Here is a 57,671-nt window from a genome sequence, read left to right on the forward strand (position 1 = left end):
CTCTTGCCGAAAATCTTCTGGCAGAAACCTCAATGTTCAGAAACACGCGAAATCAATGGGATGTAGGCGGCGCATACGGTACAGACGCCCGTTCTCATGCAGGTAGTTCACGAAAGTGTAGGCTGATCGCGGGTTTACCAGCGTGACCAAATCCTTGAAGTGGCTGACCTGGAGCTCCGAGAAATCGAATGCGCTGCCTGGGTGCCAGCGGAAGTCGACTTGCCGATCCAAGAACAGTGCCCCTTGCCCAATTTGCTCGTGCATCTGGCACGCAAGGCTCAAATTAGACGGCCCAGCCCCCACTCCAACGCAAGAGAGTTCCACTTGCCTTGCTCCTATAGGTGTTTCCCAATTAGGCGATGTTCACGGCGAATATCGGCCATGGCCATTGGGCTTACTGTCCATGCGGGCATTCTCGACCTCGGTGCTGCTGGATTTGCTAGAGTTTGATCGCGCTTTCGTATTGTCGGGTATGAAGCACCATGGATCCCGGCCAAGTGATGAGATCGACACTCATGTCCACGACTTGTGAGCGTGGACGGGATCGACGTATCTCCGCCCGCCTTGGATGATCGCGTCTCAGTCAGCGAGATGCTTTCCGACGTTATTCCGTGTTTTAATCGGGCGAAGTCGCCCGCCTCCACCATGATGCGCCGACCTTTGACCGACTTGGCTATCAGCGAGGGCGCGGTCTCGAATGCGGCGACAGCATTTTTCCCTGAGCCTGCTCATAGGAGGGCATCCGCTGATGTGTTCGGAAGATCCTCTGCATCAAACGTGCCAGAAGGAAACTTTCATGAAACAACGGTTAGCGGGTTTGTGATCCTGTCGGGTATCCGACAATGAGGGGGAAACCTTGCGCCGGTGGTCGATTTGCCGCGTCGCCGTCCTCTCGCCAGGAGCCGGTAGCTAATAGGGCAGCTCCGCATCGGAATTTTCTCTTAGGACGGCCAGCAACCCAGGTTCATGGACTGTGGCGCGGAAAAAGGCTCTTGCCACTCCTCGCGGCGGAAATCTGAAAAGACGCCTTCGGAAGCCGGGGGCCGCATGAGGTCTCTCCCGTCTTGCGGAAGATGGAGGCGAGATCCGGATTTTGAGACGCAGAATCCAGCTAAAGACGGTCACACAGCTATGTCGAGGCCGTGCCCCATCCTGCAGCACCACGAGCCTGACGGTGCTCGCGACCAGTGAGACGCATTCGGTCCGCAGCCTTGTCGAGGCTGCCTCCAGGCGGGTCGGGAAGGAGATATTCTGGGAAGGCGCGCAGGTGTTGACGAGTTGGGCCGCGAACGCCGGAATAACCAGGCGCTGATCCAAATAGACAAACGTTGTTTCGGGCCATTCGAGGTTGACCTGCTGATCGGTGATGCCTTCAAGGCGGCCATCAAGCTCGATTGGAAGCCGACGACTACTTTCGATGAGCTCGCCTCGTAAATGATCGAGGCCGACTCCCGCGCGTACGGGATCACGCTCGCGTGACTCGAAAAACGCAGTGATTTCGCCGGGCATTTGCAGTCCAAAGCAGCATTCGCCGGCCCGCCTCTCTCAGGCGGTCGGCCGGCACCCAGTCAGCACCCGGTCGTTTGGATCGGCAAATTCACACATCCTACAGAGCAGAAAACCATCCGCTCCGTTCATGCGATCGACGATTTCGCAAAAGACTGCGCTTTTAAAGAGATCGCCGTATTCGTCGCATAGAAGGTTGCCCAGTACGTGACGCCGCTCGAAATCCATGGAGCAGAGAGTAACCTCGCCGTTTGGAAGGAGAACATTCCGATACTGTCGTTCGTCCACGCATATCAGCCCTCCGACGACTGGCTGCCGTGGTTCTACAATCTTAGGATCTACGCTTCCACCCCTGCTGCTCACCGGTCGCGCGCGAACTAGGGCTTCGGCAGGGATAATGTCGGCGATATCGGGATGGGCCTCGCCCAAAACCACGAATCGAATTGATGGGATGTCGGCGTCGACGAGTTGCCCAACAAAATCGCGATACCTGTCTCCAACAAGGCGGCTATTCATGTGGGCGCCATCATCAAAAACATGAACCACGAATACCCCCAACCGCAGCGCCTGCAAGCGTTGTAGATCCCGCCCCTTCATTCCCACAAGTGTCGTGAAAATCCTGATGCCATGGCCTTTAGCGGAAGCGTGCTCGACCATTTCGGTGCAATCCGGATTGAGCCATGGCTCAGAATACCCGGCAAAACTAATGTCGACGGAGGTTGGTACGCGCGCCAGACAGCGCTTGAAATCTCCAAGACTAAGATACTTCGTATCAGATACTTTTCTTTGCCGGTCAGCGAACTTGTCCTGCGGACAATATGAACATCCCACGATGCATCCTGTGGTCGTCGTTATCTCCAAAACTCTGCCGGCTGGGATAGCAGAGCGCAGTTCCGGTAAAATCATTTGCTACTGACTCCCACTCGTCTGGTCATGCATAACGTCCAGCATGGTGTCTTTGGCTTCATGACACCGACGGTCAATACGTTCCGAATGAACCCAGCCATCTCCGACTGGGCAGCAGTCAACGGCCGGCTTCCTCAATCTGCCGAGCGAACTATCAACGAACTTTGGGCACATCGGCGCGGCAGCGCGGCGCAACCGCAATGTCGCGCGTCAGCCATTGCCAAAGGTGTAGCAGTGACCGTTGAGCGGGCGCGCCGCCGAGATGGCGTAGCAGACCATCATGTCCGAACCGGATAGATAGGTAACAGAATGGACTGATTGCATGGGTGACAGTTTTCTCCTTCGCCGGGAGGACCGGCGATGGTTTGGCGAGAGACTGGCATCATGGATGAGCGGCTTCGGTTTGTTGTGGAGTGCCTGGCGGGTGATGAGACGATGACGCAGCTTTGTGCTGACTTCGGCATATCGCGCAAGATCGGCTACAAATGGCTGGGACGGTACCGGGAGTTCGGCCCGGAAGGTCTGCACGACCGGCCGCGGGCGCCGCTCAATCATGGCCGGGCGACGGCGGTGGATCTGGTGGAGCGGATCGTTGCTTCGAAGGAGGCACATCCACTGTGGGGGCCGAAGAAGATCATGGCGCGGCTCAAGCGCACCGCTCCCGAGTTGGCCTGGCCGTCGGCCTCGACGGCTGGCGCGATCCTTGAGCGGCATGGGCTTGTCGGTCGGCGGCGCGCCCGCTGGAAGGCGGCGGGCAACGGACCATGGCCGCCAGCCGAGGAGCCGAACGCGGTGTGGACGGGCGACCACAAGGGCTGGTTCCGCACCCGTGACGGGTGGCGCTGCGAACCGTTGACGGTGATGGATGCGTCGTGCCGCTTCCTTTTGGCGCTCGAAGCGACGGGCTCGACGGCGGACGACGAGGCCTGGCCGGTGTTCGAGCGGCTGTTTGAGGAACATGGCTTGCCGGATCGGTTCAGAAGCGACAATGGCTCGCCTTTCGCGTCGGCCGGCGTCACCGGGCTGACGCCGCTGTCGGTGCGCTTTATCAAGCTCGGCATCACGCTGGAGCGGATCGCACCCGGCAAGCCGCAGCAGAACGGATGCCACGAGCGCTTCCACCTGACCATGCTGCCGCTGGCCAAGGCGCCGGAGGCCGACAGAACCGCCCAGGGCCAGGCTTTCGAAGCCTTCCGGCGCAGCTACAATGAGGAGCGTCCGCATGAGGCGCTGGCCATGGACACCCCGGCGCAGCATTACCGCTCCTCGTCGCGCGCCATGCCTGCGACACCGCCCGAGCCCGACTATCCGGCCGAGGCGGCGGTGCGCAGCGTGCGCCACAATGGCGAGATCAGGTGGAACGGTGGTTTCGTCTACGTTTCCAAGGCGCTGGCCGGCGAAGCGGTCGCCGCCATCGAAACCGAGGATGGTCAATGGGCGCTCAGCTTCCATGCCCACCCGCTCGGCATCCTCGACACCGGGCGCATGAAGCTTGTCCGCCGCAGCGCCGCGCCAATCAAACCGCATGGCGCTGCGGCGGACACGACAGGGGGAAAACTGTAACCCATGTATCCGGTTCAAAGTGTTACCCATCTATCAACTGGACAATCAATCGTCTCGCGCGTTCTCATGCGGTCAGCCCCCACTCAATGGTGCCGCATCTCCAGCAAAGGCCGTGCCAGCGCGGTTAGCCGCAGCAACTGCATGAGTAGGCTTCGAGAAACCTCTCGCCCAAGGCGGCCGGTTTTTTTGGACCAGACATGTTTTTTTGTCGCTGTCAGCTTTTGGACATGCCCTGCCGTTGGTTCCAGGATGCGCGCCTCAAACTTTCCACGACTGACCTCTCCGACCGCTGAAGATTGCGCGCTGATAGCGCACACCTGGCGCGTCGGCGCCTTGGTCGCACTGACCTATCGCGCGGCGGTGGACGACCGGATGCGCTTTGGAAAATCCAATACGGTCGGAGCCTACTTCGGGCTTACGCCCAAAATATCAATCCGGTGAAACCGATCGAGACGGTGGTGTAGCAAGGTCGGCGATACCATGGTGCGAACCGGGCGCTTTGAAGCGGCGCACATCATGCTCAAAGCGGGCAACCCGCTTCTCGAGCCTGAAAGACTGGGCGCTCTCCGTGGCGAAACGTCGGGCGCATGGAGCGCGCCAAGGTGGCCCTTGCCCGCTAGTTGGGCATCGTGCTCCATCGCATGTCGGTGGAAGCTACCGAATTCCGTTCAGCAAGGCTGCCAGTGATGGCATAGGAGATGAGGATTTGTGCGAGCCGAACGGCTCTCCTGAGGGTCCGCGTCGCCGGGACGAGAGCCTGGCAAAGTCGCGTGTAGTGCTGTGAATGCTTCGGCAAACCACGTGCTGTATTGCCCAGATAGATTGTGCTGCCGACCCAACGCGTCGATATTCTCGCGGCGAGCCTATCCTCGCTACGCAGCGCAAGTGTTAGACGCACACGCTCGTCGAGCGGGGACGATCTGCTCGCGCGTCCCCCTGATTACAGCCATCAAGGCGAGCGAACAATTGCAAGAGGCACAAGCTACCGGCGCCATCGATCGTAACGATTTGTCTTATTCGAGCTCGACTGGTGTGGCGTTCCAGTCGGGTGGGGTCTGCCTGAGAATGTTGCGAACGAAGAAGTCCAGGAGTTTGCGCTTAGTATAGATGCCTGGCGCGCCGTGATCGGCACCAGGCACATAGACCATGTCGAAATCTTTGCCCGCCTTGATGAGCCGGTCGGCAAGCTGGAACGTGGAGGACGGGTCGACATTGTGGTCCATTTCGCCGACGACGAGCATCAGCCTACCCTGCAGCCTGTAAGCATTGTCGATGGCGGAGGATTGGGAATATTCAATGCCGACTGGCCACCCCATCCACTGTTCGTTCCACCATATCTTGTCTATCCGGTTGTCGTAGCAGCCGCTGTTGGCGACCGCGACCTTATAGAATTCGGGATGGAAGAGCAGCGCGCCCACCGCGTTCTGGCCGCCTGCGGACCCGCCGAAAATGCCGACATTGGAGATATCGTACCACGGATACCTCGCGGCGGCCGCCTTGTGCCATAGAATGCGATCGGGAAAGCCTGCGTCCTTCAGATTTTTCCACGCGACGTCATGAAAGGCGCGCGAGCGGTTGTTGGTACCCATGCCATCGATCTGCACAACGACGAAGCCCAGCTGCGTGAGCGGCTCTGTCCGCCTTGAGAAGGATTTCGGGACGAAGGAGCCCTGGGGCCCGGCATAGATATTCTCCACCACCGGGTACTTCTTCTTCGGATCGAAATTGGCGGGCAGGTGAATCACGCCCCAGATGTCAGCCTTGCCGTCGCGCCCCTTGGCGTGGAAGCTGAGTGGAGGCTGCCAGCCGGCGGCGACGAGCTCGGACATGTCGGCGGTCTCCACCTGCATGAGCTTGGCATTATCGATGGCGCGGTAGAGCGTCATGCGGGGCGGTAGATCGATGCGTGACCAGAGATCGACGTAATAGCGGCCGTCAGGAGAGAACTCGATATGGTGATTGGCCGGCTCGGGCGTGAGCTCAGTCAGCCCCTTCCCGTCGAAGCCGATGCGGTAGCCATGGACGAAGTAGGGATCCTCCCCCGGGTGCATCCCGCTCGCCTCGAACCAGATCTGGCGCTTGACCGGATCGACATGGTTGACCGCCCGGACCACCCACTCACCGCAGGTGATCTGGTTCTTCAGCGCGCCCGTCCGGCCGTCGAACAGATACAGGTGCTCATGCCCGTCGCGCTCGGATGCCCAGATGATCTCCTTCCCGTCGTCGACATCGTAACGAAAGATTTTCCCGGCATCCTCCTGATCCATCACCAGAGGCTGGTAATCAACAAATGTCTTGCTGGTCTCGTCGATGATCGAGCGCGCACGGGCCGTGGCGGCGTCTACCTCGACCAGCCGATAGAGCTGATGCCCGCGCTGGTTATATTCGAAAGTAAAGCCGCGACCGTCCGCCCACCACCGGGGAGGGGAAAGTTCGAAGGGGTTCGAGAACAGGGCGTCGTCAATCGCGACCTGGCGCTGGCCGGCAATCTCGAACAGGACCGGCTGGGGCAGCGGAAGGACATCGCCCGGCTTGGGATAGACCAGTGTTGAATGTTCGCGCTGCAACTGGTCCGTCGACGAATCGAGGTAGTGGAGCTCCCGCTTGAAGCCGGGACGAACACGGTAGGCCGCGAGGTGGCGCGAGTCCGGCGACCAGCTCAGTGTCGAAAAGTCGTAGTAATTGCCCTCTGATCCATCCCGGCTCAGCGCAACATTCTGCAATCCGTCCTTGCTGCGCAGGAAAACATTGTGGTTCTTGATATAGGCGATCCATTTGCCGTCGGGCGACGCGCTGCAGTTGTCGGGGTCGTTCTGCGCCGGCGGCGTGTATAGGTGGCCGAGCGGCCAAAGTTCCGGGTCGTCCGAATCCAATGTGGTGCTGGTACAGTCATAGCTTACAAGGTCGCAGCTCCACCAGGTGTCTTCAATCTGGAAGTCGAGCCTGCGACCATCCTCGGTCAGGTCGAAACGCTCGAAGGGAAGATCGTCGGCCTGATACCGCTTATGGCTCGCCCCGTTTAGCGCCGCCGCCAGACGGGCCTGATCGAAGGGCGGCCGCTTCACGCCCGTGGCGACATCGACCAGCATGAACTGGCGCTTGCCGTGGCTAGTCCGGCGGTAGACGAAGGCTTCACCCCCAGTCAGCCAAAAAGGCATTTCGGGGAGATTGACAGTGAGTCCGCTATAGCGGTCGTTTATATTAAGTGCCCGCTCAAAATCGGCCGGCGCTGGCGGGGAATGTGCACCGTTCGAACCGTTGGGCAGCGTCTGAGTGGTTGCCGATCCCGATGCCCGCTGAACCAGTAGCCCGAGGGTCAAAGCGCCAATCTCGTCCATGTCTCTTACTTCTTTCGGTTTTCGGAATACGCATTTTGGATTTGGCTTCTCACGCCGGTCCGCAGCACCGCCGAGAGTCGCCTTGGAGGAGAGCCTCCAGGCGGGTGCAGCAGGGCCGCAGTCATCATCACAGAGAGTTCCTTGAGAACATCCAGGAACTGGTCGGGTGACCGATTCCAGAGTCGGCGTCCGCGCCAATAAGGGATCTTCGATGCCTACAATCAGGGAATTCTCAACGCCCGATCACACGTGACGATCACGGCCTCTTTCTTCTTCTGCATCTGGAAAGTCATGCTGTAGGACGCCGGATGTCGCGGCGGCAGAAATCATTGTGCACATGTCGACGCTCTCCGCATGAAGTCGGTCGGATGACACGAAGCAATATGCGCGCCAAAGGAAAAACCCGTTTAGATACAAGGCAACCGATCGAACCGGCTATGTCGCATGTCCGACATTCGTCGGGCGTCGGACAATGCCACCCGACATGTCGCGGGGCGTCAAATTGCCCCTCTTCCTCGACTGTGTGGCTAGACTTCTGACGGGCAACATGCGTGCTCTAGGGAGTACTGCCCTAAGGGGCTCCTTCATAACCGGAGCCCTTCTCGCGGAGAAGTCCTGATCGCTAACGTGCTCGAATGGGAGCCCCCAGCCAGCCAATCCTCGTCGACGAAAGACCCCTCCGTAATCCCGCCCGCACCGAGGAGGCCCTTGAGGAAAATGCCAGTCGGATTGTGGATGGCATTGAAAAATACTTCCTCCGAGTGCGCATCGAGATGGTCATAGGTGAGTCACGAGAGCAGCGACATGCCGCTGGAATCGTAAAGGTTCTTCGATGCTTCGCCGGTACTGTACCAGTAGCGTGAGTCCACCCTCGAACGAAAAGACTCAGGCCGCCCCGGCTACCGACGCAGACTCGGCGATCACCGGCACCTCGGCAGCGGTGGCGCCCGCCGTCAGGCCAAAAAGCGCCACCTATGTCAAAAACAGTCGCCGCATCTTACCGGCACATCGCATGCCGACGACCTACCTCGAGTCCGCGGCCGGTGGTATCGCGCCCCGGAATCGCACGTACTCCCGCGTATCAGGATGTCTCGGCACCATGCTGTCTCTCCTCTACTCATGCGTCTGCAGCTATTTGCGCATGTTCCGTGCCAAATCTGAAATTATTCGGTTTCAATAGGATAGCTGCAAACCGCCGTGGCCATACCCGACATTGTTAGACTGCAGAAAAAGCGGAATGCGGGGGCGTGCCTTGCTGAGTGGCGTAAGTCGGCGGTGACGAAGCCGCTCGCGAGCGCGCCTCAACAGCGCTGAAGCGAGCGAGCAGCGTGTCGGTGGTCATCGATGCTCCCCGGCAGGGTCGGGTTGCTGATCTTCAACCTGAGTCGAAGGAGCCACCGATGAGACCACATGATGGACCAACGCTCCTCGTGGAGAAGACCCCTACGCTAAATTCGAGCTTTCTGAACGGCACTGCACGGCGGCTCTTCGTTCAGCTCAAGCGGCTCCGGCCAATTGCCGAATACGGGGTGGGCGGTCATGCATCTGTTCGAGCGGGAATGCTCGATGCAGCACCGTTCCACTGCGAGTCGCCTGGCGGCCATCTCCCTTCCCGGCCAACCGAACCGCTCCTGACTCCTCTGCTCGTAGCGATCCTGGCCTGCCGATCGAGGAAGCCCACCTCGCCGATCACCATCGTCTCCAGGCCTTCACCAGCTCGCACTCAAATTCCAACGCTCTCAGGTGCTCGCGGCCAGTTCGAGGCACATCCTATCCCATTTGCGCGGCAGTAGCGCTCAATCCTCTTCCGCACGAGCAACATATCGTCTCACCGCGAGGGCTTTGCGTTCGGTCCTGTCCAATGTCCGACAATATCGGATACGCAACGTAGCTGAGGCGAATTCATCACCTTGCGTTTGAACGGTTTTCACACTTGGCACGGTACATGCGCCGTGATTCGCAGACACGTCGCGGACCAAGGAGAAATCGTTCCATGATCACCTCGCCGAAAGCTGCCGCCGCGGGTCTCCCGGATCCAGCCAACGATGACGCTCAACTGAGGCCCGGCAACATGAAAACGGTTGCTCATCCGGCTCGGCGCCGCCCGCCCATCCACCTTCTCCCACCATGGGGTAGACTGAGACGCAGCGCCTTCAAAGTGAGGAACAATCACTTTGCCGCGAACCTTTCCTCCCGTTCTGCCACCACCGCCACCGTCGATGAAACTTTGGCCTGGCTGGCTGCGCAGGATAGTTGCGGCGGCCGCGCTCCATGATCCAAAACCGAAGCTTTGGGAATTCAGTTCCTGCCCCGCTTAGTTCCTATTTGTGTGTGCTATTCTGCCATGCGCCTAATGAGATTGTCCCACCTGCTGACCGCTCCTAACGTGGTTGTGATCAAAGCCAAGAGCTAGCAGTCAACAGGAGTGACCATCAAGAACATTATGAGCTTATCCATCCCTATGACCCAGAGGCTGTGGCGGCCTCCACGGAAAAGGCATTTCGCATGTCGCCAGAGGAACGGAAAGACCGTTGGAGCGCAATGAAGAACAGTCTCCACGGCCACGATATCCTATCGATGGTGCCACGGCTTCTCGCAAAGCTCTAGGCGGCGGACTTGCCAGCATGAGGCTGATCGCGACCAAGTGAATCAGGGCAGCATTCCGGCCTCGCCGAGGCGTGGTTAATGTGCTGTGGTAACCCCGATGGCGAAGACCGCAGACCAACTACCCAGGTCGGTTGTAGCCGATTGTGCTGGCACGGGAGCGACGAACTTGCGGCTGCGGCCCCTCGTCAAACTAGTTGAGCCGATCCGCAATAAGGGCTCTCGTCGCCGGGTCCGTCGGTGTCGAGCATTCGACTGTCATCGCTTCGCTGATCGAGACCCCGTGTATTGAATATGTCGACCCACCCGGTTGGCGACATCGCTGATGTGCTAAGCAGCATCGACCTACACCGCACGCCAGATCTCAAGACGTTAGCTTGAGCACATTCCATATTAAAACAAGAGGAAAAAGACATGGGTGAGCTCTCTTGCAGTCGGCAGGTTCCTTCAAACGAGCGGCCACGACTGATTGTCGAGGGCGCTCACGCCGCACGGCAACATCAAATGCTGGCATCCATTGACCTGAATTTACTGTTGTCTCTTGAGGCGCTGCTGGAGCACCGCAACGTCACGCATGCGGCTCGGCACGTGCGCTTGAGCCAACCGTCGATGAGCCGAGCGTTGACAAGGCTGCGTGGCATTTTCAATGACGATCTTTTGGTTCGCGGCTCGAGCGGCTTGGTCCCGACGCCGCAGGCCGAACGGTTGGCCCGAATGCTGCCGCCGGTGTTGGATGCGCTCCGCGGGATGTTGAACCGCCAGGGGGGATGGCGATTAAAGACAATAATGCCGATACCCGACCATCAAGCCCTGATCTTGCTGCCGCCTCTCCTACCCCTGCTGCGCGAGCACGCGCCAAATCTCGACATCGTCACCGGCTCGTTTCTACGAATATTTAATACAATGAAGGCATGAACTGCATGGGCAAATGATCGATCAGATCGGGGTCAGGAAAACCAGAGTCAAGTTGAGAGCCCACGCAAGCTCGCTTTGCTGATTTGGACCTGATCCGCGCATCACCATACCGGCCCGCGGCACATGGAACGGCCGCAAATCAAGGCCTGACACATGACCGCACTCGATCACATGTCCAATGCTTCAGGTTCCTCCTTGCAAAATGGCTGGCATCCACACAAGAACTTGACGCACACAACTGCAGTTCGCGGCGGCGCTGTGGATCAACTACGCCCTTCAATTGTGTCGGCGGGCGCGTGGTCACGATGCAGTTCGCAACCGGGATGGCACATCGAAATTCGCCGCGTTTGGTGCGATGTAGGCTGCGGCCATCGCGACCAGTTCCTCTGCAGCCTTAAGATCAGCGCGATATTTTCAAGCGGTAGAGCAACTCGCCGACTTCGAAGCGCGTAGTGTCATAGACGTCGTGCCCGTCTCGTTCACGCCGAGATAGACACTTCCCGTCGTGTGGATGTCGAGCGCATGTCCGTCTACCCAACTGCCTCTAATCTGTCTCAAGCGTCCCGCATCGTTCTCCAACAGGTTGGCGATCAGATCGCGGCTGATCTCACGGCCAAAAGAAGCTCGACAGCTCACTGCGGGTGATCGGCTGGAAATAGGCGATCGTCATCAGCACCAGCGCCTCCGATTGCGACAGATCGCTGCTCTGTTCGCTCTCGCCTGACGCGACATGAATGGCATCGGCGTAGGCCGGCTACGGTGCTGCCAGCCGCCGGCGATCGCGACCAGATCGTAGGGCAGGCCGCGCAGCTCCTCGCGAATGTCGTCAATGAGCAGCTCGATGCCCCAATTCTTGCCGACGATGCGGGCGAGCGTCTCGCGGCCGACCGGCTCGCTCGCAGCAAAAATCATCGCTTCCACCCGGTGCATCCATTCGCGCCAGCGCGCCTCTGCCGGCAAGTGTTCCAGCTCGCGATCGAACAACTCTTCCTCCGCCGTCCGCCCTCTTCGTTTCGGGGGACGCGTCGCCTATCGCATGGCGCTTGACCATCCTGACCGTATCAACCGGCTCGCCGTGCTCGACGTCCTGCCGACGGAGACAACGTGGGAGAGGCCGACGCGAGGCTCGTATTGGCATTCTGGCCATGGTCGCTGCTGGCGCAGCCCGAGCCGTTGCCCGAGCGCATCGTGTCCGCAGCCGCCGATGCCATCATTGATAATGCGCTCGGAGAATGGGGCTCGTCGCCCGACGCATTTTCCGCTGAAGTCCAAGCAGCCTATGTCGACGCCTTCGCGATCCCTACCACGTCCATGCAATCTGCGAGAAACATCGAGCGGCAGCGACAATCGACCGCGAGCACGACAGGGCGGATTGGGCCGGCGGCCGCCGGATTCCCCTGCTCGCCGTTTGGAGCGCCAACGGACCAATCGATACCTGGTATGCCGCAGAAGGCGGACCGATCGCGCTCTGGCGGGCCTGGGCGGATGACGTTCAAGGCAAGAAGCTTGAAGGCGGCCACTTTTTCCCGGAAGGGATTCCCGAACAGACGGCCGACGCTCTCGGCCGCTTCTTTAGCAATTAAAGCCGATAGGCAGAGGTGTCGAATTTGCTCATTGACACCATGCCTTTCCCGCAATTAGTCTCCGCGCCCATGAAGATGACACTCATTCTCGTAGTAGGAAAGCGCGTGGGCAAGGCGGTGTAACCGCCGGGCGAAAACCTCCCATGCGCTACACACAGGCTCCCTCGGGGGCCTTTTTATTGCCTGAAACAAGACTAAACGACCAGCAATCGCCGCAGGCGACAAGAACGGGACAGACCGATGAGCAACCGACAGGACGAAACCGGACGGCGTGAAATGACCGGCGCCGAAATGGTCGTGCAGGCGCTGAAGGACAATGGCGTCAAGCATCTCTTCGGCTATCCCGGCGGCGCGGTTCTCCCGATTTATGACGAGCTCTTTCAGCAAGACGACGTCCAACACATTCTGGTGCGCCACGAGCAGGGCGCCGGCCATGCCGCCGAGGGCTATGCACGCTCGACCGGCAAGGCCGGCGTGATGCTGGTGACGTCTGGGCCCGGGGCGACCAATGCGGTGACGCCGCTGCAGGACGCGCTGATGGATTCGATCCCGCTGGTCTGCATCACCGGTCAGGTTCCGACCTCGCTGATCGGCTCGGACGCGTTCCAGGAATGTGACACGATCGGCATCACGCGGCCCTGCACCAAGCACAACTGGCTGGTGAAGGACGTCAACGAACTGGCGGGCATCCTGCACGAGGCGTTTCATGTCGCCACGACCGGCCGGCCCGGGCCGGTGGTCGTCGACGTGCCGAAAGACGTTCAGTTCGCCAGGGGCATGTACACGCCGCCGCAGACGGCGCCGCGCACCAGCTACCAGCCCAAGGTCCAGGGCGACCTCGACAAGATCAAGGCCGCGGTGGCGCTGATGATGGAGGCCAAGAGCCCGGTCATCTATTCCGGCGGCGGCGTCATCAATTCGGGCGCGGAAGCGAGCCCCCTGCTGCGCGAACTGGTCGACCTGACCGGCTTTCCCATCACCTCGACCCTGATGGGTCTCGGCGCTTATCCGGCCAGCGGCAAGAACTGGCTTGGCATGCTCGGCATGCACGGCACCTACGAAGCCAATATGGCGATGCACGATTGCGACGTGATGATCTGCATCGGCGCGCGCTTCGACGACCGCATTACCGGGCGGCTGAACGCGTTCTCGCCAAACTCGAAAAAGATCCACATCGACATCGATCCGTCGTCGATCAACAAGAACGTCCGCGCCGACGTGCCGATCATCGGCGATGTCGGCCGCGTGCTGGAAGACATGGTGCGGCTGTGGCGCGCGACGGCAAGGGCCGACAAGAAGCCGCTCCATCCGTGGTGGGAGCAGATCGCCCGCTGGCGCGCCCGCGATTCATTGGCCTACACGCCCAACGACGAGGTGATCATGCCACAATATGCGGTGCAGCGGCTCTCCGAGCTGACCAAACATCTCGACACCTACATCACCACCGAGGTCGGCCAGCACCAGATGTGGGCTGCGCAGTATTTCCATTTCGAGAAGCCGAACCGCTGGATGACTTCAGGTGGGCTGGGTACGATGGGTTACGGCCTTCCGGCGGCTTTGGGCGTGCAGATCGCGCATCCGGACTCGCTGGTCATCGACATTGCCGGCGACGCCTCGGTGCAGATGACGATCCAGGAGATGAGTTGCGCGGTTCAGTTCGAAGCGCCGATAAAAATCTTCATCCTGAACAATCAGTATATGGGCATGGTGCGGCAGTGGCAGCAGCTGCTGCACGGCAACCGGCTGTCGCACTCCTACACCGAGGCGATGCCGGACTTCGTCAAGCTGGCGGAGGCCTATGGCGGCCACGGCATTGGCTGCGAAAAGCCCGGCGATCTCGACGACGCGATCAGGGAGATGATCTCGGTCAAGAAGCCGGTGATCTTCGACTGCCGCGTCGCCGCGCTGGCAAACTGCTTCCCGATGATCCCGTCCGGCAAGGCGCATAACGAGATGCTGCTGCCCGACGAGGCCACGAACGAGGTGGTTGCCAACGCGATCGACGCGAAGGGCAGGGAGCTGGTGTAAGTTGGCGGACGCGATTCCTGCTCGCCGTCGTGCGCCGTCACTGGGATGTCGAGAATGGCCTGCACTGGCAGCTCGACGAGGTCTTCTGCGAGGACGACTGCCGGACCAGAAAGGATCACGGCCCCGAAAACCTCGCTTGGCGCTTCTGCCTTAATACCTTTCGAACGGACAGCAAAAAGGACACCATGCGTGGCAAAATGATGCGTGCAGGCTGGAACGATGCTTATCTCTTCCAACTCATGACTCAAATGCGATAGCCCTGCCCCGTGTGGGGGGAGATTGGCCGTCATCGCTGCTTTCGCCAATCTCCAAGGCTGAAGTTTGGAGCCGCCAGTGAAGCTGCCGATCTCCCCTTGCGGGGAGATGGCCGGCATGCCAGAGGGGGGCGCTGTCACGCCAGCGTTAGATCACGTTCAATTCCCTGAATGCCCGCCCTTCAGCGACTCGGCTGTACCCAAACGCCGAGCAGTCCACCGTGCGGTAGCCGCCATGCACGATCAGCTCGGTCAGCGCCTTGCCGACCGCCGGCGCCTGCTGCAGGCCGTGGCCGGAAAAACCGTTGGCGAACAGGAAATTCCCGACCTGCGGATGCGGGCCGATCACCGCGTTCTGGTCGAGCGTGTTGTAGTCGTAATGACCGGCCCAGGCGCGCGTCGGCTTGATCGCCTCGAAGGCCGGAATGCGGGTCGCCAGCACCGGCCAGATTACCTCTTCGAACAGCGGCCAGTCGGGTTCGAAATCGCTGGGATCGGCGGGGCCGTCGCCGTCTCCCGGCTCGGCCCCGCCGGTGATGTAGACCGAGCCTTCCGGCCGGACATAGATGCCTGAGGGATCGACCAGCAGCGGCATGTCGTCATATTTCTCGCGCGCCTCGAAGATGAAGACATTGCGCTTGCGCGGTTCCACCGGCAGCACCAGTCCGGCCATTGCCGAGACTTTTCCGGCATTCGGCCCGGCGGCGTTGACGACGATGCCGGCGTCGAGCCTTTCGCCATTGTCGAGGCTGACGCCGGTGACACGGTCGCCCTGCCGTTCGATGCCGGTCACGTCGGCGGTGATGAAATCGATCTTTTTGTCGCGCAACGCCTTGCGGAACAGCATCAGCATGGCATGCGCGTCGAACCAGCCCTCGCCGCTGCGGCCATAGGCGCCGGCGGTGATGCCCTCGGCCGACAGCCATGCAAACCGGCGGACGAGCGCCTCCGCATCCTCAAGCACGATGTCGGCGCCCTCGGCCAACTGCGTCTGGTGGTTGCCCTCAAGAATCGGCAACCCGTTCTCGCCGGCAAGGATGAGGTAGCCGCCTTCGCGAAAGCCGATATCGGCGTCGGCCCCGAACTCTGCCGTCAGCCGCCGGAACAGTTTCAGCGTGAACTGCGACAGCCGGATGTTTTCCGGAATCGAAAACTGCTGGCGGATCGAAGCGCAGGACAGCGTCGTCGCCGCATGGGCGAACTGCGGGTCGCGCTCGACCAGCGCGATCGAGCCCGAAAATCCTTCCGCGCGCAGATAATAGGCGATCGAGGAGCCGACGATGGCTCCGCCGATGATGACGACGTCGTAGCGCACTTTTCGCTTCTCCAGTTCCAGAGCATGATCCCGAAAGACGGTTTTCGGATCAGGCTCCAATTCATGCAGCCGGCAGGAAGATCTCGAAGCGCGTGCCGCGCTCGGAGTCAACCAGGCGGATCGTGCCATCATGCGCTATCAGGAGGGCCAGCACGATGCCGAGGCCCATGCCGGTGCCGCCGCAATCGCGGCGCGTGGTGAAGAATGGCTCAAAGATGCGTGCCCGGTTGCTCGGCGAGATGAGGAGGGCAAAAGCCTGTCCTCGTTGGGCTCAAGGTCGGCAACATCGACAGCGGACGCCAAACCCACGCCAAGGGCGAGAAGGACGCGTGTGATGCTGTCGCGCAGCTTTTCCGGATGTTACGGCGGCTTCTAGCGGCTACCTCCACCACAGGATTTGGCTTTTTCAAACGGGCGCGGCTCGTTCTTCGAGGGGCTAACATGGGATGACATCTCACAAATGCGTTCGAAAACTTCCCATGCATGAGGCGTGCCGGAAAAGAAGTCTGCCCAAGCAATGAGTTCTCGAATTCCAGCTCGTCCGGAACCCGACATTGTCGGATAACCGACGATCTGGGCAGATGGATGCTCGCGGCAGTGATCCTTCCACACCGCAGGCCGGGCAGGGTCAGGTCAGGCATCCACGGGCTGGCCCTTCGCGGCAGCATGGTAGGCCAGATATTTTCACTGCGTCGAAATACGGTCGGCCACCTGTTTGGCATCATGCCAGGCGCCCCAGAAGAAGCTGGACCCTCTTTGCGACTGCCAAGGTAAACCCAGGCAATAGAGCCGGGCTGGCTCGAGACGCCACGGTGGTGCCTTGGCCGGCCCTTCTCGTCGAAGGCGTCGACCTTCAGCCAGCTGTAGTCGACAGCAAAGCCTGTCGCCCAGACGATCGCCGCTATCCCGGCCTCGGCCAGGTCGAGCTCGCGGACCGGATTGGTCACGCATTCCGGATCCTGGTCGACCCGACGGGCCGCGGGCTCTTCCGAGAGGTCGAGACGGTTGCGAGCAACATAGGCGTCGGCTTCATCCAGCAGCGACATCAAGCTTACGTCGCCGAGGGCAATGTTTTTCGCGAGATCGGGCGCGAAGCTCATCACGCCGTCCTGGTACTTGCTTGTCATACCGAGGAGCGTAAGCCCCTGCGCGGCCAGACGACCGAAGTCGATCGTCTCGCCGCCGCGCGCGCCGCTCACCGCGACCGTGACGTGTTCGGTGCCGGGTCCCGGGGTCTCGGCGTCCCACTTGCCGAGGACGCCCAGCCACCATTAGAAATCGCGCCCGCGATAGGCCCGCGGCGGGCGATCGTGACTGGGATCTGGAAAGGTCCGGTCGCGGCGACGATGCTGTTGGCTTCGATCACGCCGTCCGGCGTCTCGACGCGGAATCCGGGCCGCCCGACATTTCTTTGCCCGAGTTGACCTCCACGCCGTAGCGGATCGCGCATTGATTTGCTTTGCATAAGCGACAAAATAGTCGGCGACCTCCTCCTTTGGAGGCAAAGTCATCGGGACCGGTCCCCGGAAACTCCATGCCCGGGAACCGGTCATACCAGGCCGGGCCATTGGCAACGAGGGAGTCCCACCGCTGCGAGCGCCAGCGTTCGGCAATGCGGCCGCGTTCAAGAATTAGATGAGGCACCCTGCACTTGCTCAGGTGCTCGCTCATAGCCACTCCCGCTTGGCCGCCGCCGACGACAAGCGTGTCCACTTTTCAAGAGTCATATCGTTCCTTTTCTTCCTGCCCAGGTGTCTGCGAATGCGGCGGCGGTCTGATTCTCGATTTACTGAATGGACCCAAATGCGCAAATTAGCATTTCCTGTGCCAAGGGTTAGCCTGTCCCTAATGTTCGGAGGGATTGCCGATGATGTGCAACGGACGGGATGTCCCGGATCAGCACCATTGGAGAAAAGTGATCGAACGGATGTCTGAATTTTTTGCCGTTCCCGCTCAGATCCTTTGTTCCTAACGTCGGCGTGCGTTGCCGACGCCGTTGTCTTCGGCGATCTCTACCCAAGAAGATCCCGTGGGGGGCCTTCGGGAAATTCGTCTCGGTCATTGGTTTGGTTGAAAGTAGGGGCCCTGTCGGGTGAGGAGGGGCACCGGCAGGCGCGCCGCGCCTAAGTCGACCCGGATGGCGACCTAACAGCGATGGAGGCTGTAGAGACGTCGACACGGCCGCACAGCAGCTGGCGCACACACGACCGAATTGATCCTATCCCGATCCCGCCTCTCTCACCCGCCTCCTCTTCGGGCTAAGGCTTGAGTTTGATGACCGGCTCCATCACTGCGAAGACCGCGTCGTCCGGTAGGTGGCACTTGATATTATGGCTACCGGCAGCATTCGGACGGGCGGAACCTCGCGCTCACAAATTTCTCTGGGAACCAGATGCTTGCGCGGACAGCGCGTCTGGAAGGGGCAGCCGCTCGGCGGATCCATCGCCGAGGAAATGTGGCTTTCGAGCACAATGTGTTTCTTGACCACACAGGTGTCGGCAATCGGGATCGCCGACAAAAGTGCATCGGTATAGGGGTGGTAGGGCGGCGACAATGTCTGCTCGACGATGTGGCCGAGATACGTGACCACCACACGGTTGGCGGTTTGGCATCTTGAATGTTCAGATGATTGGCCACCCGTGGGCCGCCGCAGTGCCATGCGCACTGCTCGGCGGGAAGGCGAAATACAGGTGGGAACATTCATCGTGCAAATGAGAGCATAATGGCAATCGATTAGAGCGATGACTCGACCAGCGATATATGGAGGCGCTTCGTCGCGTGGTGGGCTGCAGTCTGTGAGAATTGAGATCAAAAAACTCATCCTACAGCTGAAACGATTTCTTAGCGGTCAACCAGCTTCCGAAGCCTTCGGCAACGAGCGTCACGATGTTAGCTTGGGTTCTAGTGGCATCGACCGGATCGCCGACTGCGGAGGCGACGACCAGTCTTTGACCCGGGAAAGCTATCACGGATCCTGCGGCGAGAAGGCATGGGACGAACTCTCCGCTGACAATGGCCGCGACGAACCGCGCATTTTCGGCAGGGACAATGACAAGCTCTGCGGATCCGGCGCAGATGTTCTCTACGCTGGAAGCAGCAAGGATTATCTGACCGCGCGCGTTGACACACGGCTCCAGGACCGGATGAGCGGCTTCGACCCGAGGTTCGGGTGGAAGGCGCACATCATCGTTCTCGTCGATATCGAACTAGATACCTTCATCTTTCATACGGTGGGGTTCTACAGAGACGGTTTTGGCCCGAACTCCGTTGACAACGCCGGCGTAGTGCCCGGCTATCCGGCGAGTTGGTTTTACAACAGCAAGCCACGTAGGGCCTTTGCCTCGGGCGCGCCGGATAGCGGCGCACCACTGCGCACCCCAACCATCCCTGCCGTGTCCGGAGACCAGACGCGTTTGCCCTCCGGCGAGATCATTATCTTTCCCTTTAAACGACCGTGATTCCGAAGCGTGACAATCGGTCTCGACACTAGACGAGCTCATCAAAATCGTCTTTGGCTTCCAACCGTGCTTGGTGGCCGCCTTAGCAGCCCTCGCCAATCGGCAGGTCCACCTCGGCCTGGACCGAAATAGCCGCTTCTATCCGGATCAGCGCCTGTTTACTCCGGCGTTCGCGGCCTACCTCGTCAACGCTTCCCCTTCCAGACGATCCCCCTACCAACACGCCTGAAGTCAGCCTCGACAAAGCTGCGGACCGAATGCGTCCCGCGGTCGCGAGCACAATCGTCAGCTCGTGGTGCTGCAGGATGCGCCAGGAAAGCGAGCGGTTAAATTGAGTGGTGTACCCTGGGCATCAGAACTGGGAGGACTCCGTTCCACTTTCCGCATTGCGCATGACTGGAGAGATTTCCGGCGGGCGTCGTCTCCCGAGCAATGCTTTTCATGTTCAATGATTGTTTCGATGGAGCGCCTCTAAGGTATGAATGCAGGCATCACGGTAGAGCTTCGAACAGCATCGGTGCGGCTCCGGAACCGTCATCGAGCCAAAAACAGCGGCAATGTCGGCTTTTCAAAAATCCATCTGGTCACACCGCCGAAGAGCCGCTCACGCAGCCGACGGCTGCCATAGGCGCCCATGACTATCATGTCGGCAGAAATGTCGATTGCATGCTGCGCAAGCACCATAGCAGCCGGTTTGCCAGCACTTGGCAGTAGGTCAACCGACACCCGAGCACCGTGCCGAGTGAGATAGGCAGCGATGTCGGCTCCAGGCTCCGCGCCGTTCCCGTTGTAGTTCGTCTTCGGATCGACCAGGGCGACACGAACCTCCTCAGCAACGCATAGGAGACCCAGCGCTTCACGAACCGCACGGGACGCTTCGACACGCGAATCCCAGCCGACCAGGACGCGCCGTGGCCACAGGGTCACCTCACTGCCATTCGGCACAACGAGCACCGGCCTTCCCGTATCGAACAAGCAGCCGTTGACAACAGGAGGTCCGAGATTCTCGTCGTTGAGGAGCCCCGGTCCGATGACCGTAAGGTCGGCGCAGAGCGCGCGCTGTCGTGCCACTTCGCCGAGGCTTGCCGGATCGCAATAGTCGGTCTCAACGTCATAGGCTAGCGACATAGCTCTCAGCAGTTTCTGGATGTCTTTGGAGCGTTTTTCCAGTCTGGCCACGTCCTGTGTAAATCGGTCGATTTGTCGAAACCGGTCATTCAATCTGGCAATTGCCTGTCCACGTCCTCCAGGCCACTCGGGGGCACCATCTCCGATCGACGGATACGACATAAGGAGCATTGGAGGCGGTATAATCAGTACGGAAAGGTGCGCGCCGATTTCCGCACACAAGCCGGCGGCAGTTCTGACGTCCTGATCGGAATGGTCAGCGCCGGTCAAACAGAGTACGGTTCTAAAACCCATTTTCCTGCTTCTCCTGAGTATTCGTTTAGGGGCATTTCAGGTCGCAAGACCGGCTCACCGCGCGAGGGAGGGGAGTGGCACCACACCCGGCACTTGAATCAGTCGTCCGGCTTCTCGAGCGAGTAGCCGGCCGACCTTACGGTGCGAATGACACTGCCGGGCGAAGCCGTTTTCAGGGCTTTTCTGATCCGGCTGATATGGACATCGACGGTGCGTGGACCGACATGGATGTTGGACGGCCAGGCCGCGCCGATAAGTTCGTCCCGGCTAAAGACCTTTCCGGGAGCTTCAATCATAAGCCGCAGCACGTTGAACTCGATGGGTCCGAGGTGGATGTCGTGGCCATTGCCGCGAACCCGGTGGGCGTCGAGCTTCATCTCGAGGCCGCCACAGGAGAGCCACCCGCCGTTTTCAAAGCCATTTGCGCCCCGCTTCGTCAGCGCCAGTCTCGCCCGTAGACAGTCGAGCAGCTTGGCCGGGGCGATCGGCCGCACAAAGCTCTCGTCAATGCCAGCCTTCAGGAGATCGAGGTGCTGGTTCTCGGCGCCGGGCGCGATCAGGGCAATAATCGGCAGCCCGCCGGTCCGGGGCTCGCGCTTGAGCCGGGCGCAGATTGCAGACCCGGTTATGCTCGCTGGCCCGCAGTCCAGCACCACGGCCTTGAATTCCCGTTCGTCGGCCAATGCAAGCGCTTCCTTGGCGCCGCCTGCCGGCTCACTGGCGAAGCCGTCCACCTCCAGTATGTGGCTCAGGAACAGATAGAACTCGGTATCATGCGAACAGATCAGGACAAGTGGCTTCATCGGCGCTACCCCAAGAGCCCCATCGGCCCGGACCGCGTCGGCTGCGTAGGCTGGCCATGGCGGCTGCTCAAGACTTGTCATGACCCCTTCGCTCGACACCTGCTCTCATCACGCGCGCGCTACCTCGGGATAGGTTTCGATGGCTGCGATTGCGTCGCCGACCAGTTTCGTGCCGGCCTCGGCGAGCTTGCGGAGGGTCTCGAAGCCGAACCGATGCACGTCGCGCAGGGTCTTGGACAGAACGACCAGACGCCCGGCGGTGAAAAGCACGCGCCCGAAGCCCTCATGGCTCATTTCGATCATCGGCGATGCCATCAGGCCGGAGCGCTCCTCGATCGCAAGGGCGACGGCAGTGTAGAACTTGTCGAGCCTCCACAGCACGTCCGGATCGGGATCGCCGATGATTGGAATCGTACGGCGCTGTTCCTTGCTGACGATGAAGTCGGCCAGCAACTCAGCGTCCGCTTTGCCGTCCCATGACCCGTGGGAATCCTGAGCCCGGATCAGCCGCACGAGGCATTTGACGAACGGGCTGGCAAGGGCCGCCTCGTCCTCGTTGACAGCAGGGCTAACCGCGACTTCAAACATTTCGCTCTTCCTCGTTTCAGTCCTCGTCCTCGAAGGACGGTTTCTCTCCGGCGACACCAGCTTCGGCCAGCACCTTGCGCAGCCAGGGCGGAGGACATGTCCTCAGCATCGTCTGCGTGCGCAACAGCACCTCTTGGATGGGTTGTGGCTGCGGCACCTTGATTGGATGGATTTTTGCCGAGACAAGCTTGGCTGCCGAAGGTCCGCCGATCGCCAGACAAAACAGGAGGTGGCAGCCCTTCAGCGCTTCCACCTTCGGTGCGATGCGGTCATCCCCCTCGGTCCGATGTTTCCCCCTTTCGTCGGAGACGTCGTCGAAGGCAAGGGCTTCCAGGAGGTTCCATTCCTCGCGCGTCACATCGTAGATGACAAAGCGCTTGGCGGACCCGAAATGTGCATTGAGCTCCTTCATGTCCTGGGTTGCGATTGCCACGCGCAAAGCGCCTGCTTGTCGTTCACGCATCGGACCTTGAACCTCGTCAGTGACGAGTGAGAGGCGACGAACGGGGCCCACCTGGCGTTTCCCGCTTGCGGAATGGATCAAGTTCCTCAGGCGTCGGCGCATGCCGGTCGGCTTGGAACATGTTGGCAACCTCGAAAACCAGATCACGGGTCCCTTGATAGAGGATTGAGAGCTTGTGCTGGCTGCCGAGCCGGTCGAACACGGGGAAGCCGACGCGCATGAGCGGAATGCCAAGGCGCTGCGACGCCTGGCGTCCATGTGAATGGGTGACCAGAAGATCAGCGCCGCCGGCAAGCGTTTCCAAATCGCCGAGATCGCCGATCTGAATCGACTCCGCCGGTACCTTTTCCAGAATTTCCGACATATCGGTCGTCGTGACCGCCGCCGCGATTTTGGAGCCCATGCCCGTGAAGAAGGTTGCGAATTGATAGAGTTGGTCTGGTTCAGCAGCGATAGCAATTTTCTTGCCTCCGAAATGGAAATGTCCGTCGAGCAGCGCATCCTGCAATTGCGCCCGCCGGCGGCGCACACTGGCCGGCACAGACTCGCCAGAAATCGTGGACAGCAGGGAAACAAACTGATCGGCGTCCTTCAATCCGGTCAGTGACTCGAACAGCACGTAAGGGACACCGGTCACCTTGTGCAGCACCTCGGCCGGCCGGCGCATATGCTCGCAGACGGCAATGCAGTGCTCGGCCGCGCCGAGCTCGCGGATGTCCTCGACGCTCGTACCGCCATAGGTGGTCGGGACCCAGTGGTCTGGTACAGTACCGTCAAGCGAGCCTGAGAGGTCCGGCAAAATCACCGGGTGCAGCCCAAAGCTTTCAACCATCTCGCGCAAATGCTCGATGTCAGCCACAGTGAGGTTCCAGCCGGGCAGGATTGCGATCTTCTTTGACTGGCGCGCCCGCTCGCCAGGCCGCGTAATGCCTTCAATCATCGCGGTGACAGCCTTTGCCCAGCCCTCTTCGAGGGCGCCGCTGAAATCCGGCGTATTGACCAGCACGATCTCCGTACCCGCGAGTTCTTCCGCCCGTTTCAGCCTGATGTCGGCGACGTCGCCTGCGGAATCTTCGCCACGGGTTTCCACCAGCGCCGTCGTGCAGACCCCGATCAGCTTTGGCTTCGTGCGAGTCTTGAGGTTGAGGATCGCCTCTTCCAGATTGTCTGACCCGCCGAGGATGGTTGTCACTTCATCCATTGCGGTGGTCTGTAGGGGAATCGTTTCCTTGAAATGCCGCACTAAGAGCACGAGCGCGAAGCTGGTGCAGCCTTGGCTGCCGTGGAACAGCGGCATTGCGCCCTCGACCCCGAGAAAGGCCAGGGCGGCACCCAGCGGCTGTGATGATTTCAGTGGGTTGACCGAAGCTGATTTGGTCTGGGAAAGGATGCGGGTCATCGGATTTCCTCACCACCAGCCGAAATAGTCCGCGTCGTGCCGGCGAATTCCTGGGCAGCGTGCACCGTCGCGGTCTCGTTCTTCGTGCTCGGCTGTTCGTCCTTCACCCCAGGCTGGCAATCCCACGGGGCCCGCTCGCGCACCTGGGACCAGATCGGGTTGTGAATGGCGAGGTCGATCTGGCGTACGAGTTCCACCATGCCGTCATAACCGGCGTATGTGTGTTGGCGCTCCTGGTTGATGTCGAGCCAGGGCGTCTTGGCCTTGAGCGCGACGAATTGCGTGCGCCCACCCGACAGCATGATATCGGCCTTGCCTTCTGAGAGCATGGCGTAAAGGTCGCGCGCCGCCATCTGCTCGAACATGTGGTTGTCGGCGTTTAGGATCTGTTTGATGCGCTCCTTGTCTTCGACCGTGGATTTCTTGACCGAGGTGCCCACGATCTCCATGCCGATCTCCATCAGCGCATGGACGACCGACCAGGACTTCACGCCACCCGTGTTGAGCAGCACGCGCTTGCCTTGCAGCCCTCGCCGGTAGGCCTTGAGCTTCTCCCATGCAATCGCCTCCTGCTCAGCGATCAGCGTCTCTGTGCGGTCGAGGATCTCCCGATCGGCGCCCTTCCTCACCAGCAGCTCAGCAATTTTGCGGAGGGCTTCCGAGGTGTCCGAGATGCCGTAGAAGGAGCCCTCGAAGAAAGGGATGTCCCAGCGCTCGTCCATCTTGCGGGCTAGATTGATGAGAGCCGTCGAGCACACCACCATAGCCGCCCGGGCGCGGTGCGCGGAAGCAACGTCGAGATAGCGCGCGTCGCCCGGAATGCAGGCGCGTACCCGGATCCCGAGCCGATCAAAGAGCGGCTTTATCAGCCAGAATTCGCCGGAAAGGTTGAATTCACCAAGGATGTTGATGTCGTACGGCCCGGCGTCGTCGGGTTCCACCGTGCCGATGACATGGTCGAGCAGCGCCTCGGCGGCGAGCTTGTTGCCGAGGTTCTTGGAGCCGGCCAATCCCGGCGCATTGATCGGAACCACGGCCAAGCCGAATTTTTCGGCGGCGCGTTTACAGACTGCCTCGATATCATCGCCGATGAGCGCCGTCACGCAGGTCGAATAGACAAAGACTGCCGGCGGCGCATACGCTTCCTTGATTTCGCGGATCGCCTTGAAGAGCTTCCGCTCGCCCTGCCCCATCACCACATCGAGTTCGGTAAGGTCGGTCGTGAAGCTTGTGCGCCACAAGGTTGGCCCAGACGAAGCAGCACCTCGGTTGTCCCAGGAATTGCCCTCGCAGGCGAGCGGCGCATGGACCAGGTGCGCAACGTCAGTGATCGGCTGCAGGACGATCTTGGCCCCGTCAAACGCGCAACCGCCCGCTGCCGCTCCTGGCGTCAGCGGCCTTGTGCAGCCCTCCTTGCGCGCCTTGGCGTCCTTTCCACGGTTCTTGTCGCAGGCAGGCTCGTCGAAAACGTCCTGGATCTTGGCACTGAGCGCGGTCATCGCGTTAAGCCCCAAAGCCAATTCGGCAACGAACCGCCTGGGCGAAAAGCCGGCCGTCTTTTAGCGGGTGAGGTCATAGGAATAGTCCGTCACGCCCGTCTGGCTCGTCTCGCGATCGAGCTTGTCGAAGATCTTGTCGAGGATCGTGGTCAGCACGCGTAATCCGCCCTGGTAGCCCATGAGCGCAAAGCGATGGTGGTGGTGCCGGTCGAATATCGGAAATGTCAGCCGGATCAGCGGCGTGCCGGTGTCGCGCTCCAGATACTTGCCATAGGAATTGCCGATCAGCAGGTCCACTGGCTCGGTGAAGAGCAGAGACCGCATAGCCCAAAGGTCCTTGCCCGCCCAGACCTGAGCGTCCTTGCCGAAGGGCGAGGATGCAAGCAGTTTCTTCAACTCGGCTTCCCACGCCGAGGTGCCGTTGGTGGCGAGGCAATGTGTCGGCTCGCCGCCCGTTTCCATGACGAAGCGGGCCATGGCGTACACGAAGTCCGGGTCGCCGTAGATCGCGTATTTCTTGCCGTGCAGCCAGGACTGGCTGTCCGCCATGGCATCAATCAGTCGGCCGCGCTCCAGCCGGATTGCCTCGGGGATTTCCTTCCCGGAAAGCGCCGAGACCTTCATCAGCAATTCGTCAGTCGCCTGGACGCCGAGCGGATAATGGAAGGAAGCCGTGGCCTGCCCAACTTGCCCGCAATAGTCCAGCGTTTTTCGGGTGTTGTAGTGCTGCAGCGAAAGCGTTGCCTCAGCGTCGAGTGCCCCCCTCACCTCATCAATCTTCGTGCCGCCGTCGTACATCCGGTATTCCCCGTCCGATGGTGTATCGAACTGGTCAGACGCGTCCTGGATGAAGGTGTAGGAAACACCCATCACATCGAGCAGACGTTTGAGTTCCCTGTTGTTGCCAACGCAGAAACCGTCGAAGCCCGGAATGACGTTGATGCTTCCCTTGGTTTCCGTACGCTGCTGGCCCTTCCAGAAGTGCTCCAGAATACCCTTGAGCATGCCGTCATAGCCGTCGACATGGCTACCAACGAAGGCTGGTGTGTGGGCAAAGGGCACGTCAAAGTCGAGCGGGACTGACTTTTCCTCTTTGGCGTTCTCGATGAAGCTGTGCAGGTCGTCGCCTATGACCTCCGCCATACATGTCGTCGACACTGCGATCATCTTGGGATCGTAAAGCTGGTAGGTGTTGGCGAGCCCGTCGACCAGGTTCTTCAGGCCGCCGAACACTGCCGCGTCCTCGGTCATCGAGGAGGAAACCGCCGAAGCAGGTTCCTTGAAATGGCGCGACAGGTGCGAGCGGTAATAGGCCACGCAGCCTTGGCTGCCGTGGACGAAGGACATGGTCCGCTCGAAGCCCGCGGCCGCGAACACCGCGCCGAGCGGCTGGCAGGCCTTGGCGGGATTTATTACCAGCGCTTCCCGGGCGAGGTTCTTTTCGCGGTATTCCCAGGTCTTGGTAAATTCGCCTTGATCGGTAACGATCTGATCCGGGTGCGGACATTCGAAATTCAGCTTCTTCTCGGCGAGCATTTGCCTGTATTCCGGCTCGCGGAACAGGGGAGCGTGGTCGAGAATCTTTTCGGCCGACTGCGGCATTGGTATTCCTCTTTTTAATCTGGCCGCGCATTCGGCAGCTCAGATAGATCGAGACGTTTCCGGTAATCCCGAGGCTCACAAGCTCGCGGGGTTCATGGTCTCTCTGGGGAGACTAGGCCAGGACAGGGCGTCTATTCGGCAGCTATCGCCCGCCCACTGGGCGGGCGTTCTTTCCAAGGGGCCTGGTAGAGATCCCAGACCGGATTGTTGATGGCAAGATCCACGTCACGCGCGAAAATGGCAAAGCCGTCATAGCCGTGATAAGGTCCCGAATAGTCCCAGGAGTGCATCTGACGGAACGGAATACCCATCTTCTGCACCGGGTATTTTTCCTTGATGCCAGAGCCCACGAGGTTGGGTCGAACTCCCTCGATGAACTTCTCCAACTCGTAGCCGGTAACGTCGTCATAGATCAGCGTGCCGTTCTTTACGTAATGACCGGTGCGCTGATAGTCATCGTTGTGGCCGAACTCGTAGCCAGTGCCGACGATCACCATGCCGAGGTCCTCGTAAGCTGTGATGACGTGGCGGGGGCGCAGGCCACCGACGTATAGCATGACGGTATTGCCTTCGAGACGCGGCCGGTACTTGGAGATGACGGCGTCAACAAGCGGTCTGTACTTGGCGATCACCTTCTCGGTTTTCTCCTCGATTTCCGGCCCGAAATGCTTGGCTATGTTGCGCAGAGAGGTCTCGATCTGGGACGGTCCGAAGAAATTGTACTCCATCCAGGCGACGCCATACTTTTCCTCCATATGTCGGCAGATGTAGTTCATCGAGCGGTAGCAGTGGATGAGATTGAGCTTGGCCTTTGGCGCGCGCTCAATCTCGGCCAGTGTTGCGTCGCCCGACCAGTTGCCGACCACGCGCAATCCTATCTCCTCAAGCAAGATGCGCGAGGCCCAGGCGTCGCCGCCAATATTGTAGTCGCCGATCACGTTAACGTCGTAAGCACCGGCCTCGAACTCGACGTCCTTCTTGTCGAAGACCCAGTCGCGGATCGCGTCATTGGCGATGTGGTGGCCGAGTGATTGCGAGACGCCGCGGAAGCCCTCGCAGCGCACCGGCACGATAGTCTTTTCGTACTCCTTGGCTTTCTTGCGAGAAACTGCCTCGGTGTCATCACCAATGAGACCGATCGGGCATTCGGATTGCACGGTGATGCCGTTGTTCAGCGGAAACAGCATCTCGATCTCGTCGATGATCTGTTCCAGTTTCTTGTCACCGCCGAAGACAATGTCTTTCTCCTGGAAATCGGAGGTGAACTGCATTGTCCCGAACGTGTCGATGCCCGTTGTGCCCACATAGTAATTGCGTCGCTGTGACCAGGAATATTGGCCGCAACCGACGGGGCCATGTGAGATATGGACCATATCCTTGACTGGGCCCCAGACCACGCCCTTTGAGCCGGCATAGGCGCAGCCGCGGATTGTCATGACCCCGGGGATGGACTTGATGTTCGATTTGACGTCGCATTCGGAAAGGATCTCACTTTCCCCGCCAGCCTCATCCCCGCTCTTTGCGATGCTCAGGTGTTTTTTGCGGCGCTTCGCCGCCTTGTCGGGATATTGCGATAGCACCTCCTCGATAAGCTTCGCATGGAGAGCACCATCATTCTCGTATTCCAGGCTCATGGGACCCCTTTCAAGGTGTCTGATGACGCGTCACCGATGAAGCGCCGTTCTTTGCAAGGCGCCCCAACCCGAGAGGCGACCAATATCGGTCGTTACTGGGCGGCCGCCTTGGCCGCTTCCTTGGCCTGAAGCTCGGCAAGCATCTGCTCGTCGGTCTTCATGATGCCGAAGTCGAGCAGCATGTCCTCGAGCTCCTCCATGGTTATCGGCGTCGGGATGGTGCCCTGGCCAGAATTGGCATGGATCTTCTCGGCCAGCGCGCGATACTCTCCGGCCTGCTTGGAATCCGGCGCATACTGGATAACTGACATCTTCCTGAGCTCGGCGTGCTGGACGATGTTGTCGCGCGGCACGAAATGGATGAGCTTGGAGTTGAGCCTGGAAGCCAGGGCTTCAGCGAGGTCGAGCTCACGGTCGGTTTGACGTTCGTTGCAGATCAGGCCTCCGAGCCGCACGCCCCCCGAATGGGCATATTTCAGGATGCCCTTGGCGATGTTGTTGGCCGCATAGAGCGCCATCATCTCCCCGGACATAACGATGTAGATTTCCTGCGCCTTGCCCTCGCGTATCGGCATCGCGAAACCGCCGCAAACCACGTCGCCGAGCACGTCGTAGGAGACATAGTCCACATCGTCATAGGCGCCGTTCTCTTCGAGGAAGTTGATTGATGTGATGACGCCTCGGCCGGCGCAGCCAACGCCCGGCTCCGGGCCGCCGGACTCCACGCACTTGATGCCTCTGTAGCCAATCTTGAGCACGTCCTGCAGCTCGAGATCTTCCACCGAACCTTCCTGTGCCGCAAGATGCAGGACAGTATCCTGAGCCTTCGAGTTCAGGATAAGGCGGGTGGAGTCGGCTTTGGGGTCGCAGCCGACGATGAGGATTCTCTGCCCAAGGTCGACAAGGGCGGCGAGCGTGTTTTGGGAGGTGGTGGACTTGCCGATGCCGCCCTTTCCGTAAAAGGCGATCTGACGCAGACCTGACATTATAGATTTCCTTCCTTCGTTCCATCCGTCGCGGCTGGCCGCAATATGAATGCCGATGGGCAGCTCTTGCCGCCTCACACCGAAAGGGTCTCAAGACTCGTGCCAAGTAGCTTGCTGATAACCAAAAAGGTATTTTTTCGTTTGTGCCCCGCGAGTTAGCTTGAGCTCCAACAAGTGTTTGCTGCCAGCGAATTGTCGGAACAAGCCCTGTAGCGGACCCGACAATGCCCGACACAAGGCGTCAGCTTCGAGACCGACACTGGAAGAACTCGGGCCTTCGAGCTAGAGCCGACCTTTGGCTGCATACAGGCGGCGGCAAAGCGACCGGCTTGCGCGCCTCCCGCCGCGGGACATCAGACGTGCGTGCTCGGTAGCTGGTTGCGCATGGCTGGTTCGAGACTGGCCCCGCGAAGTCGGCATGGAACATGCCTGATGCGACGACTGCCGACGATCACATCCTCGTCCGGCTCGGAGAACCGGCACTGATATTGCACGCGGCGCTGTCACAACATGTCGGGCAGCGATGAACATTCCTTTCGTGCGACGCCGCCGGCAACGGCGTGCTCCTGGCATGAATGCGGGTCGCTGCTGCGAACCCATGTTGCAGTTGCACCCAAGCTGGCGAGCTTATTCATGACCGAATCCGCGACAGGCTTCATGGAGACTTTTCTGCACGGCCCAGAAAAGCCGGATCAACGATCTCGTCCCGCATGGGGCGCGGTCATATCGCTTGCCCTGGGCACCTTCGGGTTGGTGGCGGCAGAGCTTTTGCCTGCCAGCGTGCTGACGCCGCTCGCGCATGATCTGCATGTCACAGAGGGTGCGGCTGGACAGACGATGACAGCGACGGCGATTGCTGCGGCGATCTCTGCGCCGACGATCGCCTTCATAACAAAGCGCCTGGACCGCAGGATCGTCCTGTGGGCGATGATGCTGCTTCAGATCCTGTCCAACGTTCTGGCGGGTGTCGCGTGGTCGCTGCCGGTTTTCCTAGCGGCACGCGTCGTGCTCGGCATTGCGCTTGGAGGCTTCTGGTCGATTTCGGCATCGCTGGCGATTCGGCTGGTTCCAAATCATCTCCTGCCGCGCGCCCTATCAATCATCCTCACCGGCGTTTCGGTCGCTATCGTTTGCGCGCCTCCAGTCGGCGCCTATGTAGGCGACATCTGGGGATGGCGAGCCACCTTTATGATCGCCGCAGCCGTCAATGGCGTTACATTGCTGGTGCAACTCGTAACCATTCCGACGTTGCCGCCGGTTGAAATGGCTGGACTCCGCGGTCTGCTGAATGTGATCAAGAAGCCAACTATCAGGGTCGCGCTTTTGGTCGTACTGCTGGTCGCTTCTGGGCACTTCGCCAGCTTCACCTATGTCCGGGCCTACCTCGAGGAGATTCCCGCCCTCCGAATCGAGACGATCTCATTGCTGTTGCTCGTTTCCGGCGTATGCGGCTTCTTCGGCAATTTAGCCGGCGCATTCCTGGCGAAACACAGCCTCAAGGCAGTCGCGGCGCTGCCGCCCCTGCTCATGGCGATAGCCGCTGTCTCATTGCTGATGCCTGGAGCATCGGCCTCCGCCTCGGCCATTGCGGTTGCTGTATGGAGCTTTGGCTTCGGTGCGGTGCCGGTGGGGGTACAGACTTGGATGGTGCTGCGCGCCGTTCCCGAGCAGGCCGAAAGCGCCGGTGTGCTGATGACATCAACGTTCCAGATTGCCATCGCAGCCGGCGCGATCTTCGGCGGTTTGCTTGTGAACAATGTCGGCGTCGCCAGTGTATTTGCCTACAGCGCGGTTGCCACTTTCCTCGCAGCCCTCACGGTGTTCCTATTCGGCCCGAAACGCACAACCTAACCAACCTCTGACGGGAAAGACCTTCAGCTCAGCGCTCGCGATGCAGCCGCACCAGCCGCGCGGCGCGATCCCGCCCACGACTACTTTGTCGGTTCAGGCCTTCGTCTCGCCTAGATATGACCTGGGTCGCGGCTACCACCCGATGGGGCCTGGACCAGTGCCGGGCGCCTCGCCTCGCCGGTTTCACCGTTCGCGGCTACAGGAAGTGCATCAGCGTTCGCCCGGGCGGAGTTGGTCAGGTTACGCAGCCCGGGCGAGCGCGGGTCGCGCTAGGCAGCTGATGGATGACCAGGTGCCGTTCTTGAGGCGTAGCCTCGTCGATGTCCTGAGATTGCAAGGTGTCAGCGCTAGGGCTTCACCGTCGCGGATAACTATGTCCGACAGCCTCATGGCATGGACTCTTCCCACTGGCGGAGCCGACGAGCTTGGGAGATAGGGCGTAATCTGCTCTTCAATCATCGTTTGAAGGTCAGGCATCGTATGTTCAGCAACCGCGAGCTAGCGAGACGTCAAATCATCTCTTGCAACGCCGACGTTAGGGCGCAGCCGAGGGTCTCGCTCGAATTGCGGACGTCCCACCGACAAGATCATCGACCGCAATTTGCGTGCCCGGGTGGCGCTCCGTTTGCGTTGCGCCCCTTCCCGCTAACCAGCGGCGGCTTGGCGACGTTTCGGTCGGCCTTGCGACAATTCTAGTTCCGTTTCCGACACAGAGGTTTCGATGGACGCGCACGGCGAAGCCAGTTGGAACGCCAAGCATGTCATGATCGTGGCCGAGCCAAATTCGATCCTCATCGACTCGGGATCATGGCGATTGCCGAAGAGCGGCCGCCATGAATTGCTGTCACAGGCGTGCGTTCGCGTCAGTCATGCCTCTGCCAACACCGCTACTAGGAGCGCACTGTGCCCCTCGCTGCGGTGGTGCCCGCGGCTGCGCCGTGGGCATGGGCATGCGCTGTGTGGTGTTTGCCAGCCGGCGGAAGCGCAAATATCCGCGCTACACACCGACGGCTATGGCGCGCATCCCGCGTGGCGAAAGACGTCGTCCGAAAGGGGAGTGCAGAAGCAGCTTCATTGCAAATGGCATGTCTCTTGCTGCTCGTGCTCAGAGCCCATTGAACACGATGAAAGCGGATACCGAACCATGGCTGGCACGCGAAGCTCTAGACGATCGGCGAAGGCGGCGGTGGTTGTCCTCGCTGAAGACTGCGCATCGCCCGGTTTGGAGATCCGAACATCTGGAGCCGGGCCGTTCCCATAGACCAGAAGGGGGAAAGAATCGGGAGCCGCGTAGGGCATTGTCTCGCGCCCTGGCCTGGCAGCACCCCAGCGCGGCAATCCGATAGCCTCAGTAAAATCCAGTGCGCCAGTTTCTTCAAAAGGAGCAAGTTGATGACCGGTCAAAAGAAGGTCCCATTCGTCACGTTTCTGACGCGTGTTCGCGATGATTCAATCCAGGGGCCAAATCCGTACCGTTGGGAAGAAAAAACATCCGACGACTACTTTGCCGGCAAACGCGTCATCCTGTTCTCCCTGCCTGGCGCTTTCACCCCGACCTGCTCGACCTACCAACTGCCCAATTTCGAAGATCTCTACGAGGATTTCAAGAAAGAAGGAGTTGACGCGATCTACTGCCTCTCGGTCAACGATGCCTTTGTCATGAACGCATGGGGAAAGTCCTTGGGGCTGCAGAAGGTCGAGCTGATCCCGGACGGGTCTGGCGAGTTCACGCGCAAAATGGGCATGCTGGTTGCCAAGGACAATCTGGGCTTTGGTATGCGCTCGTGGCGCTACGCGGCTCTGCTTAATAATGGCGTGGTGGAGCAGTGGTTTGAGGAGGAAGGTTTCTCCGACAACTGCGAGACCGACCCCTATGGCGTCTCATCCCCGCAGAACGTCCTTCAATCATTGAAGGACGCTGCGTGACCTGGTGCACATCGACCATGCGCAACTGCGTTTTGGACGACACTGTGTGCAGAGCGCAAAGCTCTGGAGGCGCGCGGCCCGTGAGGTCGTTCAAACGTGACGCGGCTTAGAAGCGTCGACCTGTGAGAGATCTAATTAGCCACCGCCAAGAGCTTCTTTGACAGGAATACCGAACCGACCATGAAATCGTCCTTCAGCCTACTTCAGAAACAGTCTCTTGCGGCATCGCCTCAACTCATCGAGTCGATTCGCCTGTTGCAGCTGACGCATGCCGAACTGCATCAGTTCGTGGACCAGGAGCTCGAGAAAAATCCGCTTCTGGAGCATGCGCCAAACGACGAAGGGTGGTCTGGCGAGGTTGAAGGACCGAACTGGGCAAGGTCCCCGGACCTGCCCAGGCAAGGGAAATCCCAGCTCAGCACGACGAACACCACGCCGGGCGAGCGTCCTGCCTACGAGGAGTTTGTCGCCTTAGCGGAAACGTTGCACGACCATGTCGCTCGTCAGATCTCCCTCACCGCCTTCACACCGCACGAGCGGCTGATTGCTCATCAGCTTGCCGGGCATCTGGATGACACTGGCTATCTTCGGGTAAGTCCTTCGGACTTGGCTGACACCCTAAACGTCGGGCTGGCCCATGTGGAACGGGTGCTGGGCGTCTTGCAGCACCTCGATCCACCGGGAATTTTCGCACGATCGCTCAGCGAATGTCTCGAGATACAGTTGCGCGAGCGAAACCGGTTCGACCCGGCGATGGCGGTTTTGGTTGCCAACCTTGAGATGCTTGCGCGACGCGATTTTCAGACATTGAAGCAGCGTTGCGGCGTCGATGAAGAAGATCTTCTCGACATGTTGCAGGAAATCCGTGCGCTTGACCCCAAGCCTGGAAACAGATTCCAGTCGGGAACGCCGGAATGCGTGATACCGGACGTATGGGTCCTGCGCTCGCCAGGAGGTGGATGGCAGATCGAACTTGATCCGAACACGCTGCCCAAGGTGCTGATCAACCAAAGCTATGTCGCGGAGGTTTCCTGCCGAGCCGCCAAAAAATCGAAAGACATGACATTTCTCAATGAATGCTTGCAAAACGCGAACTGGTTGATCCGCAGCCTCGATCAGCGCGCCAAGACGATCCTTAAGGTTGCCACCGAAATCGTGCGCCAGCAGGATGCCTTTCTGGAATATGGCGTCGCCCACCTACGGCCCCTCAATCTCAGGACGGTCGCCGACGCGATCAACATGCATGAGTCGACTGTAAGCCGGGTGACCTCGAACAAGTACATGGTTACCCCACGCGGCGTGTTCGAACTCAAGTATTTCTTCACTGTCGCGATCGCCTCCTGTGAAGGCGGTGACGCGCACTCCGCCGAAGCTGTCCGCCATCGGATCAAAGCGATGGTCGCCGAAGAATCGCTTGATAACATGCTTTCTGACGATGACATCGCTGACCGGCTCAAGGAATGCGGCATAGATCTCGCTCGCCGCACGGTCACCAAATATCGCGAGGCGATGAACATCCCCTCCTCCATACAGCGGCGCCGGGAAAAGCGCTTGTGGCGGGACGGCGATCAAGGCCTCAAGGCCTCGTGACCAAAAGCGGCCCCTAAATCAAATGTGACGCGTTCTTCACATTTGCCCTCCTCCGGGCCGAAGCAACCGTCGAAATCGCTACATTCCCGGCAATTGGGCGCAGTGCATAGCAAAAACCCTTCGGCCTCACAGAGTTTGCGGTAAAAGTACTTCTTCCATTTCATGTTTTGGGTATTGCCGGCTGCAAGCATCGGGAAATGGGTGGCAAGCAGGCGGTTGAGCTCGGCCCGATTGAGAAGACCAAGATCCTGCCACAGATGGTCATCGCGCATGGCGCGCCGGGCGACGATCTTAGCGAAGCGCGCGCTCGCCGGGTCGCTCGGCCGGGCATGCGCCAGCAGAAGGCCGCGCAGAAGTTCTTCCTCCATGCCCCGCTCAGGATCGCTGACGTCTTCCAAGGCTAAGGCCGCCATAGCGGTTGCGGACAAACCCAGGGGCAGGACCTCGCGCAGCTCGGCAAGGGACAGCCCTGTTGACTCCGTCGCTGTCGCTTCGCCAGCCTCGACTTCCTTGAGCGCACACGAGAGAACGCAGGCAAGAACATGCTCGTCGAACCCCCTCTCCGGCTCGATGCTGGTGGGCCATTGGCCGGCGCCGACACATGCGTCTTTCTGTGCGGACATGGTCCCGTTCTCCTGGTTTGTTTTCGCGATGCAGCGGCCCTGCCGAGAGCACATGGGTCCGACTACGGGCACGCGCCGGCGCGGGCTCAACCCCAATACAGCGGGCCGCGGGTCGACCGCATGACCAAGCTGGCCTTCGAAGTCACCGCGCTAAACCATGACCCATAGCGTTGTTGATGGGGGGATGATCCGGTCTCCCCCAGTTCGGTCTGGCAGCATTGTCCCTGGTCGAAATCTCTCAACTGGGTCCGTAACGCGATTGGACAGTTTCAGGATCGATGAGGGGGCTCTGCCAAGCTCCAGCAAATCGATACCACCGGCGTCCTCGGTGCGCTCACGGTTTCAGACCAGAGCGTTGCCGCTCTCACGCGGGGGTTCCTGCCGGCCCATCTTTCCCTTGCAGGTGGCGCGGTGGCGTTGGAAGTTTCACAGTCCGTAGTCATACTGATGCGGTCCCAAGGTTGTGATGGCACTGTCATGAGAAGCAATGCGGCGCTCCCCGAGCGCATAGACAGGATCGTCCGGATACGGTGCTCCAATCGGCTGTCGCGTGCCGAAGCGTTCTGCCTCCAGGACCAAGGATGGGATCTGCTCCTCCAGCCAGTCATAGACAACGGTCCGTTCGGCAATCCGCCACTCCCCTTCCCGCTTTTGAAACAGATCGCAGTAGCGCCCGCATAGAAACATCTGACGCACTTCTCCGTCTTTGTCCGGTCCGCGTTGCAGCGCGGTGAAATAGCTCTCGACTGCGGCCTCTGCCGGGTTGATGAATTCGACAAGGATGTTCGTGATCTGATGGATGTTGCGCGGTCCGGTCTTGAAGACGCCGAGCGCAAACCGGATGAAGCCCTCTGCCGAGCCGCAATAGGCCCCGTGATTGTCATGTGCATCTGGCCAGTAGGCGCTGCGCAGTGCCGCTTCATCGGCACGGTCTATCCCGCGGCAATACCGATAGAGGCAGTCGCGGATCGCCTCGCGGTCGAGCAGTTCGACGATTTTCGCTTGGCCCGTCGGGTCTGCCGCAAATTCGGTGGTTCCGACGTGTTCCGGGACCTCTGTCTTCGGTTTGAGGGTGGCCTCCGAAGCGATTCGCGCAGCGGGTGGATCGTCGATTTCCAGCGCAAGTTCGGGGCAGGATCGCACCCCATCCGACGCAAGCAGTTGCTCCGCGTCCGCAACCTCGATATCACCGGGGAGGATGTAACCCGCCTCATCCAGCTTGAAGACTGCCGGCGCTCGCGCCGCGCATTGCGCATGCCCCTGACATCTGGCTTGGTGAACGATGATGCGCAAGGCGACCTCCAACGTCTGTGCCCCAGCTCAGGCCGGGCTAGGTTTAGCCCCACTCCAGGATCAGATTTTCAATCCCGAACAGTTGGCCGCCGTGGGTGATGGGTGCTGTTCCCTCCTTGATCCGAAAGGGCGGCAGGCGCGCCAGCCACTCCTCCAGGCCAATGACAATTTCCCGGCGCGCGAGATGTGAACCAAGGCACCGGTGGGGACCATAGCCAAAGGCGGCGTGGCGGATGCCTTCTCGGGTCAGATCGACCGTGTTGGGAGATTCGAATTCCGCCGGGTCACGATTTGCAATCATCGTGGCGCAGGAAACGAAGTCCCCCTTGCGGATCGGCGCGCCTTCGAAGTCGATATCTTTCCGTGCGACGCGGATCAAATGAACGGTCGGAAAGGCACGCAGCAGTTCTTCGGCTGCGCGCACGATCCGGTCCGGTTCTTTTCGGAGCAATTCCTGATCTTCCAGTTTTCGCGCGAGATAGGCCAAGTCAAAGCCTATGGCTGTAGCGACCGTGTCGAGCCCCGCCACCAAAACGAGCACGCCAATGCCACGGACCTCCTGGTCTGTCAGCCCGCGGCCCTCGACCTGCGCCTGCACAATGAAGCTCATGAAATCGTCGACGGGCTTGTTGCGGCGCATCGCCGCCAGCTCGTCTATGAACGCTACAATCGTCCGAGCCGCCGCCGGCCGTCTGACATCATCGCCATGGAGCAGATCTTTCGCCCAGGCAACAAACGTCTCAAGACGGTGCTCCGGCAGTCCGATGAAGCGAAGGAAGATGCTGACCGCGAAAGGAAAGGCGAAATCCTTCATGACATCGCAGCTTGTTCCCGACGAGGCGATCCTCGTGATAAGCGATATCGCTCGCTCGCGGATGGCGGGCTCCAGTTCCGTTACACGCTTCGGCGAAAAGAGCGGATTGAGCAATGAGCGAAAGACTGCATGGGAAGGGGGATCGAGTTCGAGCGGGATCGTCGGCCAGTCTTCGCCCAGTGCAGATGCGAAGACGTTGCGATGACTGGAAAAGTTTTCGGTCTCCTGCAGCACCCGGCGCTGATCTGCGGCGCGAGTGATGACCCAAGCACCCTGCCCGGTACGCGTGTTCCAGGGCGAATAAAAGATTCGCGGTCCGGCATGCACGCAAGCGATTGCTGCGTGGGGGTCGCCGTTGGGCGCCGGAGACATGCCTGGCGAGGAAAAAAGGCTGAAGTCGCCCACCATTTCCGGCGGGACATGATCTGGAACCGGGTTGGTCGCCATTTGGTTCTCCTGCGTTCAGGCGTTTACGCTCGGTTGAGATCGCAAGGCTGTTCGTCACCGCTGAGCTCCGCGCGCACTGCCGACATCGCCTCCGATGACAACGTCGAGCAAATTGCGTGCCGAATAAGCGCACCATTGGCGCTGCTCATATCTCCGTTGTAGCTGCCCTTCTGAGGCTAACCTTGGTACGAATTTCGACATTCATGACTGTTCCAGACACGACAAGGTTTTGCAGAAAAGAATGCTAGCGAGGAGCCGAGTGAAGAGGCTAAGTATCGAACGAGGTCACCTGCGAGAGAGGGTGTAGCTCGGCGGTAGCGAAGCCGCTCGCGAGCGCGCCCTCCACGAGCGCTGTAGATGCTATGGGCGGCGGCGAGCGTGTGGCACCCTCGACGCTGTTGAGCAGCTACCTAAGGAGCGCCCCATGTCACCATCCTTTGATGCAAGCAAATCCCTTACCGCCCTTGATCAGGACAGCACGTTGGTCGCAGTGATTGAGATGAGCCAGACAAAGTGGCTCATAGCTGCGACGGTCCCTGGCTTTGAACGTAACCCTCTCAAGAAGCTCGATGCCGACCCGGATTCGGTGTTCAGGCTGTTGCGCCGCTGGCGCAGCGAAGCCATCCAAGCCGGGCGTGAAGTCCGGCGCATCGTTGTCGCCTATGAGGCTGGACGCGACGGCTTTTGGTTGGCGCGCTGGCTCCAGGCGCGCGCTGTCGAAGCTTATGTCATACATCCATCGAGCGTCGCGGTTTCCCGTGAACATCGGCGTGCCAAGACCGATCGCCTCGATACCGAACTGCTGATGCGCGCCTTTCTTGGCTGGCTGCGGGGCGAGAAGCGCCACTGCAGCATGGCAGCCATCCCAACCATCAATGAGGAGGAGGCCCGCCGTCCGAACCGTGAACGAGACAATCTCGTCCGCGAACGTACACGGATCGTCAACCGCATCAAGGCAATCCTCGCTCGCTTCGGCATTCGCGCCTTCAAACCCAATCTGCGCAAAGCTGCCGAGAAACTGGAGGCTCTGCATACGGCGGAAGGTATGCCCCTACCGGAACGAAGCCGAGCCGAGTTGCGCCGTAATCTCGGACGGCTTCACCTGTTGCGTGAACAAATCCACGAGATCGAACAGGAGCGGTTGCGGCAGCTCTCGGTGGTTCCGGACACGGAGAAGGGTCCGCTCGCGATGGTTCGCCTTCTTGCGCGGATCATCGGTGTCGGTATCGAGACTGCGGACATGCTGGTGAATGAGATTCTCTCACGCGGCCTGCGTGATCGGAGAGCCGTCGCCCGCTATGCCGGACTTACCGGGGCGCCGGATGAGAGCGGCCAACGCAGGCGCGAGAAAGGTCTTGCGCGGGCCGGCAACGCTCGCGTCCGCTACGGCATGATCCTACTGGCTTGGCGGTTCCTCCAATTCCAAAAGGACAGCGCGCTGGCGCACTGGTTTTGCGCGAGAACGGCCGATGGCCGTGGCGGTACGCGCAAGACAATGATCGTGGCTTTGGCGCGCAAGCTACTGATTGCCTTCTGGCGACTTGTCACGACCGGCGAGATCCCGACGGCGAGATCCCGACGGGAGTAGCCCTGCGTCCGGTATAAAGCATGGAGGAGGGTTCGACAGGACGAGCATTGAAGTTTGGCAGCTGCAATAGCGTCTGCCGATAACGATCCGAGGTGGTGGTGATCCCGGCCGCTCACATGGCTTACGACGCCGCGCTGTAGAATGGGCCCACCGCCCGGAGCTTCGCCGCCGATGCGTATGGCTGCATCATGGTTTTTGATCCGCGAGGATCAACCGCATACAAGCTTGCGGCGCGTTTACGGCGCCGGATGGCGAGCTCCCCTCGGTTTGCAAGTTATAGACCTCTACGAACAGGCACCTGCCGGCTCAATGTAACGCTGCCGCCGTGCTCGTGACCATCAAGGGCAAGTCGCTTCGCGATGGCCAAAGGCCCACCCTTGACCGTCACTGCGCGCGGCGCCCCCAATGAACCCCGGAGCCAAAGCAGGAACAAATGGGGCGCCACAGCTGAACAAGGAGACGGAACGACTGAAAGATCACCTTGACAAAGATTAGCCCATACATGCGAGCGAGCGGCTTTGCGGTCGTCATCGATACTTCGTCGGTAAGGTCGGGTTGCTGACCCAACTAATTCGAAGGACGATCGATGACCGACGGCATGGTGAACCTGCGCGCTCGTGGAGAAGGCTCCGGATCCCGATCTCTTGCGCGAGGTGATTTGTATGCGGTCGAGCGCCTGAGCGAGTCGGAGACGGGGCCGCGATCGGCCGCGCCTATGGCAAGAAGAGGGCCCCACGTCCGCCGGCGCCGAGGCCATCAGGGCGCCCGCAAATAGCTCACTGCGGAGATCGGCAGCCCCAATTCTTCTGCGTCAGGATCACATCGGCCTGGCGAGGCGATCGCCTCGTGGGGGTATCTGCTGGTAGCCGGAGAAATCCTCGACCGCACTGGTCGCATCGGCAACCTGGCCGTTGACTGCTGTGTTGCTGCTCTTGGCAAGAATCTAGCCGCGCTGAGCCGAGAGCGCGAACAGGATGCGCTAAGCGTTCCTTGATAATGCGGGCTGCTTTCGGGCGTGTTCAGCTTTGCATCCGTCTCGGACGTTACCTTTTCGAGCTTGGCATGAGACGCCGAGGGCTCTTGCCGGCGAAGGATCATTCGAGATGCCTTTGTGGAGGCCGTCCTCTGGAATCTTGACGGAGGGACCAATCGACTTCACTTCGAGCAATTCCTCCCGCCCGCTGCCGTACATCTGGGATGTTGGACAATCGACCGACAACACACCCGTCCGGGCAGCTGACGCATTTGCCTGCATTGAGTAGCTTTACCGCGGAGTTCAGGTTGTGGCTCATCGCAACGGGAGCAATGATGGCGATCCTCGCCAAGCGCGGTGGCCCTCGGGAATGGCGCCGTCGATCGAGGTGATCCTCGGCGGGCCGCAAAAGGCAGCTGTGCCCTCGTTGGCCTCGGCAGGCAAAGCGGTGGTCAGCAAAATCCAGAGTAGCGGCGCATGCCGAGCGAAACGGGAATCGATATGCATCGGCCTCACCTCAAGCGGCGGTTGAACGGGGAATGCGCGGCAGGTTCTCGGCCAGTAGCCGCCAGTCGTGGCGCTCGGGTTCGCCTTCCTTGCGCGTCCCGAAGAACTGGACGATCATCTTGCCATTGGCGCCATAGGCTTCGAGTGACGTGACGTGACCGTCCCTGGTCGGCTTGCGCACGGCCCAAACCTCACGGATGTGGTGGGCCCTGAGATGCAGGTGGAAAGTCTCGTCGAGCACATTGATGCAAGGCCCGATCTGCTTGACCGACTTGATAGGGCCGGAATGAATCTGGATGCAGCCACGATTGCCGACGAAGCACATGATCGGCATCTCGTCCTCGGCCGCACGATGGAACATGGCGCCAACGGCAGCATTGTCGAGCAGCCAGGCGTAATCCTGGCCGACCATGCGCACCGCCTGGCGGCGGCTGAGGTTCAGGGCCTTCAGCATGCCGAAGAACTGGTGCACGTCGGTCAGCCGACTCCAGTGCTCCCGCAGGTCATCGACTGTAGCGGCTTGGTCCGCAATCTTTGCGAGGTTTTCGGCTGACCTCCCCTCAACCGACACGATCGGCTCCTGGTTCGAGGATTGGAGCTCGTCTGTCAGTTTTTGATAGGCATAGAGGTTGGAGGACGACCTCAGATGCACCTTGTGCACTGCCTCGCCTGCGGCGTCGAAGAATTGCAGGCTGCGGTGGATCTCCCCGCCATCGCGTGCCTCGACCGCAAAGCCGTGCGCCCACACGTTCGCGAAGATGCGCAAATCAATGTCCTTGCCGAGCACCATGGCGTGACGCTTTCCGGTGAACACCTTATCGTAGATGCCTATCTTCTCATGCACGGCACTGGCATTGCGGGTCAGCGCCATCACCTCGCCGACCGCCTCGAGACCGGTCAGCATATCATTAACGCGTGGCTGGATGCGCACCGTGCCAAAACCGCAATGTGCCGCGGAAAGCTCCGCTTCCGAAATGCCCAATTGGGCGGCGAGATCGTGGTCGCGGATTTTGGGGCTGTCTTCGCGTGCCCGCCGGATTCTCTCCGGCGACGGTTTCTCGTGCTGGTGCATGTCTTCACCCCTGCTTGCGCATACTGTCGGTAGGGCGTCTTCGCCCTCGCCAAAAAAGAGCTCAAAAGTCGTGCCAATTTCTCGAAGCGTCTCGGAAGCCCGGCTTACGAGCCAGTTCAGAGGGAACTCGAGCCCACCCCCCTGTGGCGGTCTCGACAAATCCGACAATGCTGTCGGTTGCCCAACGCCTTCGCGGCAACAGCCGAACCAGAATCGTGGCCGCGTTGGCGATGTCGCACTGTCCGGAAACGGTTTTTCCCATTGGCACGGTCCATGCACGGTGATGCCCAAACCGTCACGCACTGAGGAGAAACGAGCAATGATTACGCTCACCGACAAGGCCGTTGCCGCCGTTAAAACCGCTCTTTCCGCCGCTAGTGAGCCGGCAGAAGGCTTTCGTATCAAGGTCGAGGCCGGCGGCTGCTCCGGCTTCAAATACTCGATGGGCCTGGAGAGCGTCCCGCGCGAGGGCGACGCGATCATCGAGACAGATGGGATCAAGGTGTTCGTAGACGCCGGCACCCAGCCGCATGTAGCCGGCATGGCCGTCGACTTCGTCACGGGTCTCGAAACCTCCGGCTTTGTCTTCGACAATCCGAATGCGAGCGGGAAGTGCTCCTGCGGCAAGTCCTGTAGTTAATTGCCGAAGAAGGAGAGAGTGCGCCTGAGGTGAGCTTGTCGGTGCGATGGCGGCCCAATCTGCGCCAATTTGTGGGGCACCTGCACCGCTTCTGGATCGTCTCCGCCAGCAACGGCATGCGCAAGGCTCGATGCGACCGGGTTTGCGCCTCCCTTCCACTCCATTGAGGACCACAGCCCATGAAAGTTGTCTATCTCGACAACAACGCAACGACACGGGTCGATCCTGAAGTCTTTGAAGCGATGTTGCCGTTGCTTACGGATCAATTCGGCAACCCTTCGTCGGCGCACGGTTTTGGCGCCCTTGCCGGTGCCGCGTTGAGAAACGCGCGGCGCCAGCTGCAGGCGCTGATCGGCGCGGAGTTCGACGACGAGATCACCTTCACCTCGGGTGGAACGGAAAGCGACAATGCTGCCATTCTTTCGGCGCTCCAGGTGATGCCTGACCGAACAGAGATTGTGACTTCCGCCGTCGAACATCCGGCCGTTCTGACGCTCTGCGCGCATCTCGAGGAGACGCGCCGCGTCAAGGTGCACAGGATCCCGGTGGATTGCCAGGGCCGGCTCGACGTTGACGCTTACCGGGCTGCTCTCAGCCCAAACGTGGCAATCGTCTCGATCATGTGGGCCAACAACGAGACTGGTACGATCTTCCCTGTCGCCAAGCTCGCCGAATTGGCCAAGGAAGTCGGCGCCCTTTTCCACACTGATGCCGTGCAGGCAGTCGGCAAGTTCCCGATCGACCTGAAATCAACCGCCATCGACATGCTGTCGCTCTCCAGTCATAAATTTCATGGACCAAAAGGGGCCGGCGCACTTTTCGTCAAGCGCGGCGTGCCGTTCCAGTCCCTGATCAAGGGGGGTCACCAAGAGAGCGACCGGCGCGCGGGCACCGAAAACACGCCCGGCATAGTCGGGCTCGGCATGGCCGCCGAACTCGCCTTGAAATTCATGGATGAGGAGACCCCACGGATAAAGTGGCTCCGCGACCGGCTGGAGAACGGGCTTGTCCAGCATGTCCCAAACAGCTTCATCAACGGCGATCCCCTGGAGCGCTTGCCGAACACCGCAAACATTGCCTTCGAAGGTTTTGAAGGCCATGGAATCCTGCATCTCCTCAACCGCGAGGGTATCGTCTGTTCCTCCGGGTCCGCCTGCACATCGGGCTGTGCGGAGCCAAGTCACGTCCTGAGGGCGATGAAAATGCCACATGGGGCGGTCCGCTTCTCTTTCGCGCGTGACAACGGACAAGAAGAGGTAGACCGGGTGCTAGAGGTCTTGCCTTCAATTGTGGAGAAGCTGCGCGACGCCCACAGTTCCGGGTCGAATATACGGAGCGCCGAAGGCCTTCAATGCGTACCAGGTCTCAGCGGCAGATGAACCGGCGTCCATTCATGAGCGGTCGGGTCTTTCTCAAGGATACTACCCTGCGCGAGGGCGAGCAGGCATCCGGCGTTGCCTTGACGGTGGCGGAAAGCTTGCGATCGAGATCGACGCAATTTGCGCCGTGGTCGCACGGAGTGTTCCGGTGCGGTTCACGGCAGGGCGCCGGATGACCTCACGGGATTTCCATGCATCAGTCGAGAGCGGCGTCCGTGCCCTCAATCTGTCGTTGCCTGCATCGGATTTCCAGCTTGCCACGAAGCTGGGGCTAGTCCGGGAAGGAGCGCTAAAGCTCATCGAGCATATGGTCGGGCGCGCGGCCGCCAGCGGCTTTTTCCTCGCCCTGGGCTCTGAGGATGCTTCGCATACCAACCAGGACTATCTCGCCCGCCTTATTAAGACGGCGGCGCGCGCCGGCGAAAGCCGCGTCAGCCTGGCCGATAGTGTCAGCGCCCTCGATCCCTTTTCGACCTTCGAGCTTGTCACCCCGCTCGCAGCGAAGTCTCCCGTCGACCTCGAATTCCATGCGCATAACGATCTCGGCCTCGCTACCGCCAACACGGTGGCCGCGATCCGCGCCGGCGCGCGCCATGCCTCGGTCGTCCTTGGAGTCGGCGAGCGCGCGGGCAATGCCGCACGCGAAGAGTTGGCCGCCGCGATGGCTGTCCTTCAGGATGCAGATACCGAAGTCGGCCTCACCGCATTGCCCCCCTTGGCGGCCGAGGAGACCTCGGGCGGGGCCGAGCGCCAGGTCGAGGGCCAATCCGGAGACAGTCGAGCCCATCCCGCTCGGGCCCTGCGGGCCCTTGCGTCAGCCCACCTCGCTCGCTTCCAAGCGGGGCCGGCTGCCTCCATGGAGATCGACCAGTTGTACCGCGCGCCACGTCCGGCCTCGGCACCGGAGGCAGTTGTGTCGACCAGGCGATTGCCGCGCTGGCTCAGCGCATTCGTTCATCAAACCGCGGCTTTCGGGGCTGCATGTCGAATGTGCGACCAACGCACCAGAACCACCGTTTCCGACAAAGGGAGAACGCAATGAGTTGTTCCGCTGACAGCAGTTCCATCGACGTCACCAACATCCTCACGCGACTGAAAGGCCTGTCGTCCGCGGAGGAGTTCTTCGCTGTCCTTGGCGTCTCGTATGATCCGAAGGTGCTCAATGTCTCACGGCTCCACATCCTCAAGCGTGTGGGCCAATACCTTGCCGGGGAAGATTTCTCCGGTCTGCCCGACCAGGTGATCGCCGCGCGCATGCGCGCCATGCTGGAACGCGCCTACGAGGAGTTCGCGCTTTCCTCGCCGCTCACGCACCGGGTTTTCAAGGTGCTCAAAGATCACAATCCGAACAAACCTCACACGCCAGGCCGCACATTCGTTCCGTTCGACTCCGTCCTGAAGCGGTTCGGCGAATAAACGCTACATAGTTGCGACGCGACAATGTCGACAAGCCAACAATTCGGGCACCGAAACCGGGGGGCCTCAGAAATGATCAATGGAATTTAAAAGGAAAGACGCTCGCAAAACACTTGGCACGAATGATGCAAACAAGAACTCGCACCGCCAGCTCGCCTCGGGATAACAGCATAGAGAACGCCAATGCACATTGTCGTCAGCATCAAGCAGGTGCCGGACTCGGCACAGATACGGGTCCATCCGGTGACGAACACCATCATGCGTCAGGGTGTGCCGACCATCATCAACCCTTACGACTTGTTTGCCCTGGAAGAAGCACTCAGGCTACGCGACGCTTATGGTGGGGAGGTCACAGTGCTCACTATGGGTCCACCCATGGCAGAGGACTGCCTGCGCAAGGCGCTCGGCTACGGCGCCGATCGCGCGGTGCTTTTGACCGACCGCTATTTTGCCGGTTCTGACACGCTGGCCACCTCCTTTGCTCTTTCCCAGGCAATCGCGAAGATCGGCGAGACGTTCGGCACACCGGACGTGGTCTTCACGGGCAAACAGACGATCGACGGCGACACCGCCCAAGTCGGGCCCGGCATCGCCAAGCGTCTCGATCTCCTTCAACTCACCTATGTCGCGAAAATCGCCTCCATTGATCTTGCTGCAGGCGAGATCACGGTCGAGCGCCGTTGCGAGGGCGGCACCCAGAAGCTGAAGAGCAGGCTGCCTTGCCTCATCACCATGCTGGAAGGCACAAACGAGATGCGCCGGGGCTCGATCGAAGACGCGCTTTGCGCCGCGCGCAGCCAGATTGTGAAATGGAGTGCGGCCGAGGCCGGCATTGAAGACCTCACCAAATGCGGCTTGCGTGGCTCGCCGACGGTCGTCAAACGCGTTTTCGCCCCTAGCGCCCGTTCGGAAAAGGCGGAGCAAATTGAGACCGCCGAAAAGACGCTGCGCGATACCGCAGACGAACTGATTGGTGCAATCTTCACCCGCCAGCCGGCGCTGGAACCGGAACTCGCCTTCGAGGGCGCGTGACGGCAAGGAGCAGACCATATGTCGAGCACGAACTCAGACACCCCTCGCCAGCCCCCCGGCCGTGCCGGGATGAAGAAGGAGCTTCCTGAGCGTTTCAGGGACTATCGGCATGTCTGGGTTTTCATCGAGCTCGAACGTGGCCAGGTCCACCCGGTATCTTTCGAACTGCTTGGCGAGGGCCGCAAGCTGGCGGACAAACTTGGCGTCCAGCTCGCGGGCGCTGTGCTCGGACCCCCGGGAGAAGCGACCCAGAACGCAGTCGCCGAGGCCTTCGCCTATGGCGCCGACCTCGTCTACTTCGTTGAGGCGCCGGTGCTCGCCGACTATCGCAATGAGCCTTTCACCAAGGCGATGACAGATCTGGTTGCTACTTACAAACCCGAGATCCTGCTTCTCGGTGCAACCACGCTCGGCAGGGATCTCGCCGGTTCCGTCGCAACCACCTTGCTGACAGGGCTAACGGCCGACTGCACCGAACTTGACGTGGATGCTGACGGCTCGCTCGCCGCGACTCGCCCGACTTTTGGCGGTTCGTTGCTATGCACGATCTACACGCTCAATTACAGGCCGCAGATGGCGACGGTGCGACCGAGGGTCATGCCGATGCCCCAGCGGGCCGACAGAGCGATCGGGCGTGTCATCCCTCACAAGCTGTCGCTAGCCGAGGATGAAATTGTCACCAAGGTGCTAGGATTCCTTCCGGACGGCCAGTCGGGTATCGCCAATCTCGCCTATGCGGATGTGGTGGTTGCGGGAGGGCTCGGTCTCGGCGGAGCGGAGAACCTGCAGCTTGTGAAGAGTCTCGCGCGAGTGATAGGCGCCGAATTCGGCTGTTCGCGGCCGCTGGTCCAAAAGGGCTGGATGTCGGCCGATCGGCAGATCGGCCAAACAGGCAAGACAATCCGGCCGAAGCTTTACATAGCGGCCGGTATTTCCGGCGCCATCCAGCACCGCGTTGGAGTTGAGGGAGCCGATCTCATCGTGGCCATCAACACCGACCCGAACGCGCCGATTTTCGATTTCGCTCACCTCGGGATCGTCACCGATGCGGTCCGTTTCCTGCCCGCGCTGACCGAGGCCTTCACCCGGCGGCTGTCACCGCACAGTCGCGACAAGCTTGCGAGCTAAGGGAGATGGAAATGATCAACGAAGAGTTCGACGCCATTGTCATCGGGGCCGGCATGTCCGGGAACGCAGCTGCTTACACTATGGCAAGCGACGGCTTGAAGGTACTCCAGTTGGAGCGAGGTGAATATCCGGGCTCCAAGAACGTCCAGGGCGCCATCATGTACGCGAACATGCTGGAGAAGATCGTCCCGGATTTCCGGGATGATGCACCGCTCGAGCGGCATCTGGTTGAACAGCGGCTCTGGGTGATGGACGACACCTCCCACACCGGGATTCACTATCGGTCGGACGACTTCAACGAGGTGAAGCCCAACCGCTATACGATCATTCGTGCCCAGTTCGATAAATGGTTTTCGCGCAGGGTGCGCGAGGCCGGCGCGACGGTTCTGTGCGAGACGACGGTGACGGAACTCGTCCGTGACGCCAAGGGCAAGGTGATCGGCGTCCGCACGGACCGGGCCGGCGGAGCGATCTACGCGGACGTAGTTGTTCTTGCAGAAGGTGTCTGCGGGCTGCTTGGCACGCGGGGCGGTCTTCGCAAGATGCTGAAACCGGAAGCGGTGGCGCTCGCAGTAAAGGAGATGCATTTCCTGCCCGAAGAGGTCATTGAGCAGCGGTTCGGCGTCAAAGGGAGTGAAGGCTGCGTGATCGAGGCAGTCGGCACGATATCCCACGGCATGGCCGGGCTCGGATTCCTCTACACCAACAAGGAATCGATCTCACTGGGCATCGGCTGCCTCGTCTCGGATTTCGCCGCGAAGATGGAGAGCCCTTACGCCCTTCTCGATGCGCTGAAAAACCATCCTTCGATCCGGCCGCTGATCGCCGGTTCGGAGGTGAAAGAATACGCGGCGCATCTCATTCCCGAAGGTGGCTACAAGGCTATTCCGCAGCTCTTTGGCGACGGTTGGGTCGTTGTCGGCGATGCCGCGCAATTAAACAACGCCGTTCACCGCGAGGGTTCGAACCTCGCCATGACCTCCGGTCGCATTGCGGCTGAGGCTATCATACAGGTGAAGAGACGCAACGATCCAATGACCAAACGGAACCTCGCCCTTTACCAGACGATGCTGGATAAATCCTTCGTAGTCAAAGACCTGCGGAAATACAAAGACATGCCAGCTTTACTCCACACTAACGCCTGCAATTTCTTCACGACCTACCCGCGGTTGATGTCGCAAGCCGCGCAAAACTTCATGCGTGTCGACGGCACGCCAAAGATCGAAAAGGAAAAGGCGACCACGGCAGCCTTCATCAAGGCGCGCTCGCGGTTGGGGCTGGTCAGCGACGCGATCCGCCTGGCATTGGCGTGGCGGTGAGGCACTGATGACATGACGAACCCAGGGACAGAATTACGTGTCGAAGACAAGCTTTACCAGAACCGCTATCTGGTGGACTCCGGCCGTCCGCATATAAAGGTGCGACCGCACAAGCAACCAAGCGCGAATCTGCTCGCGCTGACCCGCGTCTGTCCAGCGAAATGCTATGAGTTGAACGACAAAGGTCAAGTTGAAATCACCGCCGATGGCTGCATGGAGTGCGGCACCTGCCGCGTTTTGTGCGAGGCCAGCGGGGAGATCGAATGGAATTATCCGCGTGGTGGCTTCGGCGTCCTCTTCAAGTTCGGATGATCGGCTTTGGCACCGTTTCGGCGGGTGTGCACCTGTGTACTCCCGAACTCGCGACAAAGCGCAATCTTGCCGGCACCATCTCGCCAAATTGCGGAGCGAGTGAACTTCCTGAACTGATGAAAAGGCACTTGGGAGGAGCACCCTGACCACAACCGCTGAGGTCTTTCCATGGCTCACATATCCTCGGATCGGGTCAACGAAGCAGGACGTCGAGACACCTTCCGCAAACCCGCCAGTGATGGGATGTTCGAAGCAGATGACTGGCTCAGGGGAATCTACGAGGTGTCGAAGGCGCTGACGGCTCACTCCCGGCTAGAGGTTACGCTGGCCAATGTCGCGAACACTCTCCCGTCGTTTGTGCAAATGCGTCATGGAGCAATCTTTGTCCTGGACTCTGAAGGTGAGCCGGAGATCGCCGCGAGTGCCGGCAGCGGCCCATCAGGCACTCACCCCATCATACCAAAGGCCGCAATAAATCAAATCGTCGCTACGGGCACGCGGCTCGTCATCGCGGACCTCAGCACGTCCGAGTTGTTTCAGGCCGACCTTCAAACACGTCCTGGTGTCAGTTCCCTCCCGATGGCCTTTATCGGCATCCCGGTTAAGGCTGAGGATAGGATTCTTGGGACGTTGTCGATCGTAAGAGACAGCGCAAACGGGTCCCGCTACGATGAGGACATCTGCTTCCTGACGATGGTGGCCAACCTCGTCGGCCGCACTATTCGCCTGCATCGCGGCTTGACTTGGGATCGTGAGCGGCGCGTCGATGAGCGCTGGACAGCGGAGAATTCGTCCGATGAGGACCGGACCGACCCCGTCCCGCATGCGCCCGTCAAGATGGATGGGATCATCGGGGAGAGCCCCGCACTCAAGCAGGTGCTCGAAACCGTCTCCATTGTAGCAAGGACGAATTCCACCGTGCTCCTGAGGGGCGAGAGCGGCACCGGCAAGGAGTTTTTCGCGCAAGCCATACATAGGCTCTCGCGCCGGCGGAGGAAGTCTTTCGTCAAGTTGAACTGCGCCGCACTGTCGGAAAGCGTTCTGGAGTCGGAGCTGTTCGGACATGAGAAAGGCGCCTTCACAGGGGCAATTTCCCAGCGCGCCGGCCGTTTTGAACTGGCAAACGGGGGAACGCTGCTACTCGATGAAATCGGCGAGATTTCACCTGCATTCCAAGCCAAGCTGTTACGTGTCTTGCAGGAAGGCGAACTGGAGCGTGTTGGCGGTACCAAGACGCTGCAGGTCGACGTGCGACTTATATGCGCCACCAACAGGGATCTCGAGTCGGCTGTCGTAAGCGGCGAGTTCAGGGCCGACCTTTATTATCGCATCAATGTGGTGCCAATCATCCTGCCTCCGCTCCGAGAGCGACCGGGGGATATTCCTCGCCTTGCGAACGCCTTCCTCGAACGATTCAACAAGGAGAACCATCTCGAACTCGCCTTCGCGCCGTCGGCGCTTGAGTTTATCTCGCAATGCTACTTCCCTGGTAATGTCCGCGAATTGGAGAACTGCGTGCAAAGGACGGCCACGCTAGCGCGTTCAAGGACAATCGCTCCATCAGATTTTGCCTGCAACAATAACCAATGCCTATCTTGGCTCCTCTGGAAAAGAGCTGATCATTCGCACAGCGGCAATACCGGCAACCAGCGCTTTCGAAGCAATATAATGCCCGCCGGATTGCCGATGCCGGCCGGGCGCTTCGGCGCCCCGCAGGATAACGTGCGACCCCATACTGCCGACCCTGCAAACGATCCCGCTCTCCCTGCAATAGGCCCGCGCCTGACGGAACGCGATCGGCTGATCGGCGCGATGGAGAAGGTCGGCTGGGTTCAGGCCAAGGCCGCCCGTGTCCTCGGCGTTACGCCGCGACAGGTCGGATATGCTTTGCGCCGACACGGGATCGAGGTGAAGAAGTTCTAGCGTTCTCATGAGGTGGAGAACGAGAACACTGCGCCAGCTACGCGAAATGTGTCGGAGCCCGGGCCAAAGCTGCGCGAGTGTGTGATGCTGTCACCCCTTCATCACCCGCCCTTGCCGACGTCTTGCCGATGGCAGAAAGGAGTCACCCCACTCTCCTGAATCGGAACTATGCAGACCCAAGTGAGCAGTGGCAACTTCACCGCGGACGAGCTCGCCGTCGCCGAGACCGACATCCTCGTCGGAAGACCGGTCGGGAGTTGTGCCGAGGGCGATCACGGCCGAGCGGTCGACGCGGGATTTCTATCTTGAACTGATGTCCGGCCGGGTCGTCTTCCTCACCTTCTAACATAGTCCTGTTAGAAGTCCGACAAAGCTATGTCGGAGCAACTCCATGCTATCCGACGCGCAAAGCCAATTCGTGAACTAGCGCCACCTTTTCAGTTGGCATTGCTCTTGCGCTTCAAACCGCGACGTTAACCCGTAACGGAGCCGTTCAATGGCCGCACCGGCGATTTCAGTTGAGAGCCTGACCGGCGCGAGGGTCTCCGACCAGTTGCTGGTGAGCGCCAAGTCGGGTGGCTGTGCATCTTCCTCCTGCGGATCGTCGACAAGGCCGGACGATGTGGACCCGGCCATCTGGGACAAGATCAAGGATCACCCGTGCTTTTCAGAAGAGGCGCACCACTATTTCGCGCGCATGCACGTCGCCGTCGCGCCGGCCTGCAATGTCCAGTGCAACTACTGCAATCGCAAATATGATTGCGCCAACGAAAGCCGGCCCGGGGTTGTTTCGGAAAAGCTGACGCCCGATCAGGCAGTCCGCAAGGTGATCGCGGTCGCCAATGAAGTGCCGCAGCTTTCCGTGCTTGGGATCGCCGGACCGGGCGATGCCTGCTACGACTGGGAGAAGACGAAGGCGACGTTCGAACGCGTCGTCAGGGAAATCCCCGACGTCAAGCTCTGCGTCTCTACGAACGGGCTCGCGCTGCCGGACCACGTCGACGAGCTTGCCGACATGAATGTCGATCACGTGACGATCACGATCAACATGGTCGATCCGGAAGTCGGCGCAAAGATCTATCCCTGGATCTTTTACGACCATCGCCGCTACGTCGGCACCGAAGCCGCCAGGATTCTGCACGAGAGGCAAATGCTGGGGTTAGAGATGCTGAGCGCGCGCGGCATCCTCACCAAAATCAATTCGGTGATGATCCCTGGAGTGAACGACCAGCACCTGATTGAGGTGAATAAGTGGGTCAAGCAGCGCGGCGCGTTCCTGCACAACGTCATGCCTCTGATTTCCGACCCGGCGCACGGCACGCACTACGGACTGATCGGGCAGCGTGGCCCAAATGCAATGGAGATGAAGGCTCTTCAGGATCGTCTTGAAGGCGGCGCCAAGTTGATGCGCCACTGCCGGCAGTGCCGGGCAGATGCCGTCGGCCTGCTGGGTGAGGATCGTGGCCAGGAATTCACGCTCGACCAGATTCCCGGCGAGCTCACCTACGATGCCAGCAAGCGCGAAGCCTATCGGGAGCTGGTCGCGGACGAGCGCCGTGATCACCTCGCGGCCAGGAGCGAAGCGATCGGAATGGTCAAGACAGCGAGCTCCGGCAAGTCCCTCCTCGTCGCGGTGGCAACTAAGGGCGGCGGCCGCGTCAACGAACACTTCGGCCATGCCAAGGAATTCCAGGTGTACGAAGCCTCGCCGATGGGGATCAACTTTGTCGGTCACCGCAAGGTTGAGCAGTATTGCCTCGGGGGTTGGGGCGAGAACGCCACTCTCGACGGCGTCATCGCTGCGCTGGAAGGCATAGACGTCGTGCTTTGCGTTAAGATTGGAAATTGCCCCAAGGATCAGCTCGCGGACGCCGGTATCCGAGTAACCGACGCTTACGGCCATGATTACATCGAAACGGCAATCAGCTCGATTTACGCCGCCGAGTCCGGCGTCCAGGCGCTCGCCGCGACGGCCTGAACCCATCTCATTTACTCGAATCAGGAGTCAAAATGGCTTTCAAGATCATCGCATCCCAATGCACACAATGCGGCGCCTGCGAATTCGAATGCCCGTCGGGTGCGATCAAGTTCAAAGGCGAAAGCTACGTGGTCGAGCTGCAGAAGTGCACCGAATGCGAGGGAGCTTTCGACACGCAGCAATGTGCTTCGGTGTGTCCTGTGCCGAAGACCTGCGTTCCTGCCTGAGTCCACTGGGTACCCACACAACTGGCTGCCCCTGCGCGCCTCAGGAACCAAGGAACCGCCATGCGGCTCGCACGCGAACAGGAGGTGGAAATCCGCAGACCTCCCCAATTTCAGCCGGGAGAGCGGGTCCGTGCCACTCGTCACATAAAGAACGACGGCACCTATCCTGGCAGGGAGATCGGCGAAAATCTCGTGCGCAAGGGCGAAGAGGGTTATGTGCGCGACATTGGCACGTTTCTACAGCAGTTCTTCATCTACGCGGTCGAATGGATCGACCGTGGGACGGTCGTCGGCATGCGAGCGCGTGAATTGACGAGCCTCGACAAAGCCGACGCTCCCTGCAGTGCCGAAGAAAACGCCAATAAAGGAACGGCCGCATGAAAGTAATGATCCGCAGGACCGAGGCCGGGTTGTCGGCGTATGTCCCGAAAAAGGATCTCGAGGAGCCGATTATCAAGTTCGAGAACCAGGACCTGTGGGGCGGGGTCGTAACGCTCAGGAACGGCTGGCGGCTCCTCCTTCCCGATCTTCCGCCGCATACGCGTCTGCCGATCACCGTCGAGGCAAGGAAGCTTTCCGACGGGGACTGATGCCGCCCGTCAATGAGAGGCATCAAGAGGAAACGAGCATGAACACGATCCCGACCTCGGGCCACCTAGTCGTCGTCCGGGACAGTTTTGCCCGAAAGCTGCTTGAGCTGGCCAGACGAGCGTTAGTCTCCGATCAGGTGATACCGTATCTCGGTCCGGGTCTCCTCCGGCTCAGCTCTGCTGAGCCGCCTGTGCCGTGTACCCCCGAAGCCGTTGCCGAGGCACTCAACACGCGGGCGCCAGCCCCCTCGAAGATCCGCACCAATATGTGGTCGGTCGCGCAGTTCATTGAACAGCGCCGGCATCGCCGCACACTTCAAGCTTGGATGACTGATATATTTGCGGGGCCGGCGGCGCCGAGCATCCTCCACGCCTGGCTCGCAAAACTCCCGCTCTCCCTCATCATCGACAGCTGGTACGAAGGCGCCATGCGCGCGGCGCTGGCAGAGGCTGGCCGAACCGACGTCGTCGAGATACAAGGCGTTACGCGGGCGAACGAAGTTGGCGACATTTGGACCAGAACTTACGACTTGTCGGGAAGGGAACTCGAGGCTGGAGCAGCGACGAAGACGGTTCTCTATGCGCCACATGGCAGTATTAGGCCGGCCGCAAATTTCCTCATCGCCGATTCCGACTATGTCGAAGCCCTGACTGAAATCGATATCCAGACGCCTATCCCTGACGTGGTCAAGGAACGACGCGTCGACCGGGGTTTTTTCTTCGTCGGCTGCCGCTTCAATGATCAGATGCTGCGCACTTACGCCAGGCAGATCATGAAGCGCTCAGAAGGCCCTCGTTACGCGATAATGGACGGGCAAACGCTGACCAGAAACGAAGCCCGTTTCCTTGCGGCAAGCGGAATCACGGTGATCGACATGCCAGCGAGCGAAGCCGTGGCGCAACTCGCCGGATCAGCATCTTGAGCCGATGGTGGCCAGGATCAACTTGGAGGGACGTCTTTTGATGTGAGTCGACCGGCTCGCTTCCGAAGGCGCAAAATTCAGTCGGGGGCACTCGGTGGGCAGTGATGCTGTTGGCACGACCTCTCTCAAATCGTCCGCGCATGTAAAAGCGGCCGGATGGGGCCGGGGCTTGAGCACGCTACTGCGCATTACGCGCATGAATTTGAGGCACCCGTGGCAGGTCGCGTTAGCTATCGGTTCGACGATGGTAGCCGTAATCCTGCAGTTGCTCATTCCCCAGCTTCTCGGCCGGGCTGTCGACCAGACCCAGGTAGCCATCGGGGGTGGTGTCACGGTGACGGCTGCAGAACAAGCCCTCTGGACTCCTGCTCTCCTGCTGCTCGGCGCGAGTATGCTACGCGGCCTCTTTACGATGGCGCAAAACTACTTTGCCGAAGCTGTCGGGCACCACGTCGCGTACGAACTGCGGCTTGCTTGTTACGACAAGGTCCAGCGCCTGAGCTTTTCCTTTCACGACCGGGTGCATTCAGGCGACCTGATCACCCTCGGCATCCTCGATCTCGACGGCGTGCGGATGTATTTTTCCACCGCCCTGGTTAGGTTCTTTCTGCTCACCATGCTAATCGGGATAGGCGCCTGCATGATGATCTCAACCGATCCGGTGCTCGGTTTGATCGCGCTGAGCTTCGTGCCTTTCGTAGCCTGGCGATCGTCGGTCACCCAGCTTAAGCTACGCGCCATCTGGCTCGACCTGCAGGAACGGCTTTCCGTCCTGGGCCGCGTGATGGAGGAAAATCTCGCGGGCATCCGCGTTGTCCGGGCGTTTTCGGCACAGGCTCATGAGATGGCGAAGTTCGACATCGCCTCGACAAACGCGCTCGAACTCGCGCACGAGCAGGTTGACGTGTACGTGCCCAACACGTCGGCAATGACCCTCGCCTTCTTTGTCGCCATGGGGTTGGTCCTCTGGGTCGGTTGCGACAAACTCATCGCCGGCCAGATCAGCGTTGGAACGCTCACGACGTTCCTGACGTTCATGACGATCCTGCAAATGCCCGTCCGCCAAATCGGACTGATGGTCAACGGCTTTGCCCGCGCTTACACTTGCGGTTCGCGCCTCTTCAGTCTGCTCGACCAGGACATCACGATCGGGGATGCTTCCGGTGCAAGACCGCTCGAGATCGGTGAAGGAACTCTGCGCTTCGACAATGTCTCGTTTGCATATCCCGGCACCGGAAACCGCGTCATTCTAAAGAATATTACCTTCTGCGCCCGTAGGGGCGAGACGATCGCGATCGTGGGTCCGCCGGGTTCTGGCAAGTCGACAATTGCTCACCTGATCCCCCGCTTTTACGACGTCACTGGTGGCACCATCATGCTTGACGGGCAGGACATCCGCGGGGTCACCCTCGCATCGCTTCGCAAGGCGGTCGCGGTCGTACAGCAGGATGCATTCCTGTTCACAACCACGATCGAGAACAACATCGCTTATGGCGACCCCTGGGCGAAGGAACGGCCGATCGAGCGCGCTAGCGAATCCGCCCAGTTGCACAATTACATTCTCGGCCTCCCCGCTGGCTACAAGACGGTCGTCGGCGAACGTGGCGCCTCTCTCTCGGGCGGCCAGCGTCAGCGTCTCACCATAGCTCGCACGATGATGTTGCGCCCATCAATCGTCGTTTTCGACGACTCAACGGCCGCGATCGACGCCGCCACAGAGCAGCGCATCCGCGCGGCGATAAGGCGTTTCGCCAAGGATAGGGTGACGATCATCATCGCCCACCGGCTGAGTTCACTCAAGCACGCCGACCGGATTCTGTTTGTCGACAACGGCGAGATCGTGGAACGCGGCACCCATCAAGAGCTTTTGGCCAAGCGAGGACGCTATAAGGCCCTTTATGATCTTCAGTTGCGCCCGGGAGATGACATTGCGACCACGTTTGGAGGCGCTCCCTGATGGCCAAGCGGCACGCCAACGAACTCGAAATCGAACCGAATGATAGCGGTAGACGCCCTCCGCGCGCGGTCGTCGGGTCCCACCGCATCGAGGAGGAGATCTTTGGCCGGGCTTTCGACAAGAACATCATTCGCCGCATATGGGCCTTCGTTCGTCCCTACCGAGCCATGGCGGTCGTCTCGCTTGCCGCATTGCTGATTTTCACTGGCACGCAGCTTCTCATCCCGCTGATCATCCGCTACGCGATCGACCACGCCATAACTCCGGCAGGCGCTGATGCCTTCGCCCTGCTTGAGG

General features: G+C 60.2%; 43 protein-coding genes and 6 pseudogenes (1 of these 49 running past the window's edge). 25 read left to right on the forward strand and 24 right to left on the reverse strand.

Annotated features, from left to right (window positions below; translation table 11 throughout):
• Positions 1-36: 36 nt before the first annotated feature.
• From AC0L2Z_RS23390 to AC0L2Z_RS23400, 3 genes are all read right to left on the reverse strand, one after another.
• Positions 37-264, reverse strand: a complete 228-nt coding sequence (locus AC0L2Z_RS23390; RefSeq protein ID WP_473629440.1) for a SidA/IucD/PvdA family monooxygenase — start codon at positions 262-264, stop codon at positions 37-39.
• A gap of 645 nt (positions 265-909) precedes the next feature.
• Complete coding sequence (locus AC0L2Z_RS23395; protein WP_473629441.1) at positions 910-1,509, reverse strand: hypothetical protein; 600 nt, start codon at positions 1,507-1,509, stop codon at positions 910-912.
• Positions 1,510-1,545: 36 nt separating this feature from the next.
• Positions 1,546-2,412 carry a radical SAM/SPASM domain-containing protein gene (locus AC0L2Z_RS23400; protein WP_473629442.1) on the reverse strand — a complete coding sequence of 289 codons (867 nt, stop codon included), beginning with the start codon at positions 2,410-2,412 and terminating at the stop codon, positions 1,546-1,548.
• 360 nt (positions 2,413-2,772) lie between these two features.
• On the opposite strand from AC0L2Z_RS23400, the gene AC0L2Z_RS23405 reads away from it, so the two are divergent.
• Together AC0L2Z_RS23405 and AC0L2Z_RS23410 are read left to right on the forward strand one after the other, a co-directional pair.
• On the forward strand, positions 2,773-3,975 hold the full coding sequence (locus tag AC0L2Z_RS23405; protein ID WP_287223442.1) for an integrase core domain-containing protein: 1,203 nt from the start codon (positions 2,773-2,775) through the stop codon (positions 3,973-3,975).
• Positions 3,976-4,299: 324 nt separating this feature from the next.
• Positions 4,300-4,592 (forward strand): annotated as a pseudogene (locus tag AC0L2Z_RS23410) (transposase); the annotation flags it as partial.
• Between the two features lie 396 nt (positions 4,593-4,988).
• Here the strand turns inward: AC0L2Z_RS23410 and AC0L2Z_RS23415 are convergent.
• Positions 4,989-7,313, reverse strand: coding sequence for a S9 family peptidase (locus tag AC0L2Z_RS23415; protein WP_473629469.1), 2,325 nt, complete (start codon positions 7,311-7,313; stop codon positions 4,989-4,991).
• A gap of 3,108 nt (positions 7,314-10,421) precedes the next feature.
• Between AC0L2Z_RS23415 and AC0L2Z_RS23420 the strand changes: the two are divergent.
• Positions 10,422-10,805, forward strand: a pseudogene (locus tag AC0L2Z_RS23420) (LysR family transcriptional regulator); the annotation flags it as partial.
• Positions 10,806-11,501: 696 nt separating this feature from the next.
• On the opposite strand, the gene AC0L2Z_RS23425 reads toward AC0L2Z_RS23420, so the two are convergent.
• Positions 11,502-11,816 (reverse strand): SMC-Scp complex subunit ScpB, encoded by a 315-nt coding sequence (locus tag AC0L2Z_RS23425; protein ID WP_348626653.1) that lies wholly within the window; start codon positions 11,814-11,816, stop codon positions 11,502-11,504.
• Between the two features lie 293 nt (positions 11,817-12,109).
• Positions 12,110-12,469: a hypothetical protein gene (locus AC0L2Z_RS23430; RefSeq protein ID WP_156768484.1), complete on the reverse strand. Its 360-nt coding sequence runs from the start codon at positions 12,467-12,469 to the stop codon at positions 12,110-12,112.
• Between the two features lie 186 nt (positions 12,470-12,655).
• Between AC0L2Z_RS23430 and AC0L2Z_RS23435 the strand changes: the two genes are divergently transcribed.
• Entirely contained in the window at positions 12,656-14,443 is a 1,788-nt protein-coding gene (locus AC0L2Z_RS23435) for an acetolactate synthase 3 large subunit (protein WP_473480568.1), read from the forward strand.
• A 402-nt stretch (positions 14,444-14,845) separates the two neighbouring features.
• Here AC0L2Z_RS23435 and AC0L2Z_RS23440 read toward each other — a convergent pair whose 3' ends face one another.
• The 4 genes and pseudogenes from AC0L2Z_RS23440 to AC0L2Z_RS23455 all read right to left on the reverse strand — a co-directional run.
• Positions 14,846-16,012 carry an NAD(P)/FAD-dependent oxidoreductase gene (locus AC0L2Z_RS23440; RefSeq protein ID WP_473629443.1) on the reverse strand — a complete coding sequence of 389 codons (1,167 nt, stop codon included), beginning with the start codon at positions 16,010-16,012 and terminating at the stop codon, positions 14,846-14,848.
• A gap of 61 nt (positions 16,013-16,073) precedes the next feature.
• Positions 16,074-16,253: pseudogene (locus AC0L2Z_RS23445) on the reverse strand (ATP-binding protein); the annotation flags it as partial.
• Between the two features lie 443 nt (positions 16,254-16,696).
• Positions 16,697-17,683 (reverse strand): annotated as a pseudogene (locus AC0L2Z_RS23450) (NAD(P)/FAD-dependent oxidoreductase).
• Positions 17,684-18,270: 587 nt separating this feature from the next.
• A pseudogene (locus AC0L2Z_RS23455) lies at positions 18,271-18,614 on the reverse strand (oligopeptide/dipeptide ABC transporter ATP-binding protein); the annotation flags it as partial.
• 193 nt (positions 18,615-18,807) lie between these two features.
• On the opposite strand from AC0L2Z_RS23455, the gene AC0L2Z_RS23460 reads away from it, so the two are divergent.
• Positions 18,808-19,470, forward strand: a complete 663-nt coding sequence (locus tag AC0L2Z_RS23460) for a hypothetical protein (RefSeq protein WP_473480573.1) — start codon at positions 18,808-18,810, stop codon at positions 19,468-19,470.
• A 534-nt stretch (positions 19,471-20,004) separates the two neighbouring features.
• On the opposite strand, the gene AC0L2Z_RS23465 is transcribed toward AC0L2Z_RS23460, so the two are convergent.
• From AC0L2Z_RS23465 to nifH, 9 genes are all read right to left on the reverse strand, one after another.
• The gene (locus AC0L2Z_RS23465) at positions 20,005-20,892 is read right to left on the reverse strand and encodes a universal stress protein (protein WP_473517681.1); all 888 of its coding nucleotides are present in this window, start codon (positions 20,890-20,892) and stop codon (positions 20,005-20,007) included.
• A gap of 98 nt (positions 20,893-20,990) precedes the next feature.
• Positions 20,991-21,776, reverse strand: coding sequence for a response regulator transcription factor (locus tag AC0L2Z_RS23470; protein ID WP_473629444.1), 786 nt, complete (start codon positions 21,774-21,776; stop codon positions 20,991-20,993).
• A gap of 27 nt (positions 21,777-21,803) precedes the next feature.
• Positions 21,804-22,283 carry a NifX-associated nitrogen fixation protein gene (locus AC0L2Z_RS23475; RefSeq protein WP_473511887.1) on the reverse strand — a complete coding sequence of 160 codons (480 nt, stop codon included), beginning with the start codon at positions 22,281-22,283 and terminating at the stop codon, positions 21,804-21,806.
• A 16-nt stretch (positions 22,284-22,299) separates the two neighbouring features.
• Entirely contained in the window at positions 22,300-22,797 is a 498-nt protein-coding gene (gene nifX / locus AC0L2Z_RS23480) for a nitrogen fixation protein NifX (RefSeq protein ID WP_163603092.1), read from the reverse strand.
• Complete coding sequence (gene nifN / locus AC0L2Z_RS23485) at positions 22,763-24,145, reverse strand: nitrogenase iron-molybdenum cofactor biosynthesis protein NifN (protein ID WP_473629445.1); 1,383 nt, start codon at positions 24,143-24,145, stop codon at positions 22,763-22,765. The genes nifX and nifN overlap by 35 nt, the downstream gene beginning before the upstream one ends.
• Positions 24,142-25,644 (reverse strand): nitrogenase iron-molybdenum cofactor biosynthesis protein NifE, encoded by a 1,503-nt coding sequence (gene nifE, locus AC0L2Z_RS23490; RefSeq protein WP_473629446.1) that lies wholly within the window; start codon positions 25,642-25,644, stop codon positions 24,142-24,144. Before nifE ends, nifN begins: the two co-directional genes overlap by 4 nt.
• Before the next feature lie 60 nt (positions 25,645-25,704).
• On the reverse strand, positions 25,705-27,246 hold the full coding sequence (gene nifK / locus AC0L2Z_RS23495) for a nitrogenase molybdenum-iron protein subunit beta (RefSeq protein WP_473480581.1): 1,542 nt from the start codon (positions 27,244-27,246) through the stop codon (positions 25,705-25,707).
• Between the two features lie 131 nt (positions 27,247-27,377).
• Entirely contained in the window at positions 27,378-28,880 is a 1,503-nt protein-coding gene (gene nifD / locus AC0L2Z_RS23500) for a nitrogenase molybdenum-iron protein alpha chain (RefSeq protein ID WP_473629447.1), read from the reverse strand.
• A gap of 92 nt (positions 28,881-28,972) precedes the next feature.
• Positions 28,973-29,866 (reverse strand): nitrogenase iron protein, encoded by an 894-nt coding sequence (gene nifH, locus AC0L2Z_RS23505; RefSeq protein ID WP_065010720.1) that lies wholly within the window; start codon positions 29,864-29,866, stop codon positions 28,973-28,975.
• Positions 29,867-30,499: 633 nt separating this feature from the next.
• Between nifH and AC0L2Z_RS23510 the strand changes: the two genes are divergently transcribed.
• From AC0L2Z_RS23510 to rpoN, 3 genes are all read left to right on the forward strand, one after another.
• Positions 30,500-31,717, forward strand: coding sequence for an MFS transporter (locus AC0L2Z_RS23510; protein WP_473488631.1), 1,218 nt, complete (start codon positions 30,500-30,502; stop codon positions 31,715-31,717).
• Between the two features lie 1,392 nt (positions 31,718-33,109).
• Positions 33,110-33,643, forward strand: coding sequence for a peroxiredoxin (locus AC0L2Z_RS23515; protein WP_065010713.1), 534 nt, complete (start codon positions 33,110-33,112; stop codon positions 33,641-33,643).
• A 180-nt stretch (positions 33,644-33,823) separates the two neighbouring features.
• Complete coding sequence (rpoN, locus tag AC0L2Z_RS23520; RefSeq protein WP_473480587.1) at positions 33,824-35,233, forward strand: RNA polymerase factor sigma-54; 1,410 nt, start codon at positions 33,824-33,826, stop codon at positions 35,231-35,233.
• On the opposite strand, the gene AC0L2Z_RS23525 is transcribed toward rpoN, so the two are convergent.
• The 4 genes and pseudogenes from AC0L2Z_RS23525 to AC0L2Z_RS23540 all read right to left on the reverse strand — a co-directional run bounded on the left by AC0L2Z_RS23525 (position 35,212) and on the right by AC0L2Z_RS23540 (position 38,410).
• The gene (locus AC0L2Z_RS23525; protein WP_473517687.1) at positions 35,212-35,856 is read right to left on the reverse strand and encodes a nitrogen fixation protein NifQ; all 645 of its coding nucleotides are present in this window, start codon (positions 35,854-35,856) and stop codon (positions 35,212-35,214) included. The two genes, rpoN and AC0L2Z_RS23525, sit on opposite strands and share 22 nt — an antisense overlap.
• A 426-nt stretch (positions 35,857-36,282) precedes the next feature.
• Positions 36,283-36,852: a nuclear transport factor 2 family protein gene (locus AC0L2Z_RS23530; protein WP_473629470.1), complete on the reverse strand. Its 570-nt coding sequence runs from the start codon at positions 36,850-36,852 to the stop codon at positions 36,283-36,285.
• Between the two features lie 126 nt (positions 36,853-36,978).
• Positions 36,979-37,161, reverse strand: a pseudogene (locus tag AC0L2Z_RS23535) (ferredoxin); the annotation flags it as partial.
• Between the two features lie 31 nt (positions 37,162-37,192).
• Positions 37,193-38,410 (reverse strand): cytochrome P450, encoded by a 1,218-nt coding sequence (locus AC0L2Z_RS23540; RefSeq protein ID WP_473629448.1) that lies wholly within the window; start codon positions 38,408-38,410, stop codon positions 37,193-37,195.
• A gap of 424 nt (positions 38,411-38,834) precedes the next feature.
• On the opposite strand from AC0L2Z_RS23540, the gene AC0L2Z_RS23545 reads away from it, so the two are divergent.
• On the forward strand, positions 38,835-39,998 hold the full coding sequence (locus AC0L2Z_RS23545) for an IS110 family RNA-guided transposase (RefSeq protein ID WP_473629449.1): 1,164 nt from the start codon (positions 38,835-38,837) through the stop codon (positions 39,996-39,998).
• A 1,490-nt stretch (positions 39,999-41,488) separates the two neighbouring features.
• Here AC0L2Z_RS23545 and AC0L2Z_RS23550 read toward each other — a convergent pair.
• Positions 41,489-42,550 carry a hemin-degrading factor gene (locus tag AC0L2Z_RS23550; RefSeq protein ID WP_473629450.1) on the reverse strand — a complete coding sequence of 354 codons (1,062 nt, stop codon included), beginning with the start codon at positions 42,548-42,550 and terminating at the stop codon, positions 41,489-41,491.
• Positions 42,551-42,869: 319 nt separating this feature from the next.
• On the opposite strand from AC0L2Z_RS23550, the gene AC0L2Z_RS23555 reads away from it, so the two are divergent.
• The 16 genes from AC0L2Z_RS23555 to AC0L2Z_RS23630 all read left to right on the forward strand — a co-directional run.
• A complete protein-coding gene (locus tag AC0L2Z_RS23555; protein WP_473517689.1) occupies positions 42,870-43,190 on the forward strand; it encodes a HesB/IscA family protein in 321 nt (106 codons plus the stop codon).
• Between the two features lie 179 nt (positions 43,191-43,369).
• Entirely contained in the window at positions 43,370-44,569 is a 1,200-nt protein-coding gene (gene nifS, locus AC0L2Z_RS23560; RefSeq protein ID WP_473629451.1) for a cysteine desulfurase NifS, read from the forward strand.
• Positions 44,570-44,741: 172 nt separating this feature from the next.
• Complete coding sequence (locus AC0L2Z_RS23565; protein WP_473629452.1) at positions 44,742-45,611, forward strand: beta/alpha barrel domain-containing protein; 870 nt, start codon at positions 44,742-44,744, stop codon at positions 45,609-45,611.
• Positions 45,608-45,985 (forward strand): nitrogenase stabilizing/protective protein NifW, encoded by a 378-nt coding sequence (nifW, locus tag AC0L2Z_RS23570; protein ID WP_473629453.1) that lies wholly within the window; start codon positions 45,608-45,610, stop codon positions 45,983-45,985. Before AC0L2Z_RS23565 ends, nifW begins: the two co-directional genes overlap by 4 nt.
• A 183-nt stretch (positions 45,986-46,168) precedes the next feature.
• Positions 46,169-47,017, forward strand: a complete 849-nt coding sequence (locus AC0L2Z_RS23575) for an electron transfer flavoprotein subunit beta/FixA family protein (protein WP_473629454.1) — start codon at positions 46,169-46,171, stop codon at positions 47,015-47,017.
• Between the two features lie 18 nt (positions 47,018-47,035).
• On the forward strand, positions 47,036-48,145 hold the full coding sequence (locus tag AC0L2Z_RS23580; RefSeq protein ID WP_473517693.1) for an electron transfer flavoprotein subunit alpha/FixB family protein: 1,110 nt from the start codon (positions 47,036-47,038) through the stop codon (positions 48,143-48,145).
• An 11-nt stretch (positions 48,146-48,156) separates the two neighbouring features.
• Positions 48,157-49,464 carry an FAD-binding protein gene (locus AC0L2Z_RS23585; RefSeq protein ID WP_473629455.1) on the forward strand — a complete coding sequence of 436 codons (1,308 nt, stop codon included), beginning with the start codon at positions 48,157-48,159 and terminating at the stop codon, positions 49,462-49,464.
• 12 nt (positions 49,465-49,476) lie between these two features.
• The gene (locus AC0L2Z_RS23590; protein ID WP_473457739.1) at positions 49,477-49,776 is read left to right on the forward strand and encodes a ferredoxin family protein; all 300 of its coding nucleotides are present in this window, start codon (positions 49,477-49,479) and stop codon (positions 49,774-49,776) included.
• A gap of 168 nt (positions 49,777-49,944) precedes the next feature.
• On the forward strand, positions 49,945-51,699 hold the full coding sequence (gene nifA, locus AC0L2Z_RS23595; protein WP_473629456.1) for a nif-specific transcriptional activator NifA: 1,755 nt from the start codon (positions 49,945-49,947) through the stop codon (positions 51,697-51,699).
• A 496-nt stretch (positions 51,700-52,195) separates the two neighbouring features.
• Positions 52,196-53,677, forward strand: a complete 1,482-nt coding sequence (gene nifB / locus AC0L2Z_RS23600; RefSeq protein ID WP_473629457.1) for a nitrogenase cofactor biosynthesis protein NifB — start codon at positions 52,196-52,198, stop codon at positions 53,675-53,677.
• A gap of 32 nt (positions 53,678-53,709) precedes the next feature.
• Complete coding sequence (locus AC0L2Z_RS23605) at positions 53,710-53,904, forward strand: 4Fe-4S dicluster domain-containing protein (RefSeq protein ID WP_008878193.1); 195 nt, start codon at positions 53,710-53,712, stop codon at positions 53,902-53,904.
• Between the two features lie 60 nt (positions 53,905-53,964).
• A complete protein-coding gene (locus tag AC0L2Z_RS23610; protein ID WP_065011137.1) occupies positions 53,965-54,285 on the forward strand; it encodes a nitrogen fixation protein NifZ in 321 nt (106 codons plus the stop codon).
• The gene (gene nifT, locus AC0L2Z_RS23615) at positions 54,282-54,494 is read left to right on the forward strand and encodes a putative nitrogen fixation protein NifT (protein ID WP_040594248.1); all 213 of its coding nucleotides are present in this window, start codon (positions 54,282-54,284) and stop codon (positions 54,492-54,494) included. The genes AC0L2Z_RS23610 and nifT overlap by 4 nt, the downstream gene beginning before the upstream one ends.
• A 38-nt stretch (positions 54,495-54,532) precedes the next feature.
• Positions 54,533-55,417 (forward strand): SIR2 family NAD-dependent protein deacylase, encoded by an 885-nt coding sequence (locus AC0L2Z_RS23620; protein WP_077379108.1) that lies wholly within the window; start codon positions 54,533-54,535, stop codon positions 55,415-55,417.
• Positions 55,418-55,511: 94 nt separating this feature from the next.
• Positions 55,512-57,374 carry an ABC transporter ATP-binding protein gene (locus tag AC0L2Z_RS23625; protein ID WP_473629458.1) on the forward strand — a complete coding sequence of 621 codons (1,863 nt, stop codon included), beginning with the start codon at positions 55,512-55,514 and terminating at the stop codon, positions 57,372-57,374.
• Positions 57,374-57,671, forward strand: the 5' portion of a protein-coding gene (locus tag AC0L2Z_RS23630) for an ABC transporter ATP-binding protein (RefSeq protein ID WP_473629459.1). 1,607 nt of this gene lie beyond the right edge of the window; 298 of the gene's 1,905 nt are visible here — the first part of the coding sequence; the start codon lies at positions 57,374-57,376; its stop codon lies beyond the right edge, outside the window. The genes AC0L2Z_RS23625 and AC0L2Z_RS23630 overlap by 1 nt, the downstream gene beginning before the upstream one ends.

The sequence above is a fragment of the Mesorhizobium sp. WSM4850 genome (genome assembly GCF_055811735.1).

Excerpts from the sequence above, each read along its gene's own strand:
- AC0L2Z_RS23590 (WP_473457739.1), top strand. The coding sequence starts at position 49,477 with ATGACGAACCCAGGGACAGAATTACGTGTCGAAGACAAGCTTTACCAG.
- AC0L2Z_RS23400 (WP_473629442.1), bottom strand. The coding sequence starts at position 2,412 with ATGATTTTACCGGAACTGCGCTCTGCTATCCCAGCCGGCAGAGTTTTG.
- nifB (WP_473629457.1), top strand. The coding sequence starts at position 52,196 with ATGGCCGCACCGGCGATTTCAGTTGAGAGCCTGACCGGCGCGAGGGTC.
- AC0L2Z_RS23405 (WP_287223442.1), top strand. The coding sequence starts at position 2,773 with ATGGTTTGGCGAGAGACTGGCATCATGGATGAGCGGCTTCGGTTTGTT.
- AC0L2Z_RS23475 (WP_473511887.1), bottom strand. The coding sequence starts at position 22,283 with ATGTTTGAAGTCGCGGTTAGCCCTGCTGTCAACGAGGACGAGGCGGCC.
- AC0L2Z_RS23515 (WP_065010713.1), top strand. The coding sequence starts at position 33,110 with ATGACCGGTCAAAAGAAGGTCCCATTCGTCACGTTTCTGACGCGTGTT.
- nifT (WP_040594248.1), top strand. The coding sequence starts at position 54,282 with ATGAAAGTAATGATCCGCAGGACCGAGGCCGGGTTGTCGGCGTATGTC.
- AC0L2Z_RS23610 (WP_065011137.1), top strand. The coding sequence starts at position 53,965 with ATGCGGCTCGCACGCGAACAGGAGGTGGAAATCCGCAGACCTCCCCAA.
- nifH (WP_065010720.1), bottom strand. The coding sequence starts at position 29,866 with ATGTCAGGTCTGCGTCAGATCGCCTTTTACGGAAAGGGCGGCATCGGC.
- AC0L2Z_RS23435 (WP_473480568.1), top strand. The coding sequence starts at position 12,656 with ATGAGCAACCGACAGGACGAAACCGGACGGCGTGAAATGACCGGCGCC.
- AC0L2Z_RS23555 (WP_473517689.1), top strand. The coding sequence starts at position 42,870 with ATGATTACGCTCACCGACAAGGCCGTTGCCGCCGTTAAAACCGCTCTT.
- AC0L2Z_RS23415 (WP_473629469.1), bottom strand. The coding sequence starts at position 7,313 with ATGGACGAGATTGGCGCTTTGACCCTCGGGCTACTGGTTCAGCGGGCA.
- AC0L2Z_RS23565 (WP_473629452.1), top strand. The coding sequence starts at position 44,742 with ATGACCTCACGGGATTTCCATGCATCAGTCGAGAGCGGCGTCCGTGCC.
- AC0L2Z_RS23540 (WP_473629448.1), bottom strand. The coding sequence starts at position 38,410 with ATGGCGACCAACCCGGTTCCAGATCATGTCCCGCCGGAAATGGTGGGC.
- AC0L2Z_RS23620 (WP_077379108.1), top strand. The coding sequence starts at position 54,533 with ATGAACACGATCCCGACCTCGGGCCACCTAGTCGTCGTCCGGGACAGT.
- nifN (WP_473629445.1), bottom strand. The coding sequence starts at position 24,145 with ATGACCCGCATCCTTTCCCAGACCAAATCAGCTTCGGTCAACCCACTG.
- AC0L2Z_RS23545 (WP_473629449.1), top strand. The coding sequence starts at position 38,835 with ATGTCACCATCCTTTGATGCAAGCAAATCCCTTACCGCCCTTGATCAG.
- AC0L2Z_RS23525 (WP_473517687.1), bottom strand. The coding sequence starts at position 35,856 with ATGTCCGCACAGAAAGACGCATGTGTCGGCGCCGGCCAATGGCCCACC.
- nifS (WP_473629451.1), top strand. The coding sequence starts at position 43,370 with ATGAAAGTTGTCTATCTCGACAACAACGCAACGACACGGGTCGATCCT.
- AC0L2Z_RS23580 (WP_473517693.1), top strand. The coding sequence starts at position 47,036 with ATGTCGAGCACGAACTCAGACACCCCTCGCCAGCCCCCCGGCCGTGCC.
- AC0L2Z_RS23470 (WP_473629444.1), bottom strand. The coding sequence starts at position 21,776 with ATGACAAGTCTTGAGCAGCCGCCATGGCCAGCCTACGCAGCCGACGCG.
- nifW (WP_473629453.1), top strand. The coding sequence starts at position 45,608 with ATGAGTTGTTCCGCTGACAGCAGTTCCATCGACGTCACCAACATCCTC.
- AC0L2Z_RS23510 (WP_473488631.1), top strand. The coding sequence starts at position 30,500 with ATGACCGAATCCGCGACAGGCTTCATGGAGACTTTTCTGCACGGCCCA.
- AC0L2Z_RS23465 (WP_473517681.1), bottom strand. The coding sequence starts at position 20,892 with ATGGGTTTTAGAACCGTACTCTGTTTGACCGGCGCTGACCATTCCGAT.
- nifA (WP_473629456.1), top strand. The coding sequence starts at position 49,945 with ATGGCTCACATATCCTCGGATCGGGTCAACGAAGCAGGACGTCGAGAC.
- AC0L2Z_RS23550 (WP_473629450.1), bottom strand. The coding sequence starts at position 42,550 with ATGCACCAGCACGAGAAACCGTCGCCGGAGAGAATCCGGCGGGCACGC.
- rpoN (WP_473480587.1), top strand. The coding sequence starts at position 33,824 with ATGAAATCGTCCTTCAGCCTACTTCAGAAACAGTCTCTTGCGGCATCG.
- AC0L2Z_RS23395 (WP_473629441.1), bottom strand. The coding sequence starts at position 1,509 with ATGCCCGGCGAAATCACTGCGTTTTTCGAGTCACGCGAGCGTGATCCC.
- AC0L2Z_RS23585 (WP_473629455.1), top strand. The coding sequence starts at position 48,157 with ATGATCAACGAAGAGTTCGACGCCATTGTCATCGGGGCCGGCATGTCC.
- AC0L2Z_RS23390 (WP_473629440.1), bottom strand. The coding sequence starts at position 264 with ATGCACGAGCAAATTGGGCAAGGGGCACTGTTCTTGGATCGGCAAGTC.
- nifE (WP_473629446.1), bottom strand. The coding sequence starts at position 25,644 with ATGACCGCGCTCAGTGCCAAGATCCAGGACGTTTTCGACGAGCCTGCC.
- nifD (WP_473629447.1), bottom strand. The coding sequence starts at position 28,880 with ATGAGCCTGGAATACGAGAATGATGGTGCTCTCCATGCGAAGCTTATC.
- AC0L2Z_RS23605 (WP_008878193.1), top strand. The coding sequence starts at position 53,710 with ATGGCTTTCAAGATCATCGCATCCCAATGCACACAATGCGGCGCCTGC.
- AC0L2Z_RS23575 (WP_473629454.1), top strand. The coding sequence starts at position 46,169 with ATGCACATTGTCGTCAGCATCAAGCAGGTGCCGGACTCGGCACAGATA.
- nifK (WP_473480581.1), bottom strand. The coding sequence starts at position 27,246 with ATGCCGCAGTCGGCCGAAAAGATTCTCGACCACGCTCCCCTGTTCCGC.